Raw genomic sequence first — 56,026 nt, forward strand, 5'->3', positions numbered from 1 at the left:
GGTGGCAAGCCGGCCTACGGCGAGCGCCGCGACGGCCGCCCGCCGTTCCGTCGTGACAGCGACACGCCGTCGCGCCGCGTCGCCGACCCGGTGCGTCGGGACCGCCACGAGGGCCGTCACTTCGACGAGCACCGCCACGACCTGCCCGAGCAGCCCCGCACCTTCGAGGAGGCCGAGGCCGAGCGCGCCCAGGCCGACACGTGGGTGAAGTACGAGTCCAAGAAGGCATCCGGCCCCGCGACCGTCACCGAGGACAACGGCTTCGCCAAGCTCGGCGTCGACCCGCGACTCGTCGAGCGCCTCGCCCGTGACGGCATCGCCGAGCCCTTCCCGATCCAGGAGGCGACGATCCCCGACGCGCTCGCGGGTCGTGACGTGCTCGGGCGCGGCCAGACCGGCTCGGGCAAGACCCTCGCCTTCGGCCTGCCGACCATCTCGCGCCTCGCCGACGGCACCAAGCCGGCAAGCAAGCGTCCGCGCTCGCTCATCCTCGTGCCCACCCGCGAGCTGGCGATGCAGGTGAGCGACGCCCTCGAGCCGCTCGTGCACGTCACGGGTCTGCGCCACAAGCTCGTCGCCGGTGGCCTGTCCTACGAGCCGCAGATCAAGGCGCTCGCCAAGGGCATCGACATCCTCGTCGCCACCCCGGGCCGCCTCGCCGACCTCATCGAGCGCGGCGCCGTCGAGCTCGACGACGTCCAGGTGGCGATCCTCGACGAGGCCGACCACATGGCCGACATGGGCTTCATGCCCGAGGTCACCGCCATCCTCGACAAGATCCCGGCCGGCGGCCAGCGCCTCCTCTTCTCGGCGACCCTCGACAAGGGGATCGACAAGCTCGTCGAGATGTACCTCGTCGACCCGGTCACCCACTCGACCGAGGACGCCACCGCCAGCGTCACGACGATGAGCCACCACATCATGCTCATCGACCCCAACAACAAGAAGCAGCTCACGGCCGAGCTCGCCGCCCGCGACGGGCGCACGGTGGTCTTCGTGCGCACCCAGCTCGGCGCTGACCGCATCGCCCGCGAGCTGCGCGAGAAGGGCGTCCTCGCGGCGGCCATCCACGGTGGCCTCTCGCAGAACCTGCGCAACCGCGCGCTCGGTGCGTTCCGCGACGGGTCGCTGCCGGTCCTCGTGGCGACCGACGTCGCCGCGCGTGGCATCCACGTCGACGACATCGGCCTCGTCCTCCAGGCCGACCCGCCGGCGGACCACAAGGACTACCTGCACCGCGCCGGTCGCACCGCCCGCGCGGGGGAGAAGGGCACCGTCGTGACGTTCGCCCTCCCGCACCAGAAGCGCACCATGGCCCGCCTCGCCGAGGCAGCCGGTCTCGACGTCGAGCCGGTCCGCGTCCGTCCGGGCGACCAGCACGTCGAGGCGGCCGGTGGTCGCACCCCGACCGGCGTCCCCGTCGCCGACGAGGTCTGGAAGCCCCTGCTCGAGGCCAAGCAGCAGCAGCGCGGTCGCCGTCCGGGTGGTCCGCCGCGTCGTTTCCAGGGGGCCTCGCGGGGCCACCAGGGTGGCGGTCGTGGCGCAGCGCGTGGTGGCGAGCGACGCGGTCAGGGTGGCCGTGCAGAATGGAAGCGTGACCGCTGATCGCACGACGGGCCGGCTGCTCGTCTCGACACCGCAGCTCGACGACGGGCTGTTCCACCGCAGCGTGATCCTCATGCTCCAGCACGACGACAACGGTGCCCATGGGGTGGTGCTCAACAAGCCCCTGGGCGCCGAGGTCGACTCGGTCCTGCCCGGCTGGGGCGAGCACATCTCCGCTCCCCAGACGCTTTTCCAGGGCGGTCCGGTGCAGCTCGACTCGGCCCTCGGCCTCGTCATGGTGTCCAGCGACGAGGACCTGCCACCGGGGAGCCAGCGGCTCTTCGGGTCGGTCGCGATCATCGACCTCGACACCCCGCCGCTGCTTGTCATGCCCGAGGTGGGTGGTCTGCGGATCTTCGCCGGGTATGCCGGGTGGTCCAGCGGGCAGCTCGAGTCCGAGATCGCGCGGGGGTCGTGGATGGTGCTCGACTCGCTTCCCGGTGACCTGCTCACCGCGGACCCGGACCGGCTCTGGGAGCAGGTCCTGCTGCGCCAGGGCGACGAGCTCGCGTTCGTCGCCTACTACCCGTCGGACCCCGAGCTCAACTGACCCGGGCCCGCTGTCGTCGTAGGCTGGTCGGGTGAGTGACCCGCAGCCGCCCGCCCTTGACCCGAGCTCCCCGCAGCAGGAGCCCTCGGGCCCCTCGACGCGCACGGCCGTCCTCGAGCGCGAGGAGACCGTCCCCCAGGTGCAGGAGCCGGGTGACCACGAGCGCTTCTCGCACTACGTGCGCAAGGAGAAGATCCTCGAGTCGGCACTCTCTGGCGAGCCGGTGACCGCGCTCTGCGGCAAGGTCTGGATCCCCGGGCGCGACCCCAAGAAGTTCCCGGTCTGCCCCACGTGCAAGGAGATCTACGAGGGTCTGCGGGCCCCCCAGGACGGCGACGACTGACCGTCCCCGCGCGCGGCGAACACGGCCCGGGAGCGGGTCGCGAGGTGCCGCGTGAGGGTGGGCGGACGGCATACCGGGCTTTGCCAAACGTTGACCGACTCCGGGGGAACTGCGGGTATCGAGGTCCGTTTCGGCGTGGCTAGGTTCGAAGAACCCGAACCTCACAGAGGTTTGTGCGAACCGAAAGGGACACCACATGTCTGTTCGTCCAGTGCGACCCCTCGCGATCCTCGCGGCGACCGTGCTCACCGCGGCCGGCCTCGGCTTCGGGGCCTCCAGTGCCTCCGCCGTCACCATGGCGGGGGACCGCAGCGTCGCCGCCGAGTGCGCCACCGACGCCGCGTCCGACTCGGTCGTCGCCGGCCGCAGCCCACGCGCCAAGGACCCGCACGACGTCTCGCCGGCACAGGCCAGGGCGATGGAGGCCCAGCTCGACAAGGCCCTCGCCGACAAGGGCATGTCCCGCACCTCGTCCGGCCAGGCCCGCAAGCCCGGCGGCGGTGCGGCCTTCGCGGCGACGACGATCAAGGTCAACTGGCACACGATCACCGACGGCACCAAGGGCACGCTGAGCGCGAGCGAGATCAACAGCCAGATCTCGGTGCTCAACAACGCCTACGCCGGCACCGGCTTCTCGTTCGTCCTCAACAGCACGACGACGACGAACAACGCCACCTGGTACAACGGCCTCGACCACGGCAGCAGCGCCGAGCGCGCCATGAAGACCGCGCTGCGCACCGGCACCAAGGCCGACCTCAACATCTACACCGCCGACCTCGCGGGTGGACTGCTCGGCTGGGCGACCTTCCCCAAGAAGACGCTCGACACCATGGACGGCGTCGTCATCCTCGACGAGAGCCTGCCGGGCGGCACGGCCGCGCCCTACAACCTCGGTGACACCGCGACGCACGAGGTCGGCCACTGGCTGAACCTCTACCACACGTTCCAGGGCGGCTGCTCGGACACCGCGGGCGACTACGTCTCCGACACCCCGGCCGAGGCGAGCCCCGCCTCCGGCTGCCCGACGGGCCGTGACACCTGCACCCTGCCGGGCCTGGACCCGATCAAGAACTTCATGGACTACACGACCGACGTCTGCATGGACCACTTCTCGACGGGCCAGAAGTCGCGGATGCAGTCCGCCTGGGTCGCCTACCGGGGCTGACCTCGCAGGACACTCGGCACACGCCGGACGTCAGGGCCCTCCACCAATGTGGGGAGGGCCCTGACGGCTGTCGGGGGAACGGTCTAGATTGCCTCCCAGAGCGGGGCCGAGAGGGCCCCCGCGCAGGAGGGAACAGTCCATGTCCGCACGACCCCGTCGTCTCGTTCCCGTCCTCGCGGCCGCCCTGCTGGCAGCGGCCTCCCTGGGGGTCGGCTCGACCGGCGCACAGGCCCGCACCACCGCCGACGACACCTCGTCGGTCGAGTGCGCCGCACCGCGGGTCGCCGACGCCCTGAGCGCCGGTCGCAGCACGCGGGCGCGTGACCCGCACGAGCTCACCACCGCCCAGACCGGCGTACGCGAGGCCGCCCTCGCCAAGGCGCTGCGCGCAAAGGGTGCGTCCACCTCGACCGGCACGAGGGCGCGTTCGGTCGCCGGGCGGGCGATGTTCACGCCCACCGTCATCAACGTGCGCTGGCACACGATCACCAACGGCAGCCAGGGCGTGCTCACGGCCAACGAGATCGCCGGCCAGATCGCGGTCCTCAACAGCGCGTATGCCGGGTCCGGCTTCTCGTTCCGGCTCACCAGCACGTCGACCACCAACAACGCGGGCTGGTACTCCGGCCTCACCTACGGCAGCGCCGCCGAGAAGGCCATGAAGAACGCCCTCCACGTCGGCGGCAAGGCCGACCTCAACATCTACACCGCCAACCTCTCCGACAAGCTGCTGGGCTGGGCGACCTTCCCCAAGACGACCGTCGACCCGATGGACGGCGTGGTCCTGCTCGACGAGAGCCTGCCGGGTGGGACGGCGTCGCCCTACAACCTCGGCGACACGGCGACCCACGAGGTGGGCCACTGGCTCAACCTGTTCCACACGTTCCAGGGCGGCTGCTCGCGCATCGGCGACCGGGTCACCGACACCCCGCCCGAGGCCGGTCCGGCTTCGGGCTGCCCGGTGGGTCGCGACACCTGCAGCCTGCCCGGTCTCGATCCGGTGAAGAACTTCATGGACTACTCGATCGACTCCTGCATGGACCACTTCACGCCGGGTCAGAAGACCCGCATGCAGAACTCCTGGGTGGCCTTCCGCGCCTCCTGATCCGGGCCCTGACGTCACAGCACACATCCGGGGTCGAGCCGGTCAGGCGGACCCCCGGCATGTCGTCGCCGAAACCTCGTTAACCTTGCGGAGCCGATGAGTACCTCTGCCGCCAGCCACCTGAGTCCCGCCTTCCCGGAGCGGGCCGCGTGGGGTACCGCCGCGAAGCTGCGCGCCTGGCAGCAGGAGGCGCTCACGGCATACCTGGAGTCCGACAGCAAGGACTTCCTCGCGGTCGCGACGCCCGGTGCTGGCAAGACGACCTACGCGCTGCGGATCGCCACCGAGCTGCTCGAGAGCGGCGAGGTCTCGGCGATCACGGTCATCGCGCCGACCGAGCACCTCAAGACCCAGTGGTCCGAGGCGGCCGCTCGGGTGGGCATCCAGCTCGACCCGAAGTTCTCGAACTCGACGGCCGTCCACTCGCACGAGTACGACGGCGTCGCGCTGACCTACGCCCAGGTCGCGTCGCGCCCGGACCTGCACCGCCGCCGCACCGAGGCGACGCCGACCCTGGTCATCCTCGACGAGATCCACCACGGAGGCGACTCGCGCAGCTGGGGCGACGCCATCCGGGACGCGTTCACGCCTGCCGTGCGGCGACTCGCGCTCACCGGGACGCCGTTCCGCTCGGACACGAGCCCGATCCCGTTCGTCCGCTACGAGATGGACGAGGCCGGGATCCTGCGCTCCGCGTCGGACTACACCTACGGGTATGCCGCGGCGCTGCGTGACGCGGTCGTGCGCCCCGTGCTCTTCCTCGCCTACGGCGGCGCGATGCGCTGGCGGACCAAGGCCGGTGACGAGATCGCCGCGCGGCTCGGTGAGCCGATGACGAAGGACCAGGTGGCGCACGCCTGGCGGACCGCGCTCGACCCCAAGGGCGAGTGGGTGCCGTCCGTGCTCGCGGCGGCCGACAAGCGGCTCACCGAGGTGCGGCGGCACGTCCCCGACGCCGGGGGACTGGTCATCGCGACCAACCAGACGACCGCGCGCGCCTACGCCCGCATCCTCGAGTCGCTCTGCGGGGAGAAGACCACGGTCGTGCTCTCCGACGACGCCGGGTCGAGCGCCCGGATCGAGGAGTTCTCCTCGGGTGACTCCCGCTGGATGGTGGCGGTGCGGATGGTGTCCGAGGGCGTCGACGTGCCCCGGCTCTGCGTCGGTGTCTATGCCACCTCGACGTCGACGCCACTGTTCTTCGCGCAGGCCGTCGGCCGGTTCGTGCGTGCCCGCAAGCGCGGCGAGACCGCGTCGGTCTTCCTCCCGTCGGTGCCGGTCATCCTCGAGCACGCCGCGACGATGGAGGTCGAGCGCGACCACGCCCTCAACCGCAAGAGCGACGCCGAGGCCGAGGCGTCGATGTGGGCCGAGGAGGAGGGCCTCATCGCGGCCGCCAACCGCACCGAGAAGACGATGGGGCTCGAGGAGGAGAGCTTCGAGGCTCTCGAGTCGGACGCCCACTTCGACCACGTGCTCTTCGACGCCCAGCAGTTCGGGCTGCACGCGGACGTCGGTTCGGACGAGGAGCAGGACTACCTCGGGCTCCCGGGCCTGCTCGAGCCCGACCAGGTGTCGGCGCTGCTCCACGAGCGCCAGGCCAAGCAGTCCGCCGTGCCCGGTCGCAAGCAGCGCACCGCCGAGGCCCCGCTGTCGGCCCACCGCGCGCTCGCGGCCCAGCGCAAGGAGCTCAACAAGCTCGTCGCCGCCTATGCCAAGAAGACCGGGGCTCCCCACGCCAACGTCCACATGGAGCTCCGGCGCGCGTGCGGCGGGCCCGAGCTCGCGGCCGCCTCGTCGGACCAGGTGTCGGCGCGGATCGACAAGGTGCGCCTCTGGTTCGTCGGGCGGCGCTGACCGAGGTCAGGAAGCGGTGCCGCTGACCGAGGTCAGGAGGCGGCGCCGCGCCCGGCGGCGGCCTGGACGAGCGGGCCGGTGCGGTGGTCGAGGTGGGTCACGAGGCACATCGAGGTGTTGGCGCGCAGGACGTGGACGTCGTCGATGATCTCGTCGATGACGCGTCCGAGGTCGGCGTTGTCGCGGGCGACGATCCGGACGATGAGGTCGCCGGCGCCGGTCGTCGAGTGGATCTCGAGGACCTCGGGGATGGCGGCGAGGTGCGCGACGACCGGCTCGTGGCCCTGGCGCTGGCGGATCTCGAGCGTGCAGAACGCCGTGACCGGGTAGCCCAGCGCGGCCGGGTCGACCTGCGGCCCCATCGACGAGATGATGCCGCGGTCCTGGAGGCGGTCGAGCCGGGCCTGGACGGTGCCGCGGGCCACCCCGAGCTCGCGCGAGGCGCCGAGCACGCCCACCGATGGGTTCTCGGTGAACAGCGTGATGAGGCGGGCGTCCAGGGCGTCGATGCCGTCGGGTCGGATCATGGGCACAGTGTCGACCTCGACCCCCATCAAAGGCAACATCATGCGCAGACTGTGCAGCGCGGCGGCATACCGTTGCACATCGTGCGCGGATCCGCGAGCCTGCACCCATGACCGACACGACGACTGCAACGCCGCAGGACACCCACATCGACCTCACCGAGCAGGAGCGCGAGGCGGACCTCAACATCCACGAGCTCAAGCGCCTCGTGGGCCTCGTCGACTACGACGAGAGCAAGGACCCGTTCCCCGTGACGGGCTGGGACGCCATCGTCTTCGTCGTCGGCAACGCGACGCAGGCCGCGCAGTACTACCAGAACGTCTGGGGCATGGAGCTCGTCGGCTACTCGGGCCCCGAGAACGGCAACCGCGACCACAAGGCCTTCGTCCTCAAGTCCGGCTCGATCCGCTTCGTCCTCAAGGGCGCGGTCAGCCCCGACAGCCCGCTCATCGCGCACCACGCGCTGCACGGTGACGGCGTCGTCGACATCTCGCTCGAGGTGCCCGACGTCGACAAGTGCATCGCCCAGGCCAAGGCCGCCGGCGCCCGCGTCGTCCTCGAGCCCGAGACCGTGTCCGACGAGTACGGGTCGGTGCGCATCGGCGCCATCGCGACCTACGGCGAGACCCGCCACACGCTGGTGCAGCGCACCGTGGACGGCCAGACGTATGCCGGTCCCTACCTCCCGGGCTACGACGCCAAGGTCTCGACCTTCGTCAAGCGCGACGGAGCCCCCAAGCGCCTCTTCCAGGCGCTCGACCACATCGTCGGCAACGTCGAGCTCGGCAAGATGGACGAGTGGGTCTCGTTCTACAACCGCGTCATGGGCTTCGTGAACATGGCCGAGTTCATCGGCGACGACATCGCCACCGACTACTCCGCGCTCATGTCCAAGGTCGTCGCCAACGGCAACCACCGCGTGAAGTTCCCGCTCAACGAGCCGGCGATCGCCAAGAAGAAGTCGCAGATCGACGAGTACCTCGAGTTCTACAAGGGTCCGGGTGCCCAGCACCTCGCGCTCGCGACGAACGACATCCTGCGCACCGTCGACGAGCTGCGCAAGGAGGGCGTCGAGTTCCTCGACACCCCAGACGCCTACTACGACGACCCCGAGATGCGCGCCCGCATCGGCGAGGTGCGGGTCCCGATCGAGGAGCTCAAGGCCCGCAAGATCCTCGTCGACCGTGACGAGGACGGCTACCTCCTCCAGATCTTCACCAAGCCGCTCGGCGACCGTCCGACCGTCTTCTTCGAGATCATCGAGCGCCACGGCTCCCTCGGCTTCGGCAAGGGCAACTTCAAGGCGCTCTTCGAGTCCATCGAGCGCGAGCAGGACAAGCGCGGCAACCTCTGACGGTTGCCGCTCCGCGAAGGCGGGGTATGCCGGGTGCTCACCACCCGCGCATACCCCGCCTTCTCGCATGGTGCCCAACTCACCCATTCCTCCTCTGCGTCACGGGTCCGGTGTGGCAGAGAGGGGGAATTGGCGAGTTGGGCACGGGTGGCGTCAGGAGGTCTTGAAGGTGACGTCATTGTGGTGTCACCATGACGTCATGGAACTCACCCCGTATGTCGACTCGCTCCAGCGCGAGCTCGCCGTCGCTGCCGCCGCCGGCGGACCCGAGGCCGAGGCGCTGGCCGAGCGCCTGACCGCCCCACTCGACGCCGCCGTCCGGCTCACCCTCCAGGAGGCGGTGGTCGACGCCGCCGCCGAGATCACCCTCGCGATGGCGCCGGGCTCCGTCGACGTCCGCCTCGCCGGACGTGGTCTGGCCTTCGTCGTCGCCCCGGCCCCGCCCGAGGCCCCGTCCGGGGTGACGTCACCCGTGACGCCATCCGCCGACGCCGCCGGTGGCGACGACGGCAACGAGGGCGGCACCTCGCGGATCACCTTCCGTCCGTCCGACCGGCTCAAGGCCGACATCGAGGCCGCCGCCGAGCGCGAGGGTCTGTCGGTCAACGCCTTCCTCGTGCGGATGCTCACCCTCGCCGTGCGTCGCAGCGGTCCTGCCGAGACGACGAGCCACCCCGCGACAGGTCCCGTCGCCACGCCCCGTGGCGGCCAGCGGCTCTCCGGCTGGGCCCGGTGAGCACCACCATGACCGCCCTCCACGACTCCCAGGAGCGTCTCGTGACCACCTTCGACACTCCCGAGCCGATCCGTGCGCGGATCCGACTCCACGCTGGCGGCGTGCGCGCCGTCGCCTCCGACACCGAGCACACCGTCATCACGGTGACGCCCTCGCGCCCGGACCGCGCGGGTGACGTCGACGCCGCGGAGCGCACCAGCGTGACGCTCGTCGACTGCGTCCTCGACGTCACCGTTCCGCGCGACCGCGGCCTCGCCGTCGTGTGGAGACCCGCCTCGGTCGAGGTGCTCGTCGAGCTGCCTGCCGACTCCCACCTCGATGCCGAGACCAGCGCGGGTGACATCGAGGCCTCGGGCCGGTTCGGCGAGTGCGTGCTGCGGACCTCCGCCGGCAACGTGCGCGCCGACGAGGCGTCCCGGGCGCGGCTGCGCACCTCCGCCGGCAACGTCGACGTCCGGCGGGCGTCGGTGGAGGCCGACCTCAGCACGAGCGCCGGCAACGTCACCCTCGGCGCCAGCGGCGGGCGGGCCGTGCTGCGCACCAGCTCCGGCGACATCGCCGTGGGCCGCAGCGCCGGACGCCTCGACGCGCGGACGGCATACGGACAGATGCGGGTCGACTGCGTGAGCGAGGGCGAGCTCACCCTCGCCACGGGCTACGGGACCATCGAGGTCGGCGTCCTCGACGGCACCGCGGTGCGGCTCGACGTGACCTCCGACCACGGCCAGATCCGCAGCGAGCTGGCGCCGACGCAGGGCCGCCCCGACGACAGCGACCGGGTCGCGACCGTCGCGGCGCGCACGACCTACGGCAACGTCACGATCCGCAAGGCGCTGTCATGACCTCCGCCATCCACGTCCGGGACCTGCGCAAGTCCTATGGCGAGCTCGACGTCCTGCGCGGGGTCGACCTCGACATCGCGCAGGGGAGCATCGTCGCCCTCCTCGGCAGCAACGGGGCGGGCAAGACGACCCTCGTCCGCATCCTGTCGACCCTGCTCCCCGCGGACTCCGGCGAGGCGAGCATCCACGGTCTCGACGTCGCCACCGCGGGCCCGCAGGTGCGCGCGACGATCAGCCTCACGGGACAGTTCGCGGCGGTCGACGAGGTCCTCACCGGTCGCGAGAACCTCGTCCTCGTCGCGCAGCTGCGCCACCTCGCCGAACCGGGCCGGATCGCGGACGAGGTGCTGGCACGGTTCTCGCTCACCGACGCCGGTCAGCGGCGCGTCTCGACCTGGTCCGGTGGCATGCGGCGCCGGCTGGACATCGCGATGAGCCTCATCGGCGAGCCGCGGGTCATCTTCCTCGACGAGCCGACGACCGGGCTCGACCCCCAGGCGCGCATCGAGGTGTGGCAGGCCGTCAAGGAGGTCGCCTCGCGCGGCACGACGGTGCTGCTCACGACGCAGTACCTCGACGAGGCCGAGCAGCTCGCCGACCGGATCGCCATCCTCCACGAGGGACGGATCCTCGTCGACGGCACCCTCGCCGAGCTCCAGGACCTCCTGCCGCCGGCCGAGGTCGAGTACGTCCAGAAGCAGCCGAGCCTCGAGGACGTCTTCCTCGCCGTCATCGGCACGGACCGAGGGGCAGCCTGATGACCACCCACTTCTTCTCCGACACCGCGGTCCTCCTTGGCCGATCGCTGCGGCACATCGCGCGCAGCCCCGACACGATCATCTCGACGCTGCTCATGCCGATCGCGATGATGCTGCTGTTCGTCTACGTCTTCGGCGGTGCGATCCGCTCAGGGACCGAGTCCTACGTCAGCTACCTGCTGCCGGGCATCCTCGTGCTCACCATCGCGTCGGGCATCTCGTACACCGCGTTCCGCCTCTTCCTCGACATCCAGGGCGGCATCGTCGAGCGGTTCCGGTCGATGCCGATCGCGCGGTCGTCGGTGCTGTGGGCCCACGTCCTCACCTCACTCGTCGCCAACCTGCTCTCGCTGGGCGTCGTGCTGCTGGTCGGCCTCGCGATGGGATTCCGCTCCGGCGCAGGGCCGCTCGCGTGGCTGGCGGTGCTCGGCATCCTCGTCCTCCTCACCCTGGCTCTCACCTGGGTCGCGGTCATCCCGGGGCTCACCGCGAAGTCGGTCGACGGCGCGAGCGCGTTCGCCTACCCACTGATCTTCCTGCCGTTCATCAGCTCGGCGTTCGTCCCCACCGACACCATGCCCGGGCCGGTGCGTGCATTCGCCGAGCACCAGCCGGTGACGACGATCATCGACGTCCTGCGACGCCTCTTCGCCGAGCAGCCCGTCGGGAGCGACATCTGGGCAGCACTCGCGTGGTGCCTCGGCATCCTCGCCGTCGCCTACGTCGTCGCCGTGCGCACCTACCGGGGCGCCGTCTCGGCCTAGCCCAGCGGACGAGAACCGGACGTATGCCGCGCACCCGGGTGCGCGGCATACGTGCGTCTCAGGAGGGGGGAGCGCGGATCTGGCTCAGGTCGGGGTGTCGCGACGGATGCGCATGGCGAGCAGGCCGGACAGCAGGAGTGCGAGACCGGCGCCGAGCAGGGCACCCGCGGTGCCGAGCGTCCCCTCGGTCCAGTCGAGCAGGGCCTCCGGGACGGCCAGGGTCACGCCCGCGACGCCGAGGGCGAGGTAGGGCCACGAGGGCCGGGTGAGATAGAGCAGGAAGCCTGCGGCGCCGACGACGAGGGTGAGCACGTAGCCGACCCACACCGCGCCGGAGTCCAGCTGCAGCTGGGCCCCGACGAGGAGGAAGGCGACACCCACGAGCCGTCCGGCGACGGGCTCGCGCCAGACGGAGCGCTCGGCGAGCAGCAACCAGACCAGCCCGACGACGAGGTAGCCGATGCCGATGGGGGCAGCGTCCTCGCCGCCGAGCTCGCCGACGAGGAACGGCACGGCGTAGCCGACACCGACGACGATGGCCGCGTGCCCGAGCAGGGTGGGTGCGAGGACGTAGCCGACAGTCGCCAGCACGACGAGCGTCGCGCTGGCGGCGAGCCCCACCCGGGTGCCCTGTGTCGCCTCGGTCCCGGCCACCTGCACCCGGTGCAGGACGGCCACGCCGACAGCTCCTGCGCCCGCCACCGCCGCACTCGTGAGCAGCACACTGACGAGTCGCAGGCGCGAGCCGTGGTCCCCGTCGCGCACGCCGGCGAATCCACCGACGGGCCGGGCGGCCGCCCAGCCGGAGACCGCCAGCAGGGCTCCCGTGGCCGTGATGACGGCGACGCGCGAGGTCCAGGTGAGCTGGACCCATCGGGGCGCGAGGAAGACCGCGACCGCGGCGAGCACGAACGCGATGCCGACATAGGTCGCCACCTCGCCCAGCCGCCGGCGCAGCGGCGTCTCCCCGGCGGCGGCGAGGTCGTGGCGCAGGACCGGGTCGACGACGGCGACGGCCTCCGCGTGGCGGGCGGAGTCCACGAGCCCCGCACGCTCGAGTGCGCCGACCACCTCGTCCGCGCGGCCCGTGGCCGTCGTGGTCGTCCTGGTCGTCCTGGTCGTCCTCGTGGTGGGGTCGGTGCCGGTCGGGGTGCTCATGACGACCTCCTCGAGTCCAGTGTCCGCCGTGCTGGGCCCAGTCTGGAGTGCCCAACGTCCCGTGCCCCTACATTTGGCGCATGGGATACGAGTACAAGGTCGTGCAGATTCGTGAGGGGCTCATCGGCGGCAAGATGTCGTCGGGCAAGCTCGAGTCCGTCCTCAACGAGTGGGCGGCCAAGGGCTGGCAGCTCAAGGCCATCACGGCCGTCGAGGTCAAGGGGCGCATCGGTCCCGGCGGCACCGAGGGCGTCCTCGTGACGTTCGAGCGTCAGGTCGGCTGACCGTCCCGAAGGGGCGCGCCGTGGTCGAGTCGCTCGTCCTCCTCCCGAGCCCGCTCGTGGGGGCGAGCGCGTACGCCGTTCTCGCAGAGGCGTTCCGGGACGCCGGTGTCGCTGCGATCGTGGCGGAGGTCCCGACGGGGGTGACGTCGGGCGGCGAGGTACTGCGTGCCTTCGGGACCGCTGTCGCGCGGGCCCGGCCCGACGTCGTAGTGGCCCACAGCAACGCAGGACTCGTGGCACCTGCGGTGGCGGACGGCATACCGGTCGTCTTCATGGACGCGGCGCTGCCGGCCGCCGAGGGGGAGTCGCCGATGGCGCCGCCCGCGATGCTCGGACACCTCGAGGCGCTCGCCGACGACGACGGGCTGCTGCCGCCGTGGTCCTCGTGGTGGGGCGAGGACGAGGTCGCGCCGCTCTTCCCCGACGCGCGCTTGCGAGCTGTCGTGGAGGCGGGCGAGCCGCGGCTGCCGCTGGGCTACTTCCGCACGACGGTGACCGCGCCGCCGCGGTGGGAGCGCGGCGCGTGCGCCTACCTCGCCTTCGGCACGACGTATGCCGTCGAGCTGGCTCGCGCGCGCCGGCTCGGCTGGCTCACCGAACAGGTCGGCGACGCCCTCCACCTGCACTTCCTCCACGACCCGGTCGGTGTCGTGGACCACGTCCTCCAGCTTGCGCGGCCCCGGAACGGCGGTGCGGGAGCGACCAGCCCGGTGTGACATCCTGCGGAGCATGAGCACTCCGAGCGGTCCCGGGTGGTACGAGAACCCCGACAACCCCGAGGAGCTGCGCTACTTCGACGGCATCCTGTGGACGGCCAACACGACGCCCCTGCGGACCCGGACGCCACAGCCGCCGCCAGCGGCACCCCCCACCCGGCCCGGGCACCCGCCCGTCCGGCCCGAGGGCTGGGGCCCGCAGCCCCACCAGAACCCGCAGCAGGGCCAAGGCCAGCGACCGCCCCAGCAGCCGCAGCGCCCCGGCACCCCGGTGGCAGGGCTCCCCGAGGGCGCGGTCCTGGCGCCCTACGGGCTGCGGGTCGTGGCCTACCTCGTCGACACCCTCATCGTCAGCTTCGTCGCGCTGCTCGTCGGCGGCTGGTTCCTCTGGAAGGCCATCGAGCCGATCGTCGACCGCCTCGACACGGCGATGACCTCGGGCGACGTCCAGGCCGTGAGCGGGGCACTCGGGGAGGCCCGGCTCGGCTACCTCGCGGCGTTCCTCGGGGTCCAGCTCGTGCTGTTCCTGACCTACCACGTCGTCTGCCTCACCCGCTGGGCGGCGACGCCCGGCAAGCTGCTCGTCGGCATCAGCGTGCGGCGCCTCGACCGCCCGGGACCGCTCGACACCGACACGGCCATCCGCCGCACCGGCTTCCAGGCGGTGGCCCAGGCGTTCGGCAACGTGCCCTACCTGTCGCTGCTCGGCACCATCGCGCTCGTCATGGACCTCGTCTGGCCGATCGCCGACACCCGCCGCCAGGCGCTCCACGACAAGATCGCGACGACGATCGTCGTCAAGGGCCCCGTCCAGCGCTGACGCCGCAGGCGCCGGTCAGCGCGCGGGACGGATCGTCCCCGTGCAGTCGCCGAGCGAGATCGTCGTGCCACCGGGGCCGGGTGCGGTCGCCCGCAGGATGACCGTGTCGCCGTCCTCGAGGAACGTGCGCTCGCTGCCGTCGTCGAGCGCGACCGGCTCCTGACCGCTCCACGACAGCTCGAGGAACGAACCGCGCTGGTCCTTCTCAGCCCCGGAGATCGTCCCCGACCCGAAGAGGTCGCCGTTGCGCAGCGTCGCCCCGTTGACCGTCATGTGCGCGACCATCTGCGCCGGCGACCAGTACATCGAGCTGTAGGGCGGCCGTGAGACGACCGTGCCGTTCCACTCGACCTCGTAGCTGATGTCGAGCCCGTATGCCGTGCCCGCACCGTCGTCGGTCGCCTCACCCTGCAGGTAGGGCAGGGGAGTGGGGTCGGTCTGGCCGGGGAGCGGCACACGGGCGCTGCGCAGGGCGTCGGTCGTGACGACCCACGGCGAGATCGTGGTGGCGAACGACTTGCCGAGGAACGGTCCGAGCGGGACGTACTCCCACGCCTGGATGTCGCGCGCACTCCAGTCGTTGAGCAGCACGACGCCAAAGAGGTGGTCGTCCGCATCGCCCACGGAGACAGGCGAACCCAGCTCGGTCGCGCCGCCCACGACGAAGCCCAGCTCGGCCTCGATGTCGAGCCGGACGCTTGGCCCGAAGACGGGCGTGGACTCGGTCGGGGGCTTGCGCTGACCGCTCGGACGCACGATGTCGGTGCCCGAGACGACGACGGTGCCGGAGCGCCCGTGGTAGCCGATCGGCAGGTGCTTCCAGTTCGGGGTGAGCGGCTCGGAGTCGGGGCGGAAGATTGTCCCGACGTTGGTGGCGTGGTGCTCGCTGGCATAGAAGTCGACGTAGTCGGCGACCTCGATGGGCAGGTGCATCGTCACCGCATCGACGGCGAGGAGGTGTGGCTCGACGCAGTCGCGGCGCGAGGGGTTCGAGAGGGCCTCGGTGACCCATTCGCGGGCGGCCGTCCACGCCGGCCGGCCCTGCGCGAGGAAGGCGTTGAGCGACGGCTCCAGCCACACGGCATACGACTCCATGCCGGCCTGCTCGGCGCACGGCCCGAGGTCGAGCACGTGGTCGCCGATGCGGGTGCCGACGCGGCGCGAGCCGCCCTCGGTCGAGAAGACGCCGTAGGGGAGGTTGTCGATGCCGAAGGGGTGGTCGGCGGGGAGGTCGAGCCAGGTCATGAGGGGTTCTCCTCGTCGAGGGGGTGGTCGAGGTCGTCGAGATCCAGGATGCCGAGCGCGTCGAGCTCACCGATCGGGTCGGTGACCTCGCAGCACCCGTATGCCGTGAGCAGGCTCCGCACCCGTGTCGCCGCCGCGTCGTCGAGGTCGAGGACGGCGGCGGTGAGCAGGTGCGGGTCCCGCTGTGCCAGAACGGACTCCACCGACATGAGCGCGCCGTCGTGGGCGGCGGCGTGCACGGCGAGCAGCACGTTGAGGACACCGTGCTGCGGGTCGCCGTCGTGGTCCGCGCGGACGGCGTGGTGCAGGCCGCCGGTGAGCTTGAAGGGCACGCCGAGGCGGGCGCAGTCGTGGACGAACGCTGCGAGCTCGACCTCGTCGGGCCACTCCCAGGTCGGCGTCGCGCCGGTGCGGAACTTCGCCTGGACGACGTGCCCGGCCTCGTCGACACCTGCCCGCACGTCCTCGAGCGCACGATCCCGGTCGGCGCCACGGGGGATCTCGAGGGTGAGCGGCAGCCGGTCGACGGGCAGGTCGCGCCAGCCGGGGAACCAGCCGAGCTCGGCGCCGACGGCCTCGACCGACTCCTCGCCGGAGAGCCGGCGCAGGGCGCTCATGACGACCGACGGGTCGACGCCGGGCCGCGCGATGAGCCCGACCTGCAGGGGGGCGCCGCCACCGGCACCCCCCACGTCGAGCAGGGCGCCCACGTCGGAGGCCGGCACGAGCAACGGGCCGACGAGACCGGCATACGCGGCCTCCCGGTGCCCACGGTGGCGCTCGACGGCCACGTCGAGGGGAGCGTTTCCCGGAGGGAAGACGGCGGCGTCGTCGATGAGCCCTGCGAGCAGGGCGGGGGGCGCCGTTGACATGTCGGACACGCTACTAGGCTGACGACAGCGACTTCGCGACGCAGCGGCGCACCCACGACGCGGCGGCGAGTCGACAGCGACGTATCGACACAGTGAGGTGGAGAGCAGTGGCGCACTACCAGTCGATGGGCAGCATCCCGCCCAAGCGGCACACGCAGCACCGGCGACCGGCGGGCCGCGGCAAGTTGGGCGAGCTCTACTACGAGGAGCTCATGGGCGAGGAGGGCTTCTCGTCCGACTCCTCGCTGCTCTACCACCGCAACATCCCGTCGACGATCGTCGATGCGCGGGTGTGGGAGATGGGCGACCTCTCGACCACACCGAACCACCCGCTGAAGCCGCTCCACCTGCAGCCGCACACGCTCTTCGACGACGCGAAGACGGTGAAGAAGACCGATGTCGTCACCGGGCGCCGCCTCCTGCTCGGCAACGGTGACGTGCGCATCTCGTATGCCGTGGCCGGCGCCACGAGCCCGTGGTACCGCAACGGCATCGGCGACGAGTGCGTCTACATCGAGCGGGGTGCGGCCCGGGTCGAGACGGTGTTCGGGGCGTTCGACGTCGCGCAGGGCGACTACATCATCATCCCCAGGGCGACGACCCACCGCTGGATCCCCAGGGCCTCCCGCAAGGAGCCGCTGCGGGCCTACGCCATCGAGGGCAACAGCCACATCGCGCCGCCGAAGCGCTACCTCAGCAAGTACGGCCAGCTCCTCGAGCACAGCCCCTACTGCGAGCGTGACCTGAGGATGCCGCAAGGGCCGCTGCTCGCCGAGGACGTGGGCGACAAGGCGGACGCCGAGACTGAGGTCTACATCAAGCACCGCGGCTCTGGGCCGGCGAGCTCGGGCGGGATCGTCGGGACGGTGCACACGCTGCCGTTCCACCCCCTCGACGTCGTCGGCTGGGACGGGTGCCTCTATCCGTACGTCTTCAACGTGCGCGACTACGAGCCCATCACCGGGCGGGTGCACCAGCCGCCGCCGGCGCACCAGGTGTGGGAGGGCTGGAACTTCGTCGTGTGCAACTTCGTGCCGCGCAAGGTCGACTACCACCCGCTGTCGATCCCGGTGCCGTACTACCACTCCAACGTCGACTCCGACGAGGTCATGTTCTACGTCGAGGGCGACTACGAGGCGCGCAAGGGCTCGGGCATCGGCCAGGGGTCGATGTCACTGCACCCGGGCGGCCACCCCCACGGTCCGCAGCCGGGAGCCTCGGAGGCGTCGATCGGTGCCGAGTACTTCGACGAGCTCGCCGTCATGGTCGACACCTTCCGCCCGCTCGACCTCGGTGAGGGCGGACTGGCGTGCGACGACGGCAAGTACCACCTCAGCTGGAGCGGCAACCGGGGCGGGTCAGCGGGCTCAGGCGCGGTGCACAGCATCGACTGAGCGCGCGGCGGCGGCGCGGTGAAGTCGGCTCAGACGTAGGTCGTCGGGATTGCCGGCTCGCCGCGACTCAGCTGGTGCGCCGACCGGGGGAGCTCGGCCATCGACGCCTCGTGCCGGTCACGGGCCCCCTCGAGGGTGGCGCACTCGCCGCCGACGAGCTCGCCGCCGAGCACGTAGTCGACGAGCAGCGGGCGGTCGTCGCCGTCGTCGACGGGCGGCTCGCCGATCCCGATGACCTCGGCCTCGGCCGTGCCGCGCTCGTTGCGGCGGCGCAGCGCGAACTTGCGGCCGCCGACCGACGTCTTGTCCTTGCTCGCCTTGGCGACGCCGACCATCTCGCCGGAGTCGTCGGTGCGCGCGACGAGCTTGTAGACCATGCCGGCGGTCGGCGCCCCGGACCCGGTGACGAGCTGCGTCCCCACGCCGTAGGCGTCGACCGGACCGGCAGCGAGGCCCGCGATCGCGAACTCGTCGAGGTCGGACGTCACGACGATCCGCGTGCTCGTCGCGCCGAGCGAGTCGAGCTGCTCACGCACCTCACGCGCCTGGACGAGCAGGTCGCCACTGTCGAGCCGCACCGCACCGAGCTCCGGCCCGGCGACCTCCACGGCGATCTCGACGGCACGCTGCACGTCGTAGGTGTCGACGAGCAACGTCGTCCCCACGCCCAGGGCCTCGACCTGCGCGGCGAACGCCTCGCGCTCGTCGTCGTGCAGCAGCGTGAAGGCGTGCGCAGCGGTGCCGGCGGTGGGCACGTCCCAGCGGCGTCCCGCCTCGAGGTTCGAGGTCGTCGCAAAACCTGCGATGTATGCCGCCCGCGCGGCCGCGACCGCGGCCTCCTCGTGGGTGCGGCGCGAGCCCATCTCGATGCACGGGCGGGTGCCGGCGGCGCCCGTCATGCGCGACGCCGCGCTCGCGATCGCGCTGTCGTGGTTGAGGATCGAGAGCACGAGCGTCTCGAGCACGACACCGTGCGCGAAGTCCGACTCGACGACGAGCACCGGTGAGCCGGGGAAGTAGGCCTCGCCCTCGGCATACCCGCGGATGTCGCCCCGGAAGCGGTAGTCGGCGAGGAAGGCCAGCGTCTCGTCGTCGACGACCCGGCGCTCGCGCAGCGCGGCGATCTCGGCGTCGCCGAAGCGGAAGCGCTCGATGGCCTCGAGCAGGCGACCGGTGCCGGCGACCACACCGTAGCGCCGTCCGTCGGGCAGACGCCGGGCGAACGTCTCGAAGACGCACTGCCGGGACGCCGCACCCGAGCGCAGGGCGGCCTGCACCATGGTCAGCTCGTAGTGGTCGGTGAGGAGCGCGGCGCAGGGAGCGGGGGAGGAGGGGCTCACCCACGGCACCCTATTGTGGGAGCCGTGTCCATCGCGCCCGTGCAGGAGGAGATCACCTCCTCCGACTCGCTCACCGAGCCCGACATCCCGTGGATCACGCTCGTGTGGAACGACCCGGTCAACCTCATGTCGTACGTCACCTGGGTCTTCCAGACCTACTTCGGCTACGACCGCGCCAAGTCCGAGAAGCTCATGATGGACGTGCACACCAAGGGTCGTGCCGTCGTCTCCCACGGGCCGCGCGAGAAGATGGAGATCGACACCGAGGCGCTGCAGGGGTACGGGTTGTGGGCCACGTTCCAGAAGGACGACTGATGGCACGCGCGTTCGCCCGGAAGAAGAAGGGCCGCGAGGTCCGCTACACGGCCAAGCTCGACGCGGTCGAGCGCGCCGTCGTCGCCGGGCTCATGGAGCAGGTCCACGACCTCGTCGCCCCGGAGCCCGAGGCGGTGGTCCCCGGTGGTCCCGGTGCTCCCGGTGCCGCGACCGCCGGCGCACCCCACGACGACTTCGACGCGATCGTCTCGGGTCTGGGTGGGCTCGGCATGGGTGTCTCCGTCTCGGCCGAGGACCAGGTGCCCGACGACCGTCCCGTCCCCGCGGACGCGCGCTCCTTCGGGGACCGTGACCCGGCGCTGGAGCGGCTGCTCCCGGCGGGCAACCGCGCCGACGACCAGGCCTCGGCGGAGTTCCGCCGGCTCACCGAGCACGGCCTGCGCACCCGCAAGGCCCGCCACCTCACCTCCGCCATCGCCGCGCTCCGGGCGCCCGGATCCGGCGTCGAGCTCGACGAGCGCACGGCCGTCGACATGGTCGTCGCGCTCACCGACGTCCGGCTCGTGCTCGGCGAGCGGCTCGGGCTGCGCGAGGACGCCGACGTCGACCGGCTCGAGGAGGAGCTCGCCGACATGGACGAGGACGACCCCCGCCTGCACGCCATGTCGGTCTACGACTTCCTCACGTGGCTGCAGGAGACGCTCGCCACGGCGATGCTCCCGGGTGACACCACCACCGCATAACCTTGCACGGTGGCTGACTCACCCATCGGGATCTTCGACTCCGGCTACGGCGGCCTCACGGTCGCCCGCGCCGTGATCGACCAGCTCCCGCACGAGTCGGTGGCCTACCTCGGTGACACCGCCCGCACGCCCTACGGCCCGCGGCCGATCGCCGAGACGCGCGCCTTTGCCCTCGAGTGCCTCGACCGCCTCGTCGACCACGGCGTCAAGGCCCTCGTCATCGCCTGCAACACCGCCAGCGCCGCCGTCCTGCACGACGCCCGCGAGCGCTACGACGTGCCGGTCGTCGAGGTCATCCGTCCTGCCGTCCGACGGGCCGTGGGCGCGACGCGTACCGGCCGGATCGGTGTCATCTCCACGGTGGGCACGCACCAGTCGCGTGCCTACCTCGACGCGTTCGCCGCGGCGCCCCATCTCACGGTGACGAGCGGCGCGGCGCCACGCTTCGTCGACTTCGTCGAGTCGGGCGTGACGAGCGGCGAAGAGCTGCGGGAGGTCGCCCGTGACTATCTCGCACCGTTCCAGGACCGGGACGTCGACACCCTCATCCTCGGGTGCACGCACTACCCGTTGCTCGCCGGCGTCATCTCCTACGTCATGGGTCCCGACGTCACCCTCGTCTCCTCGGCCGAGGAGACGGCCAAGGAGCTCTACCGCGTGCTCGCCGACCTCGACCAGCTGCGGCGCGACGACGCGCCACCGCCCCAGCACGGCTTCACGACGACGGGTGACCCGGAGGTGTTCCGACGCCTGGCCCTGCGCTTCCTCGGTCTCGGCTCCGACGTCGGGCACGTGTTCACCTCGCCCGTCACGCTCCCGTCCAGCGGGGTGGTCGCGTGAGGGTGCGCGTCATCGGGTGCAGCGGGTCGTTCGCCGGACCCTCCTCACCGGCGTCGAGCTATCTCGTGACGGCCGAGGCCGACGGGCGCGCCTGGAACGTCGTGCTCGACCTCGGGTCCGGTGCGCTCGGACCCCTGCAGCGCCACGTCGCCCCCGCCGACCTCGACGCGGTCTTCCTCACCCACCTGCACCCCGACCACTGCGCCGACCTCTGCGGCCTCTACGTCGCCCACACCTACGCCCCCGACGGCCCGCCCCAGCGACGCCTGCCCGTCTGGGGCCCGCGCGACACCGCGTCCCGCGTCTCGCTCATGTACCACGGGCTCGAGGACGGCGGCATGGACAAGGTCTTCTCGTTCGGCCGGCTCGAGGACCGCGTCCCGATCGCGGTCGGGCCCCTGACGATCACGCCGTATGCCGTGAACCACCCGGTCGAGGCCTACGGCTTCCGGGTCGAGGCCGACGGCGCCGTCCTCGCCTACACGGGTGACACCGACTCGTGCGACAGCCTGGGGCCGCTCATGGCCGTTGCCGACCTCGTGCTCGCCGACTCGGCCTTCGTCGACGGTCGCGACGACGTCCGCGGCATCCACCTCAGCGCCAGCCGGGCGGCTCGGGCTGCGGCCGGTGCCGGGGGAGTGCAGCGACTCGTCCTCACCCACATGCCGGCGTGGAACGACGCGGAGGAGTGCCGCGCGCAGGCCGAGCCGCACTGGCCCGGTGTCGAGGTGGCCGAGCCAGAGGCGGTCTACGACCTCGGCTCACCGGTGGGGCGTGGTGCCGTCTAGCCTGCTCGGTGTGACTTCATCGACGCGACACGACGGCCGCAGCCCCGAGGACCTCCGAGAGGTCCGCATCACCCGCAACTGGCTCGACCACGCCGAGGGCAGCGTCCTCGTCGAGTTCGGCAAGACCCGAGTGCTGGTCGCCGCCACCTTCACCGAAGGCGTCCCGCGCTGGCTCAAGGGCAAGGGCACCGGCTGGGTCACCTCCGAGTACGAGATGCTGCCGCGCTCGACCAACACCCGCTCCGACCGCGAGTCCCGCAAGGGCAAGGTCGGCGGCCGCACCCACGAGATCTCGCGGCTCATCGGGCGTGCGCTGCGCGCCGTCATCGACACCAAGGCCTTGGGCGAGAACACCATCGTCGTCGACTGCGACGTCCTCCAGGCCGACGGCGGCACCCGCACCGCGTCGATCACCGGCGCCTACGTCGCGCTCGTCGACGCCATCGAGGACGCCCGCGCCAAGGGGCTCATCGCCAAGAACGCCTCGCCCCTCGTCGACTCCATCGCCGCGGTGAGCGTGGGCGTCGTCGCCGGTCAGCCGGTGCTCGACCTCGACTACCCCGAGGACTCGACGGCCGACACCGACATGAACGTCGTCATGACCGGCTCGGGCCGCTACGTCGAGGTGCAGGGCACCGCCGAGGGCGCCGACGCCGCCTTCGACCGTGACCGCCTGAACGCCCTGCTCGACCTCGCCGCCCTCGGGTGTGCGGCGCTCACCGAGGCGCAGCAGCAGGCGCTCGCGACGACGCCGAGGGAGCGCCTGCGGTGACCCGCCTCGTCCTCGCCACCCAGAACGAGCACAAGGTCCACGAGCTGCGCCAGATCCTCGCCGACCTCGCCGACGAGATCGGTCTCGAGGTCGTCGGAGCGTCCGACTTCGCCGACGCCCCCGACGTCGTCGAGAGCGAGGTGACGTTCGAGGGCAACGCCCGCCTCAAGGCGGTGGCCGTGGCGAAGGCGACCGGCCTGCCCAGCGTCGCCGACGACTCGGGCCTCGCCGTCGACGTCCTCGGTGGCTCGCCCGGTGTGTTCTCGGCGCGTTGGTCGGGGTCGCACTCCGGATCGGACGCCCCGCGCGCCGTGCGTGACCGCGCCAACCTCGCGCTCCTGCTCGAGCAGATCGGCGACGTGCCCGACGAGCACCGCTCCGCGTCGTTCGTCTGCGCCGCCGTGCTCGCGATGCCGGACGGCTCGGTCGAGGCCGTCGAGGGCCGCGTCACCGGCACGATCCGCCGCGACCCGTTGGGCGAGAACGGCTTCGGCTACGACCCGATCTTCGTGCCGGACGGCGACACCCGCTCGCTGGCCGAGTACACCGACGTCGAGAAGAACGCCATCTCGCACCGGGGCCGGGCCTTCCGGGCCATGGTGCCGATCCTGCGCGAGCGCCTCCGACCCCAGAACTGAGGCGGCGTCGGGAAGGGAGCGGACGGCATACGCTGTCTGCGCGCGCGAGTGGTGGAACAGGTAGACACGCTGGGTTTAGGTCTCAGTGCCTTCGGGTGTGCGGGTTCGAGTCCCGCCTCGCGCACTGGCTGTCGGTGTCTCGCTGATAGTTTGGCGAGAGCCGACCACCGAGGAGAACCGCGTGACCGACCGACTCGCTCCGGGCGACACCGCACCGGACTTCACCCTGAGCACCGACACCGGTGAGAGCGTGACGCTCTCGGACCTGCGCGGCGGCAAGGTCATCGTCTACTTCTACCCGGCGGCCATGACGCCCGGGTGCACCAAGCAGGCGTGCGACTTCAGCGAGAGCCTCGAGTCGCTCAAGACCGACGGCTACACCGTGCTCGGCATCTCGCCCGACAAGCCCGAGAAGCTCGCGAAGTTCCGTGACAAGGAGCACCTGTCGCTCACGCTGCTCTCCGACGCCGACAAGGCCGTCATGACGGCGTGGGGCGCCTTCGGCGAGAAGAAGCTCTATGGCAAGGTCGTGCAGGGCGTGATCCGGTCCACCGTCGTCGTCGACGAGGACGGCAAGGTCGAGCACGCCTTCTACAACGTCAAGGCCACTGGGCACGTCGCCAAGCTGCGCCGCGACCTCGGACTGAGTGAGGACTGATTCGATGAGCTCCATCTCCGCCCTCGAGGCCGACATCGCCGAGCGCCGCGTGCGCCTGGCCCGCACCCTCGACGAGATCACCGCCAAGGCCACGCCCTCGGCGATCGCCAAGCGCGAGGTCGACAAGGCCAAGGCCCGCTTCGCGGACGCCACGACGACGCCCGAGGGCGACCTCCGCGTGGAGCGCATCGCCGCCGCGGCCGCCGTCGTCGCGGTCGTCGTCGCGTTCAAGCTGCTGCGTCGCCGCCGCCACTGACCGGGCGCTGCTGGCGATGGGTGTTGCGTCACCAGCCGGACATCATCGAGCCCCGCTCACCGAACCATGCCCGCTGCCACGTGCGCATCTGATCGATCTCCGCGCTCTGGTCGGCGCTGATCCGGCGGGCGAGGTCCGTGACCTCCTGGTGCGTCGCCCCGCGGGTCCTGAGGATCTGCTGGGACATCATCACGGCCATCATGTGGTGCCGGACCATGTCGTCGAGGAACGCCCGGTCCAGCGCGTCGCCTCCGAGGCCGGTCAGGTCGCGCATCATGGGCCGGTATGCCGTGTCCTCGCCCGTGTCGGTCCACCAGGTGGCGAGCCAGCCCCGCATCTGGTCGACCTGGGCGCTCTGTGAGCGGACGATGTCCTCGCCGAGCCGGCGCATCTCGGGTCGCTGCGAACGTGCGAGCTCCTGGGCCGCCCGGATCGCCTCCAGGTGGTGGGGGACCATCTCCGCGAGGTATGACGACTCGGAGAACGTCATCGACATCATCGGGTACCCGCTGCGGATCTCCCGGGTGCTCGTCGAGCGCTGCATGACGCAGCCCGACAGGCCACCCACCAGGGCCAGCACGACCAGGAGGACGATCGGACGGAGCCTCATCGCGCACCTCCTCGAACCTTGTCCCTCCACCCTGCGCCGTGTCCTGGCAGGAGGTCAGGGCCGATGGTCCCGAGGTCGGTGACGAGGGTGTCGCAGGAACGGAAAGAGCCCCGCACGGAGGACCGTGCGGGGCTCTGTCTGGTGCGCCATCAGGGACTCGAACCCCGAACCCGCTGATTAAGAGTCAGCTGCTCTGCCAATTGAGCTAATGGCGCGCGAGGAGAGACATTAGCAGCGGTCAGGCCCGGTTGTGAAATCGGCCCCGGCGGTCCGTGGGGAGCGCGATGTCACGCCGTGTCGCGGCTCCTCCGCATGGCGACGACGGCTCCTCCGAGGGCGGCGAGGACGCCCGCACCGAGGACGAACCAGACGAAGGACGGCGGACCGTCCGAGCCCGCCGAGCCGGCGTCACCCGCGACGTCGGTCTGGCTCGGGGAGGGGCTCACCGCAGGCGTGCTCGCGGAGGCGCTCGGCTCGGGCGCGGTCGCGGACGGGCTCGCGCTGTCGGCCGTGGGGGAGGCCTGCGCGTCGCCCTCGACGGTGAACGTCGTCGAGCCCGAGATCGGGTGGGAGTCGGCGCTGACGACGCGGTAGGTGACCTTGTAGGTCCCGGCCGACATCGGTTCGGCGACGGGGGCGGTGACGACGGCGCCCTGGGCTGCCGCATCGTCGCCGGCCACGACCGTGCCCTCGCCGTCGGTGACCCGGACGCTGACGAACTGCGGGTTCACGTCCTCGTTGAAGGTGAGCACGATCGCGGGCGGGGAGCCCGGCACCGACGCCCCGTCCTTGGGTGAGATCGAGATGAGTCGTGAGTGCGCGCTCGCGGGCACGACGCCGACGAAGAGGCCGACGACGGCGGTGAGGACGACCAGGGTGAGTCCGCGAAGTGTGAGGCGCATGGCCCCAGTGTCACAAACGTGCCTGAGCATGACGAAAGCCCCTGCTCTGCAGGGGCTTTCGACCTTGGGGTGAGTGACGGGGCTTGAACCCGCGGCCCCCGCGACCACAACGCGGTGCTCTACCAGCTGAGCTACACCCACCAAGGTGACTGTCACGGCATACGAACGAGTCCGTCCGTGGCAGCGCGGACTATCGTACCTGCTCCTCGGGGGTGCTCCCGACCATGCCCGCCACGGCCCCCGAGGCCGGACTCGAGTGGTCGACGACGTGCTCGGCCGCGAGCGCCCGGAGCTCGTCGGTCGCGCGGCCGGGAGGCTCGACGAAGACGGCGGCGCGGTAGTAGCGGAGCTCGGCGATGGACTCGCGGATGTCGGCGAGCGCGCGGTGGCCGCCCGACTTCTCGGGAGCGGCGAAGTACGCGCGCGGGTACCAACGCCGCGAGAGCTCCTTGATCGAGGAGACGTCGATGACGCGGTAGTGCAGGTGCTGCTCGAGCTCGGGCATGTCGCGGGCGAGGAAGCCGCGGTCGGTGCCGACGGTGTTGCCGCCCAGGGGAGCCTTGCGCGGCTCGGGGACCCACTCACGGACGTAGTCGAGGACCCGCTGCTGCGCCTCCTCCATCGTCACGCCGCCGGCGAGCTCGTCGATGAGCCCGGACGTCGTGTGCATCTCGCGGACGAAGTCGCCCATCTGCGCCAGGGCCTCGTCGGTCGGGCGGATGACGACGTCGACGCCGTCGCCGAGGACGTTGAGCTCGTAGTCGGTGACGAGGGCCGCGACCTCCACGAGGGCGTCGTTCTCGAGGGAGAGCCCGGTCATCTCGCAGTCGATCCAGACGATGCGGTCGGTGAGGGCTCGGTCAGGCGTCGATGACATGGGTCCCAGCCTAGGTCGAAGCACTAGGCTCGTCGTCCATGAGTGGGGACCAGGCCGTCGACACCAACGCGACCGTCCCGTCGCCCCCGGAGGGCAGTCGGGCCGCAGGAGCCCACCGCGGCAGATCGGCCATCCGTCGATGGGTCATCGTCGGCATCGCGACGGTCGGCTTCGGCCTCGCGGCGCTCGCCGTCGCCAGCGCCATCGGGGCGGCGGCTGGTGTCAGCGCGAGCCTCCTGGGGCTCGTCGTGGCGACGATCCCGCTCGGCATCGTGGTCCCCACCTTCATGTGGCTCGACCGGTTCGAGGCAGAGCCCACCCGTTACCTCGTGCGCGCGTTCCTCTGGGGTGCGCTCATCGCCGTCCTCATCGCCATGACCCTCAACACGGCCGGTCAGCTCGTGCTCTGGGGCTCCGTGCCCGAGGAGGAGTCGCTGGCACTCACCGCCGTGTTCGTCGCGCCGTTCGTCGAGGAGGCCGCCAAGGGGCTGTTCGTGCTCCTCGTCTGGCGCTTCGCCAAGCGCGAGTTCGACGGGATCACCGACGGCATGGTCTACGCCGGTGTCACGGCCGCGGGCTTCGCCTTCACCGAGAACATCCAGTACCTCGCGATCGCGTGGGTCGAGCACGGTCAGCAGGGGCTCACCGCAACCTTCGTCGGCCGCTGCCTGCTCTCGCCGTTCGCGCACCCCATGTTCACGATCTGCACGGGCATCGGCATCGGGGTGGCCTCCATGTCGCGCCGGGGGATCGTGCGCGTCCTGGCCCCGCTCGGCGGGTTCCTCCTGGCCGTGATCGCCCACGCCGTGTGGAACCTCGCCGCCGTGAGCGGGGGAGAGGGCCTCATCGCCGTCTACCTCGTCGTCCAGGTCCCGCTCTTTCTCGCCTTCCTCGGCTTCGTCGTCTGGGTCCGACGCCGCGAGGGCCGGCTCATCGGGCAGTTCCTCAACGCGTACGCCGATGCCGGCTGGCTCTCCTCCGCGGAGGTCGCCATGCTCGCCTCGATGCCCAAGCGCCGTGAGGCGCGGCAGTGGGCGCGTGCCAACGGCGGACGCCAGGCCCTGCGGTCGATGGAGGACTTCCAGGACGCCGCGAGCGAGCTCGCCCTGCTCCGCAGACGCATGCACCACTCGACCGCAGACGCCCGAGCGCTCACCGACGAGCGCGAGCTGCTCGCGGTCCTCGTCCGCCGCCGTCGCGAGTTCGCCGGACAGGTGCTCTGATGACCTCGACCACCCCGACCACGTCGTCCACCTCAACCACGTCGGTCCGCGAGCTGGCGGAGGCGATCGCCCCCGAGCTCATCGAGCTCCGTCACGACCTCCACCGCCACCCCGAACTGGGCCTGGACCTGCCGCGCACCCAGCAGGCCGTGCTCGCCGCGCTGGACGGGCTCGACCTCGAGATCACCCTCGGCAAGGGGCTGAGCAGCGTCGTGGCGGTCCTTCGCGGGCGCGGCGCCCCCCACGACGACGGCGCCGGTGACGGTGCCGCCGAACGCCCCGTCGTCCTCCTCCGTGGCGACATGGACGGGCTGCCCGTCACCGAGGCGACCGGCGTCGACTTCGCGTCGCAGGAGCCGGGCCGGATGCACGCCTGCGGCCACGACCTGCACACGGCCGGCCTGGTCGGTGCGGCCCGGATCCTGCACGCCCTGCGCGACGACCTCGCCGGTGACGTCGTCCTCATGTTCCAGCCCGGTGAGGAGGGCCCCGGAGGGGCCGAGCCGATGCTGCGCGAAGGACTCCTGGACGCGGCCGGCCGACGGGTCGACGCGGCATACGCGATCCATGTGTATGCCGCAGAGCGTCCCCGTGGCGTGTGGTTCGGTCGTCCCGGGCCTCAGATGGCCGCGGCCGACGAGGTCGTCATCACCGTGCAGGGCAAGGGTGGTCATGGCTCGCAGCCGCAGTACGCCCTCGACCCCGTCCCCGTCGCGTGCGAGATGGTGCTCGCGCTGCAGACGATGGTGACGCGGCGCTTCGACGCCTTCGACCCGGTGGTCGTCACCGTCGGCAGGATCTCCTCGGGCACCGTCAACAACGTCATCCCGGACGACGCCGTCATCGAGGCGACGCTGCGGACCTTCTCGGCCGAGCACCGAGAGCGTGCTCACTCGGAGATCCGCCGCGTCGCCGAGCACGTGGCCGCGGCGCACGGCCTCACGGCGACCGTCGACATCGGCAACGGCTACCCGGTCACGGTCAACGACGCCGACGAGTTCGCCTTCGCCCAGGCCACGGTCGTCGACGTCTTCGGGGAAGATCGCTGGTCCGACATGCCCCTGCCGGAGGCCGGGGCCGAGGACATGGCGTTCGTCCTCGAGGAGGTCCCCGGTGCATACCTCAACGTCGGGGCCTGCGTCGTCGACGACCACACGACCGCGGAGGACAACCACTCCCCGCGAGCGGCCTACGACGACTCGGTCGTCCCCGACATCGCGGTGCTGCTCGCCGAGCTGGCGCTGCGACGGACCGCGGCGGGCGTCCGGAGGCCCTGAGGCCCGCCGGCCCGGGGCGAGCGCGCGACCGGGTGAGCGCGCTCGCGGGCGCGCCGGGTCGGCCGAGCTCAGCCGCGCTGGACGCGGATGCTCATCGGGTGGCTCGTGAGGACGGCGACCGCGGCGCGGTGGTCCTCGCGGCCGACGTCGATGTCGCTGACCTGGGTGGGCCCCGGCGGGTGCTCGGCGGCCTTCCACTCCAGCAGTGCGGCGGGGGCGTCGGGGGAGGACACGACGACCTGGCTCGGGTCGACGACCAGCCCGTGACCCGTGGCCTTGAGGATGGCCTCCTTGCGCGACCACATGCGGGCACGGGCGGCGAGGAGGGCGTCGCCGGTCAGGCCCTCGAGGTGCACGGCCTCGGACTCGTCGAGCGTCACCGAGCCGAACCCGTCGAAGTCGGCCGACTCGAGGTCCTCGACGTCGACGCCCACCTCGCCCATCCTGGTCACGACCGCGACGGCCATGTGCTCGCCGTAGGACACCGACACGTGCAGGTCGCGCATGCCCGTGACGTGCGGCTTGCCGTGACGGTCGGTGCCGCACGTGGCGCACCGCTTCTCGAACTCGAGCCGCCGAGGGTCGACGCCCGTCTCGTCCGCGACGAGGCGCCGCAGGAGGGCGTGGGCCGTGATGAACGGGACGGGGTTCGGGCGTCGCTGCACGCGCTCGAGCTCCCCGGCGTCGAGCAGGTCACGCAGGCGCGGGTCGTCGCTCACCTCTGTGGTGCGGATCACGACGGACATGACCCGATCATGTCATTCCCGGTTCGGGGGCAAGCCGGTCGTCGTGAGAAGCGGGTACGTTCCTCAAGCGTGGAGCGCGTCGAGGTCAACGGGCTGGAGGTCGCGTACGAGCGGGTCGGCTCGGGGCCGCCGCTCGTGCTCGTGCACGGCGCCGCCCTGGACTCCCGCTCGTGGCGGCCGCAGCTCGACGCCCTCGCCGACGAGCTCACCGTCGTGGCCTGGGACGAGCCGGGGGTGGGACGGTCGTCGGTGGTGCCGGAGGGCTTCGGCCTCGCGGGGTTCGCGGATGCGCTCGCGGGCGTCGTCAGGCACCTCGGTCTCGGGCCCGCCCACCTCGCCGGTCTGTCGTGGGGCGGAACGGTCGTCCTCGAGTGCTGGCGCCGCCATCCCGACCTCGTCGCGTCGCTCATCCTCATGGACACGTATGCCGGGTGGTCAGGTTCGCTTCCCGCGGACGAGGTAGCGCGACGGGTCGAGGGGGTCCGGCGATCACTCGAGGCGCCGGCCGAGGACTTCGACCCGACGCTGCCCGGGCTCTTCGGCGGTGAGCCGTCGGCGGAGGTCGTGGCGCTCCTGGAGGAGATCGCGGCAGACGTGCGCCCAGACACGTTGGCGCTGGAGCTTGGGATCATGGCCGCGACCGACCTCAGCGACCTGCTCCCCGAGATCGACGTGCCGACGCTGCTCGTGTGGGGCGAGCTCGACTCCCGCTCGACGCTCGAGGTGGCCCGCCGGTTCGAGGCCGACATCGACGGGTCCGAGCTCGTCGTCGTCGAGGGGGCCGGTCACGTGAGCAACCTCGAGCAGCCCCACGTCGTCAACGAGGCCATCCGCGAGTTCTGCCGCCGGCGCACGGCGGGAGAGAGGCGCCCCCGGCAGGACTCGAACCTGCAACCTACGGATTAGAAGGCCGTTGCGCTATCCGTTGCGCCACGGGGGCCGAACTGCCGTGAAGTCTAGTGAGACGAGGCCAGCTGCTCGTCCGGGTGCCGAAACACGTGGAGCGCGGCGGCACGTCGGCGTGCGGCTGCCCACCGTTTCGTTAGGCTGAGGCAGTGACGACATCCGAGGCCACCCACGCGAGCGAGCTCGTGGAGGCCGTGACCGGACTGCGTGACGTCGTCGCCGCCTCGGTCATCCCGCTGAGCACGCCCGGTCAGGCGCACGGCGAGACCGTGAGGCGCGAGCTCCTCCAGCAGCTCGACGACTACGTGCTGCCGCGACTCCGCTCGCTCGACGCACCCCTCCTCGCCGTCGTCGGAGGCTCCACGGGCGCCGGCAAGTCGACGCTCGTGAACTCCATCGTGGGTGCCGAGGTGAGCCGCTCGGGTGTGCTCCGCCCGACGACCACGAGCCCCGTCCTCGTGCACCACCCGGACGACAGGCGCTGGTTCTCCGACCAGCGCATCCTGCCGAGCCTGGCGCGCGTCACCGGCGGCCCCGGCGAGGAGTCGCAGCCGGGCACCGTGCGACTCGTCGAGTCCGAGAGCCTCCCCCCGGGCATGGCCCTGCTCGACGCTCCCGACATCGACTCCGTCGTCCAGGCCAACCGCGAGCTGGCGACCCAGCTCCTCGCGGCCGCCGACCTCTGGCTCTTCGTCACGACCGCCGCCCGCTACGCCGACGCCGTGCCGTGGGACCTCCTGCGCACCGCTGCCGAGCGAGGCACCGCCGTGGCGATCGTCCTCGACCGGATCGCGCCCGACACCGTCGACGAGATCCGTCCCCACCTCGCCGGGATGCTCCGCGAGCAGGGTCTGCCGACGGCGCCGATCTTCACCGTGCCCGAGTCGACCCTCACCGAGGACGGCTTCCTCGGCCCCGACGCCATGGGCCGCCTCCGAGCCTGGCTCGACGCCCTGGCCAGCGACGCCCGCGCCCGCGCCGTCGTCGTGAGCCAGACACTCAAGGGCGCCATGGCCTCGCTGTCGGGCCGGACCGCCGCGCTCGTCGAGGCCTCGACCGAGCAGGACGACGCGGCCCGGGGACTCGTCGCCGCCGCGAAGGACAACTACGACCACGCCACCGAGGGCGTCAAGGACGGCATGACCGACGGCACGCTCCTGCGCGGAGAGGTCCTCGCCCGCTGGCAGGAGTTCGTCGGCACCGGCGAGTTCTTCCGCCAGATCGAGTCGACGCTGTCCAAGTGGCGCGACCGCGTCACCGCGGCGATCAAGGGCCAGCCCGCACCGGCCGAGGACCTCGGTGAGGCGCTCCAGTCCGGTGTCGCCAACCTCCTCGTGTCGCACGCCTCCGCGGCGGCCGCCGACACCGCGCGCCAGTGGCGCCGGCTGCCCGGCGGCGACGCGCTCATCGGCCAGTACCCCGAGCTGGCCAAGCCCTCCGCAGACCTCGTCCCTCGGGTCGAGGCGCTCGTGCGTGAGTGGCAGGGCGAGGTCTTCGACATCGTTCGCAGCGAGGGTGGCAACCGGCGGACCAACGCGAGGATCGCGGCATACGGCGTCAACGCCATCGGCCTGTTCCTCATGCTCGTCTCGTTCGCCGCCACGGGTGGCCTCACCGGCGCCGAGGTCGGCATCGCGGGTGGCACCTCCGTGCTCGCCCAGCGGGTCCTCGAGGCGATCTTCGGCGACCAGGCGGTCCGCGAGATGGCGGCCAAGGCGCGCGCGAGCCTGCTCACGCGTGTCGCGGACCTGTATGCCGTCGAGCAGGACCGGTATGCCGCAGCGGTCGCCTCCGTGGGAGACACCGCCGGCCAGTCCGCCGCTCTCGACTCTGCTGCTGCCCGCGTCCGCGAGGGGGCTGCATGAGCCCGCTGCGCATGGGCGGCGCCAAGGTCAGCAGCGTCACCGCCGAGTCGCTCGCGTCTGCGTCCGGATCGCTGGACGCCGCCCTCACCACCGGTGGCGACGAGCTGCCCGAGACTCCGGCACAGCGTGCCCGAGCCGTCGTGACCAAGGTGGGGGAGCGGACCTCCCTCGTCGGAGGTCACACCGTCGTCGCACTCGCCGGGGCCACCGGCAGCGGCAAGTCCTCCCTCTTCAACGCGCTCGTCGGCGACGACGTGGCGACGGTCGGTGCTCGCCGACCCACGACCTCGAGGCCGACCGCGGCCATCTGGGGGGACGAGCCGGCCGGCCCGCTGCTCGACTGGCTCGACGTCGCGACACGCCACCACGTGTCCGGCGACGCCACGGTCGAGGGCACGGTGGGCTCGCTCGACGGGCTCGTGCTGCTCGACCTCCCCGACTTCGACTCGCGCGAGACCGCGCACCGGGTCGAGGCCGAGCGCGTCCTCAACCTCGTCGACGTCTTCGTCTGGGTGACCGACCCGCAGAAGTACGCCGACGCCCGTCTCCACGACGACTACGTCGCGGCGCTGTCGACGCACGACGCCGTGACGGTCGTCGTGCTCAACCAGGTCGACCGCCTGTCCGACGCCGACATCGCGACGTGCGTGGCCGATCTCAAGCGCCTCATGGGCCGCGACGGCATGCCCGACGCCACCGTCATCCCCACCTCGGCCCGCACCGGGCGCGGACTCGACGTGCTCGGCCAGCGGCTGAGCAACGCCGTGTCGGGAGCCAACGCCGCCCGGACGCGTCTGGGCGCGGACGTCCGCCAGGCGACCGCTGCCCTGCGACCGGCCGTCGCCGACTCGGAACCCTCCGTCAAGGCCAAGGGCGAGGGCGAGCTCGTCGACGCCCTGGCCCGTGCGGCCGGCGTGCCCACCGTGGTGGGCGCCGTCGAGCGTGACTACAAGATGCAGGCCATCGGTCGCACCGGCTGGCCGTTCACCCGGTGGGTCCAGCGGCTCAAGCCCCGGCCGCTGCGCCGCCTCCGGCTCGACGACGGCCGTGGGTCGGTCACCGTGAGCGACGCCGACGTCCGCTCGGTCCTCGGCCGGTCCTCGCTGCCGCCGCCCACCCCCGCGGCCCGCGCCGCGGTCGACCTCGCCACGCGCCGCCTCGCCGACCGCGCCGGCGCAGAGCTGCCCACCCCCTGGGGGGACGCCGTCGACGCCGCCGCCACGCCTCCGGGGCACGCGATGGCCGACGCCCTCGACCAAGCCGTCATCTCGACCTCGTTGCGCTCGCGCACCCCGGTGTGGTGGCGGGCCGTGGGCATCGCCCAGCTCCTTTTTGCGCTCGTCGCCGTGGCGGGCCTCGTCTGGGTGCTCGTCCTCATGCTGCTCGGCTGGCTGCAGTTCCCGAGCATCGAGACGCCGAGGTGGTTACCGCTGCCGTGGCCGTTCGTCCTGCTCGTCGGCGGGCTGCTCGCCGGCCTGCTGCTCGCGATGGTCTCGCGCTTCCTCGCCGGGATCGGGGCGCGGCGGCGTGCCGCCGTCATCGACGGGCGCCTGCGCGACTCGATCGCGACGGTCGCCGACGAGCGCATCGTCGCCCCCGTCGCGTCGGTCCTCGAACGCCACCGCGAGACCCGCCAGCACCTCGACGCCGCGGCGAAGGTCTGACGCCGACGTCTGACGCCGACGTCTGACGCCGAGGACTGCGGCGAGGACGGGCGGCGAGCGCGCACGCCCGCCGCACGGACCGTCGTCCACAGGACCGGCTCCTCGCCGTCGTCGTCCACAGGCACGGTCGCGGACCGTTGCCGTCGGCCCGGGCTGTCGGGACGCTGGTCGCAGTGCACCGCACGAGCGGAGCCCGACCAGAAGAGGTTTCAGTCATGCAGGACAGCACCATCACGGTCCAGGGGCGGGTCGCCAGCGCCCCGGAGATGAAGGTCTCCAGGAACAACAACCCGTTTGCGAGCTTCCGCGTCGCCGCCACCCCGCGGCGGCAGGTGAGTGGCGCACCGGGCACCTACGAGGACGGCGAGACCTCGTGGTTCACCGTCTTCGCCTGGGGCAACCTCGGCGCCAACGTCCTCCGGTCGATCGAGAAGGGGCAGCCCGTCGTCGTCCACGGCCGACTGTCCGCCCGCGAGTTCAAGCGCGACGACGGCTCGATGGGCACCTCGGTGAGCATCGTCGCCAACGGCGTCGGGCACGACCTCAGCTGGGGCCAGACGGTCTACGAGAAGGTGTCCAAGCCGTCCTACGGCTCGGGCGACAAGCTCGACGACGCCCTGCAGACGATGCAGTCCGAGTCCGAGGGCTTCGGGGACCCGCAGCGCGACGACTACCTCCTCGCGGAGCGTCCCACCGAGGTCGTCGGCGCGAGCACGACCGGTCCGCTGGTCGAGGAGTCCGCAGCCTGAGGGCGAACCGATTCGGGGATGGGGCGGGCAGTCGTTAGCCTTGCCCCATGCCCGAGTTCATCTATGTCATGTCGCGCGCCCGCAAGGCCCACGGCGACAAGGTCATCCTCGACGAGGTCACCCTGTCATTCCTGCCCGGCGCCAAGATCGGCGTCGTCGGCCCCAACGGCGCCGGCAAGTCGTCGGTCCTCAAGATCATGGCCGGCCTCGACCAGCCGTCCAACGGCGAGGCGCGCCTGACCCCGGGCTACAGCGTCGGCATCCTCATGCAGGAGCCCGAGCTCAACGAGTCCAAGACCGTCCTCGGCAACGTCGAGGAGGGCGCCGGCGAGATCAAGGCCAAGCTCGACCGCTACAACGCCATCTCCGAGGAGATGGGCGAGCCCGACGCCGACTTCGACGCCCTCATGTCCGAGATGGGCAAGCTCCAGGAGGAGATCGACGCCGCCGACGCGTGGGACCTCGACTCCCAGCTCGAGCAGGCGATGGACGCCCTGCGCTGCCCGCCGCCGGACGCCGACGTCACCGTGCTCTCCGGTGGTGAGCGCCGCCGCGTCGCGCTGTGCAAGCTCCTCCTGCAGAAGCCAGACCTGCTCCTGCTCGACGAGCCCACCAACCACCTCGACGCCGAGTCGGTGCTCTGGCTCGAGCAGCACCTCGCGAGCTACCACGGCGCCGTCGTCGCCGTGACGCACGATCGCTACTTCATGGACAACGTCGCGCAGTGGATCCTCGAGCTCGACCGCGGCCGGGCCTACCCCTACGAGGGCAACTACTCGACCTACCTCGAGAAGAAGCAGGCTCGCCTCGAGGTCCAGGGCAAGAAGGACGCCAAGCTCAGCAAGCGCCTCAAGGAGGAGCTCGAGTGGGTCCGCTCCAACGCCAAGGCCCGCCAGACCAAGTCCAAGGCGCGCCTCGCCCGCTACGAGGAGATGGCCGCCGAGGCCGACCGCACGCGCAAGCTCGACTTCGAGGAGATCCAGATCCCTCCGGGTCCGCGTCTCGGCAGCAAGGTCATCGAGGTCAAGGACCTCAAGAAGGGCTTCGGCGACCGCGTCCTCATCGACGGGCTGTCGTTCTCGCTGCCGCGCAACGGGATCGTCGGTGTCATCGGCGCCAACGGTGTCGGCAAGACGACACTCTTCAAGACCATCGTCGGCCTCGAGCCCGCCGACAGCGGCGTCGTCGACATCGGTGACACGGTGAAGATCTCCTACGTCGACCAGAGCCGTGGGGGCCTCGACCCCAACAAGAACCTCTGGGAGACCGTCTCCGGCGGCCACGACTACATCCAGGTCGGCCAGGTCGAGATCCCCTCGCGCGCCTACGTCTCGCAGTTCGGCTTCAAGGGCCCGGACCAGCAGAAGAAGGCCGGTGTCCTCTCCGGTGGAGAGCGCAACCGCCTCAACCTCGCGCTCACCCTCAAGGAGGGCGGCAACCTGCTGCTCCTCGACGAGCCCACCAACGACCTCGACGTCGAGACCCTCGGCTCCCTCGAGAACGCCCTGCTCGACTTCCCCGGCTGCGCCGTGGTCATCAGCCACGACCGGTGGTTCCTCGACCGGGTCGCGACGCACATCCTCGCCTACGAGGGCACCGAGGAGAACCCCGCGAGCTGGTACTGGTTCGAGGGCAACTTCGAGTCCTACGAGGCCAACAAGATCGAGCGGCTCGGTGAGGACGCCGCCCGTCCGCACCGCGTCACCTACCGCAAGCTCACCCGCGACTGACGTTCGCACCGAGGGGGCAGACCGCTACGGGTTCGTAGTGCGGTCTGCCCCTTCGCTCTCCCCGGTGGGACACGAAGACGGTGACCTCGCCCGCGGTCCAGGGCGGGCCGGCATACGCGTCCATGACCCGCAGCCAGTGCGTCGCCTCGAAGGGGCGGCGCACCCGGGCGAGGGTGAGGTGCGGCCGGTAGTCGCCACCGGCGGGTGGGGCGCCGACGCGTCCGCAGGCCCGTCGCACGCCGAGAGCCAGTGACTCGAGGTCCGCGAGCCCGCTGGGGGAGTCCGAGCGCACGTCCATCCAGACCACCCGTGCCTCTGCCGGGTTCGGGAAGGTGCCGGCACCGCTGAGCCGCAACGGGACCGGTGCGTGCTCGTGAGCGACGCCGGTCACCGCGTCGACGACGTCGTCGAGCAGGCCGCCGGGGACGTCGGACAGGAACGCCAGTGTCACGTGCCAGAGGTGGGAGGGCGTCCAGCGCAGGTCGGAGTGCACGTCCCGGCGCGGCTCGAGGAACTCCTCGAGGTCCGCGTGGGCGTCGGCAGGCGGCACGACCGCGGCGAAGATGCGCACCGCGCCATTGTGCTTGCTCATGGTCCGACCGAGGCGCAGGATCAGGGCATGCGCTGTGGACTGCAGGTCTCCTACTTCTCCTGGCCGGACGCCCCGGCGTCGATCGGTCCCACCTTCCGCCGGGTCGCCCAGAACGCCGAGGGCGCGGGCATGTCGTCGCTCTGGGTCATGGACCACTTCTTCCAGATCTCGATGATCGGGCCACCCGAGCTCGACATGCTCGAGGGCTACTCGGCGCTGGCCTTCGCCGCCGCCGCGACCGAGCGGATCGAGCTCGGCACGCTCGTCACCGGCGTGACCTACCGCCACCCCGGGCTGCTCGCCAAGACGGTGACGACGCTCGACGTGCTCAGCGGTGGGCGCGCCTGGCTCGGCATCGGGGCAGCGTGGAACGAGGAGGAGCACCGCGGTCTCGGTGTCCCGTATCCGCCTGTGGCAGAACGGTTCGAGCGTCTCGAGGAGACGCTCCAGATCGCGCGCCGGATGTTCGACGGCGACGACAGCCCGTATGCCGGCCGGCACTACTCGCTCGAACGTCCCCTCAATGTCCCGGCGCCGTTGCGCCGCGTCCCGATCCTCATCGGCGGCAGCGGGCCGAAGAAGACCCTGCGGCTCGTGGCGAAGTACGCCGACGCGTGCAACCTCTTCGACGCCGGGCCGGAGGCGATGCCTGCTCGGCTCGCCATCCTGCGGGGGCACTGTGACGACGTCGGGCGTGACCCTCGAGAGATCGAGGTGACCGCGCTGTCGCGGCTCAGCCTCGGCACGTCGGGCGCGAAGGCGTCGTCCGGCGAGACGATGCAGTCGGTCGACGAGGCGGTCGACCGCTACGGGCGTCTGGCCGAGGTCGGTCTCGACCACCTCATCCTCGGGATGGGCAACGACACCGACGACACGGCATACGAGCTCGTCGCCGAGCTGGTGCGCCAGCTCGAGCCGGTCGAGGCGGGCACCTGGTGACCGCCACGGCCGTGTGCCGGCTCAGCGTGCGTCGCTGACCTTCGTCGCGGCGACGAACACCGAGCTGCCGAAGGGCAGGTCGAGGCGTCGGCGGAGCAGCGCCTCGTCGACCTTCGTCGCGGCGAGCAGGGCGTGGTGCAGCGCCCTGGGGACCTCGGGCACCGAGACGACGTCGACGGCGGACGTGTGCTTGCGGTCCTTGAGGCGACGTGCGAGCCGCTCGGCGACGAAGCCGGGGAAGACCGACGTGAACGCGTAGGTCGCCCGTTCGACGCGGAAGCCCGCGCGTTCGACCGCGGCGACCGCGCGCCGCTTCGTGTAGCGGCGGAAGTGACCGTTGGCGACGTCGAAGTCGGTCCAGGCCCACTGGTAGGCGGGCACGGCCATGAGGAACGTGCCACCGGGCTGGAGCACCCGGCCCACCTCGGCGAGGGCCTCGGCCTCGGGGTCGCAGTGCTCGATGACGTCGAACGCCGACACCATGTCGAAGCTCGCGTCGGCGAAGGGGAGCGAGAGGGCCGAGCCGCAGACGCCGTTGGTGCCGAGCCCGCGCGGGTCGATGTCGAGCGAGGCGAGGTGACGGGTGCCGTCGTGGAGCCAGCTCGCGCTCGGCCCGTCGGCGCTGCCGATGTCGAGCACCGTCGTGCGGTCCGCGGCGTACGAGCTGAGGGCCGCGTGCAGCAGGTCGGTGCGCGCGACGTACCACCAGTAGTCGGGCTGCTCGATCGACGGGGAGCCCCCGTGTCCTCCGGCGTCGGTCATGGTGCGCAAGCCTAACGGCGAGCGACGAGCCTCATCGCGAGGTGGCCGTTGGTGCGGCCGATGTCGTCGGGGGTGCGCCGGATCTCGGGGGAGTACCAGCGGGCGACGTCGACGGCCATCGACAGCAGGGCCAGGGCGGTGCTGGGGATGTCGTCGACCTCGAAGTCACCGGACTCGACGCCGTCGGCGAGGACGCCGCGCACGACCTTGTCGATCTCGCGGCGCAGCGACAGGACCTCGTCGCGGTGCTCGGGGGTGAGGTGGCGGAACTCGTACTGGACGATCCGGCCGAGCTGGTGGTGCTCGGCGTGCCACGTGGAGAACCCGGCGATGATCGAGCGGAGCGCCTCGGGCGGGGAGGCGGCCGCCCCCGCGGCCTCGACGAGCTGGTCGCGCGCCGTCTGGTGGCCGCGGCGGCTCAGCTGGAAGAGGAGGTCCTCCTTGGAGCTGAAGTGCACGTAGACGCCGGCGGGGGAGAGCCCGGCCCGCGACGCGATGTCGCGGGTGGTCGTGGCGTGGAAACCCTTGTCGGCGAAGGCGTCGGCGGCGGCCATCATGAGCCTCACGGCCGTGGCGCCGGCGGTGTCGCCCGAGTCCTCGAGCGTGGCGAGGATGCTCTGCTCCGAGCGTGGTGCGCCTGTGGTGGCCGACATGTTGACAGCATGCCTGACCCGCGTGAGACTAAGCAAGCGCTTAGTCATTCGTAGTTCTGTCGAGGAGAGCCATGCCCCGCAACCTGTACGACGACGACCACCTCGCCTTCCACGACTCGGTCCAGGAGTTCGTCGACCGCACGCTCAAGCCGCGTGCCGACCAGATGCTCGAGGCCAAGAGCATCGACCGCGACATCTGGCTCGAGGCCGGCAAGCAGGGTCTGCTCGGCCTCGACATCCCCGAGGAGTTCGGCGGTGCCGGCGCCGGGGACTACCGCTTCAACGCCATCTCGGCCGAGGTCATCTCCGGCTTCAACGCCGCGACCTCGTCCTGCTTCGGCATCCACAGCGACGTCTGCCCGCCCTACATCGTCGACCTCGGCACCGAGGAGCAGAAGCAGCGCTGGCTGCCGCCCATGGCCGCCGGCGAGAAGATCTGCGCCATCGCCATGACCGAGCCCGGCGGTGGCTCCGACCTCGCCGCGCTCAAGACGACCGCGGTCCGCGCCGACGACGGCTCCGACGGCTGGGTCCTCAACGGGTCCAAGACGTTCATCACCAACGGCTACCAGGCCGACCTCGTCATCGTCGCCGCCCGCACCGACCCCAGCAAGGGTGCCAAGGGCATCTCGCTGCTCATGGTCGAGGACGGCATGGAGGGCTTCAGCCGTGGCCGCAAGCTCGACAAGGTGGGTCAGGAGGAGTCCGACACCGCCGAGCTCTTCTTCGAGAACGTCCGTGTCCCGGCCGAGAACCTCATCGGTGAGGAGGGCATGGGCTTCATCGCGATGATGCAGCGACTCCCGCAGGAGCGGGTCGGTGCGGCCGTCAGCAACGTCGCCCACGCCAAGGCGATCCTCGAGGAGACCATCGCCTACGCCAAGGAGCGCAAGGCCTTCGGCCAGCCCATCGGTGCCTTCCAGCACAACAAGTTCAAGATCGCCGAGCTCGTCACCTCGATCGAGGTCGCCGAGGCCTACGTCGACGACTGCGTCGCCGCCCACGCCAAGGGTGAGCTCACCGCCGTCGACGCCGCCAAGGCCAAGTGGTGGAGCGCCCAGGTCCAGAACGACGTCCTCGACGAGTGCGTCCAGTTGCACGGTGGCTACGGCTTCATGAACGAGTACCGCGTGGCCCGCGCCTGGCGCGACGCCCGCGTCACGAAGATCTGGGCCGGCTCGAACGAGATCATGAAGGAGCTCATCGGCCGCGACCTCGGCTTCTGAGCCACCCGGCATACCGCACCGTCCGCACAGCTGGTCGAGAAGGTGACCACAGCTGCGGACGCAGCACGCCGGCATACCGCAACGTCCGCAACCGTGGTCGCGATCTCGACCATGGTTGCGGACGTTGTCGTATGCCGTGGGGTCAGCCCGCGGCGCTGAGCTCGGCGAGGACGTCGTCGATGGCGTCGTAGCTGGACTGGAGGCCGTGCTCCATGCCCGAGTCGATGACGGCCTGGACCGTCTCGGGGGAGTCGTAGGTGATGACGGCGCGCAGCGTGGTCCGCCCGTCCTGCTCGGTGTAGGTCGAGTCGATGAGCGAGTAGGGGCTGTCGATGTTGTCGAACCGCTCGGTGTGCACGAGGTGCCCGGGGCGGTCGATCTGCTGGTAGTGCCCCGAGAACGAGACCTCCTCGCCGCTCGAGTCGGCGCGCTGGGCGAAGTGCCACGCACCGCCCTCGCGCAGGTCGACCTCGCAGACGGTCATCTCCCCGTGCCCGGCACCCCACCAGCGGCGGATGTGCTCGGGGTTGGTCATGGCCTCGAAGACGAGGTCGGCCGGGGCGGGGAACGTGCGGGTGATGACCATCTCCGAGCCGGAGGCGGTGACGGTGGCGCGCTCGTGCGCGGTGGGTGTGGTGCCGGTGGTGCTCGTGGAGCTGGCGGTGGAGCTCATGACGGGGTCTCCTCGTGGTCGCCCTCGGTCGAGGGCCGGTGGATGGACGCGAGGTAGTCGCCGAGGCTGTCGAGCTGGCTCTCCCAGTGCTTGCGGTAGAGCTCGAGCCACGACGTCGCGTCCTGGAGTGGGGCGACCGAGATGCGGCAGTGGCGCCGCTGCCCATCCCGGCTCTTGGTGATGAGGCCGGCACGCTCGAGGACCGTGAGGTGCTTCGAGATCGCCGGCAGCGACATGGCGAACGGCTCGGCCAGCTCGCCGACCGTGGCGTCGCCCGACGAGAGGCGCTGGAGGATCTCGCGCCTCGTCGGGTCGGCCAGGGCGGAGAAGGTGGTGCTGAGCGGATCGGCCATGGCACTTAACATAGTGGTTAATTAACCGACGAGTCAAGAACTTTCCAGCGATGTATGCCCTCCGCCGTGGGGCAATCAGTTGAGAGCGAGAGGGTGAGGGACGGTCAGGCGCGGGTCGGAAGCTGGAAGAGCCAGGGCACGTGCAGCCGTCGGCCCAGCCACCACAGGCCGAGCGGCCCGAGCACGCCGGCGACGGACCCGACGACCAGGTGGACGGTGAGGTCCGTGACGCCAGCGACGGTGAGGAGCTTGCGGGCCATGTCGGTGAGGACGATGTGCGCGAGGAAGATCTCGAGCGAGCGCTCGCCGAGGAACGCCAGCGGCCGGCCCACCGCTCGCCGGCCGATGCTCCCCGACAGGGCGAAGACGCCGAGGCACAGTGCGATGGAGGTCGGGACGCCCCAGGCGAGGGCCCAGAGGGTGCGCGGTCCCATCCACGACGTCGGGGGCATCGGGTCGGTCAACCAGAGTGCGGCCGCTCCGGCACCGACCCCGACCAGCGCGACCCACCGTGCGTGTGCCGAGCGGGTCAGGGCGGCCACGCGCTCGCGCCCGGCGAGCAGGCCGAACCACACGAACGCGAGCAGTGCGAGGCCCTCCATGAACACCCACGGACCGGTCCAGCCCCAGGCGAGCAAGGAGCCCACGGCGACGATGACCGACGACAGGACCGCCCGCGCGCGGCTGCTCCACGGCCGCACGAGTGCACCCACCACGGTGACGAGGACGAGGAACCCCAGCCACCACAAGGGGCCGTCGGCGACGAGCAGGGCGTGCAACCGGTCGCCGACGAACCCGTCCCAGCGTCCGGCCACGACCTCTGGCTCGACGGCGTCGACACCCTCCTGCGCTGCCTGGGCCGCCACGTCGGTGAAGCGGCGGGTGACGCCGAAGAGGACGGTCCACACGGCATACAGGTAGGCGAAGAGGGCGACCCGGGAGCGGAGGTAGGCGCGAGGCCCGTGCTTCTCGACACCCGGTCGGAGGAAGACGCCGAGCAGCACGGCGAAGATCGTGAGGTGCCACGCGTAGAACGCGTCGTCCACCTCGAGCACGACAGGGGACGTGCGCGGCACGAGGTCTGCCGCGGCCAGTCCGCGCAGGACGTGACCGACGACGATGGCGAGGATCGCGATGCCGCGGGCGACGTCGAAGGCACGGTCCCGTGCGGGCGCGGCCCCTCGCGCCGGCGCGTCCTCGCGCTCAGTCGAGGGGGCCTCCGGCAACGTAGATCACCTGGCCCGAGACGAAGCCCGCCTCCTGCGAACACAGGAACGAGATCGTCGCGGCGATGTCCTCGGGCTGGCCGACGCGCCCGACCGGGGTCTGCTTCGCGGCCCCGGCGAGGAAGTCCTCGAAGGACACGCCCATCCGCTCGGCGGTGGCCGCGGTCATGTCGGTCTGGATGAAGCCCGGAGCCACGGCGTTGGCGGTGACGCCGAACTTGCCGAGCTCGATGGCGAGCGTCTTGGTGAAGCCCTGGAGGCCCGCCTTGGCCGCCGAGTAGTTGGCCTGCCCCCGGTTGCCCTGCGCTGAGGACGACGAGAGGTTGACGATGCGCCCGAACTTCTCCGCCGTCATGTGTGCCTGGCACGCCCTGGTCATGAGGAAGGCGCCACGCAGGTGGACGTTCATGACGGAGTCCCAGTCGGACTCGGTCATCCTGAAGATGAGGTTGTCGCGGATGATCCCCGCGTTGTTGACGAGCACGACGGGAGGCCCGAGCTCGTCGGCGATCCGGGCGACGCCCGCCTCGACCTGCTCCGCGTCGGAGACGTCCACGCCGACGCCGACCGCGGACCCGCCGGCCTCGCGGATGGAGGCCGCAACCACCTCGGAGGCCGCCTCGTCGAGGTCGACGACCGCGACGGCATACCCGTCCCTGGACAGGCGGCGCGCGGTCGCGGCACCGATCCCACGGGCTGCTCCGGTGACGACGGCGGTGCGATTCTGGGTCACTGGTGGTCCTTCGGGGTGCGGGGAGTTGGGTAGGTTAGGCGTCCTGCGCGAACGATACCCAGCCAGCCCGACCGGCCCGGCGTTCCCGCCACGCGGGCCGCCGTCGTCCCCGTGAGGAGTGCACACGCTTGACCCAGAACACGACGAAAGAGGCGGCCTTGGAAATCTGGCCCGGATCGGCATACCCACTCGGCGCGACCTACGACGGCAGCGGGGTGAACTTCGCGCTGTTCAGCGAGGTGGCCGAGGAGGTCGAGCTCTGCCTCATCGACGACGACGGCGTCGAGGTGCGGATCGAGATGCCCGAGGTCGACCACTTCGTGTGGCACGCCTACCTCCCCGGTCTGCAGCCGGGCCAGCGCTACGGCTACCGGGTCACCGGCCCGTACGAGCCCGAGGCGGGGCACCGCTGCGACCCGAGCAAGCTGTTGCTCGACCCCTACGCCAAGGCCATCGAGGGCCAGGTGAGCAACGACCAGGCGCTGTTCTCCTACGACTTCCTCGAGCCCACCGAGCGCAACACCGACGACTCGCTCGGCAAGACGATGCTCAGTGTCGTCATCAACCCCTACTTCGACTGGGGCCACGACCGCCCGCCGCGTCACGAGTACCACGACACCGTGATCTACGAGGCTCACGTCAAGGGCCTGACGATGACCCACCCCGACCTGCCCGAGGAGATCCGCGGCACCTACGCCGCCATCGGGCACCCGGTGATCATCGACCACCTCAAGGCTCTCGGCATCAACGCCATCGAGCTCATGCCGGTGCACCAGTTCGTCCAGGACACCTCGCTCCAGGCCAAGGGGCTGACGAACTACTGGGGCTACAACACCATCGGCTTCCTCGCGCCGCACAACTCCTACGCGCAGGGCCAGCGCGGGCAGCAGGTCACCGAGTTCAAGGCGATGGTCAAGGCGCTGCACGAGGCCGACATCGAGGTCATCCTCGACGTCGTCTACAACCACACCGCCGAGGGCAACGAGTTCGGCCCGACGATCTGCTTCCGCGGCATCGACAACGCGAGCTACTACCGCCTCGTCGACGACAACAAACAGCACTACTACGACACCACGGGCACCGGCAACAGCCTGCTCATGCGCAACCCGCACGTGCTCCAGCTCATCATGGACTCGCTGCGCTACTGGGTCACCGAGATGCACGTCGACGGCTTCCGGTTCGACCTCGCTGCCACCCTCGCCCGCCAGTTCCACGAGGTCGACAAGCTCTCGGCCTTCTTCGACATCATCCAGCAGGACCCGGTGATCTCCCAGGTCAAGCTCATCGCCGAGCCGTGGGACGTCGGCGACGGTGGCTACCAGGTCGGCAACTTCCCGCCCCTGTGGACCGAGTGGAACGGCAAGTACCGCGACACCGTGCGCGACTTCTGGCGTGGCGTGCCGGCGACGCTGGGGGAGTTCGCCTCCCGCATCACCGGCTCGAGCGACCTCTACGAGCACAGCGGCCGCAAGCCGATCGCGTCGATCAACTTCATCACCGCCCACGACGGCTTCACGCTGCGCGACCTCGTCTCCTACAACGACAAGCACAACGAGGCCAACGGCGAGGACGGCAACGACGGCGAGGGCCACAACCGCTCGTGGAACCACGGTGTCGAGGGGCCGACCGACGACCCCGAGATCCGCGAGCTCCGGCAGCGCCAGCTGCGCAACTTCCTCACGACCCTCCTGCTCTCGCAGGGCGTGCCGATGATCAGCCACGGTGACGAGATCGGGCGCACGCAGGACGGCAACAACAACGTCTACTGCCAGGACAACGAGCTCGCGTGGGTCGACTGGGACCTCGACGAGGACCAGGTGCGGCTGCTCGAGTTCACCAAGGCCGTGGTGCGCCTGCGCCAGAGCCACCCGGTGTTCAAGCGTCGCCGCTTCTTCGCCGGGTCGGCCGACCACGGTGGCCAGTCGACGCTCGGTGACATCTACTGGCTGCAGCCCTCCGGCGAGCCCATGGACGAGTTCGGCTGGGACGGCGACGCCCTGCAGATCGCCATGTGGCTCAACGGCGGTGCCATCCACGAGCCGGACACCCGTGGGCAGATGATCACCGACGACGACTTCCTCGTCCTGTTCAACGCCGACGCCGAGGAGCAGCAGTTCACGATCCCGTCGTCGACGTGGGGCGAGCGCTGGCTCACCGAGATCGACACGTGCGCCGAGATCGTCGACCCGGGGTGGCGCGACGCCGGCTCGCAGGTCGTCGTCGGTGCCCGTGCGGTCGTCGTCCTGCGCAGCCCCCGCGAGGCCCCGACCCACACGGCGGGGGCGGCCACCTCCGAACGGCCGTCCTGATGCGTATGCCGTCTGCTCCCGTCGTCGTCGGTGCCTCCGGCCGCGCCGTGCCCACCTCGACCTACCGCCTCCAGGTGCACGGTGGGTTCGGGTTCGACGCGGCGGCGGAGCAGACGGCATACATCGCCTCCCTGGGGGTCTCGCACCTCTATCTGTCACCGGTCCTGCAGCCGGCCCCCGGGTCGACGCACGGCTACGACGTCGTCGACCACGGCCGCCTCAACGAGGAGGCCGGAGGCCGCGAGGCGTTCGACCGGCTCGTGCTCGCCGCGCACGCCGCCGGCCTCGGGATCGTCGTCGACGTCGTGCCGAACCACATGACCGTGCCCGACGTGACGTGGCGCAACGCCGCGCTGTGGTCGCTGCTGCGCGAGGGCCGTGAGTCGGCGGCGGCGCGGTGGTTCGACGTCGACTGGGACGTCGAGGACGGTCGCGTGCTCATGCCGGTGCTCGGCTCGTCCCTGGACGAGGTGCTGGCGGCCGGCGAGCTGACGGTGGCGACGGACGGCGGGGCCGCGGGCGACGAGACCGTGCTGCGCTACTACGACCACGAGTACCCCGTGGCGCCGGGGACCGAGGGCCTACCGCTTGCGGATCTCGTTGCGGCACAGCACTACCGGCTCACCTTCTGGCGTGATGGTGCGACGGACCTCAACTACCGGCGGTTCTTCGACGTCACCACCCTCAAGGCGGTCCGCGTCGAGGACCCCGAGGTGTTCGAGGCGACGCACGCCCTCCTCCTCGAGCTCTATCGGGACGGGTCGATCGACGGGTTCCGGATCGACCACCCGGACGGCCTTGCCGACCCCGGGGACTACCTCGCGCGTCTGGCCGACGAGACCGGGGACGCCTGGGTCGTCGCCGAGAAGATCCTCGAGGGCGAGGAGCAGCTGCCCGAGTCGTGGCGGTGCGCCGGGACGACCGGCTACGACACGTTGCTGCGGGTGCAGCAGGCGCTGACGTCGTCAGCCGGCGACGAGGTGCTCGACCGTCTGTGGGCCGAGCACGCGCCGGCGGGGCGCGGAGCCCTCGAGGACGTCGTGCTGGAGTCCAAGCAGCTCGTCGTCGAGACGGTCCAGGCGGCCGAGGTCAACCGGCTCATGCGGCTCGTCGCAGCGATCGTGCCGGGGGAGAACCTCGACGCGCTCCGACGTTCGCTCGGCGCCCTTCTCGTCTCGATGGACCGCTACCGCGCCTACCTCGTGCCGGGGCAGGCAGCCGACGACGAGCAGGTGGCCGTGCTCGACTCCGCCGTGTCGCGCGCCCGAGAGCTGCTCGACCCGGCCGACCACGACGCCCTCGCCGTCATGGACCGCCTCGTGCGCGGGGGCCACCTCCCGCAGGCGCAGGTCGGCGCCGACGCCGCCCGTGCCGAGCTCATGGTGCGCTTCCAGCAGACCTGCGGACCCGTCATGGCCAAGGGCATCGAGGACACCGCCTTCTACCGCTGGTCGCGCCTGTCCGGTGCGAACGAGGTCGGCGGTCACCCGTCGCACCTGTCGATCGACGCGGACGCCTTCCATGCGTTCGAGGCGCGCCAGCTGTCGACGTGGCCGACGACGATGACGACCCTGACGACCCACGACACCAAGCGCTCGGAGGACGTGCGGGCCCGGCTCATGACTCTCGCCGAGTCGGCCGACGACTGGTCGCGCTGGGCCCACGAGGCATCGGATCTGGCTGCGGCACACCGCTCCTCGCTCGTCGACCGGGCCACCGAGTACCTCGTCTGGCAGACCGTCCTCGGCGCCTGGCCGATCACGCCCGACCGCATCGAGACCTACGTCCTCAAGGCCGTGCGCGAGGCCAAGGACCACACCGCGTGGGTCGACGGCGACGCGGACTACGAGGCCGCGGTCGTGGGCTTCGCGCGGGCGGTGGTCGCCGACGCTGCGATCGCCCGACACGTCGAGACCTGGCTCTCGCTGCACGCGGCATCGGTGCGCGCCAACGTCCTCGGGCAGAAGCTGCTCCAGCTCGTCGCCGTGGGCGTGCCCGACGTCTACCAGGGCGCGGAGCTCCAGGCACTCACCCTCGTGGACCCCGACAACCGCGGGTCCGTCGACTACGCCGACCGCGTCGACCGCCTGGCCCGGCTGGACGCAGGAGAGCGCTCGCGCGACCTCGACGACGAGAAGCTGCTCGTCACCGCCGCCGCACTGCGCCTGCGTCGGGACCTGCCCGAGAGCGTTGTCGGACCTGCCTCGAACTATGCCGGCCTCGACACCTCGTCGTCGCACGCGCTGGCGCTGGCCCGCGGTGACGCGTCCGGTGCGCAGCTCGTCGCCGTCGTCACGCGCGAGGCCGACCGGCTCGCCGCTCGTGGCGGCCTCGGCGACGCCACGGTGTCCCTGCCTGACGGCGAGTGGCGAAATGTGTTGTCCAACAGCGACTCTGGCGTCTTCACGGGTCAGGCGGCGTTGACCGACCTGCTCGTGGACCTGCCCGTCGCGCTCCTGGTGAGAACGTCATGATCGAGGTGTGGGCGCCGCAGGCGCAGCAGGTCGAGCTCGAGCTCGGCGCTCCCGACGAGCCGCGTGAGCGGCTGCCGATGGTGCGCGACGACCGCGGATGGTGGCGCTGGGAGGGTGAGCACACGGCATACGACGTCGTCGACTATGCGTTCGTGCTCGACGGTGAGGAGCCGGCGCTCCCGGACCCGCGCAGCGCATGGCAGCCGCACGGTGTCGACGGGCCGAGCCGGGTGTTCGACACCGCCGCCCACGAGTGGCGTGACTCCGGCTGGCGAGGACCGCGCGACGGCGCCGGCACCCTCGGCGGGGTCGTCTACGAGCTCCACATCGGGACGTTCACGGCAGAGGGCACCTTCGACTCCGCGGTCGAGCGGCTCGACCACCTCGTCGACCTCGGCGTCGACGTCGTCGAGATCCTCCCCGTGGCTGCCATCCCGGGGCGTTGGGGCTGGGGCTACGACGGCGTCGACCTGTATGCCGTCCACGACGCCCTCGGTGGTCCGGCCGCCTTCCAGCGTTTCGTCGACGCCTGCCACGAGCGCGGGCTCGGCGTCTGCCTCGACGTCGTCTACAACCACCTCGGGCCGAGCGGGAACTACCTCGGTCGGTTCGGGCCGTACTTCACGCAGACCCACATGACGCCGTGGGGACCGGCGGTCAACCTCGACACGCCCGGGTCGCACGAGGTGCGCGCGTTCATCGTCGAGAACGCCCTGCGCTGGCTGCGCGACTTCCACGTCGACGCGCTGCGGCTCGACGCCGTCCACGCCCTCGTCGACGAGGGTGAGCGGCACCTGCTCGTCGAGCTGTCCGACGCGGTCGCCGATCTCGCGCGTGAGCTCGGCCGGCCTCTCGACCTCATCGCCGAGAGCGACCTCAACGACACGACGATGGTCACGCCGACGGCCGACGGCGGTCTCGGCATGACGGCGCAGTGGGCGGACGACGTGCACCACGGGCTGCACGTCGCGCTCACCGGCGAGACGCAGGGCTACTACGAGGACTTCGCCGGTGGCACGCGGGCCCTGCCCGACGGCGGGCCGCTCGACGTGCTCGCGAAGGTCCTCACCCGCGGCTTCCTGCACGACGGCACGTGGTCGAGCTTCCGCGGCCGCGAGTGGGGGCGTCCGGTCGACGTCGACGCCCTCGACGGGCGGCGGCTCGTGACCTACCTCCAGACCCACGACCAGGTCGGCAACCGCGCGACCGGCGACCGGATTTCGGCCTCGCTCACGCCGGGGCGGGTGGCGATCGGCGCCGCGCTGTACCTGCTCGGGCCCGGCACGCCGATGGTCTTCATGGGCGAGGAGTTCGCGGCCTCGACGCCGTGGCAGTTCTTCACCGACTTCACGGACGAGGGCATGGCCGAGGCGGTGCGGGCCGGCCGTCGGGCCGAGTTCGGGTCGCACGGATGGGCCGACACGGTGCCGGACCCGCAGGCGCGCTCGACTCGTGACGCGAGCGTGCTGCGGTGGGACGAGCTGTCCTCCGAGCCGCACGCCTCGCTGTTCGGCTGGTACCGCCGGCTCATCGCGCTGCGCCGTGAGGTGCTGGGCACGGATGAGACCCGGTTCGCGGACGTCACCTGCTCGGTCGAGGACGACGGCGACACCTTCGTCATGACCCACCGCGGCATCGAGGTCCGCGCCGACCTCGCGAGCGACACGGTGACCGTCACGACCACGGGCGCGGACGGCACAGCGGAGCCGCTGCACTTCCCCTGACCGGACCCCGACTGATGGCCCGACTGGGACACCTCGCTGCGCTCGGTGTCCCAGTCGGGCCACCACTCGGGCGCAGTTCAGTCGCGGACGCGGAGCATGCCCTCTTGGGCGGTGGAGGCGACGAGCGTCCCGTCGGCGGTGAACATCCGGCCGATCGACAGGCCGCGCCCGCCCTGGGCCGAAGGGGACTGCTGGGCGTAGAGCAGCCAGTCGTCGGCGCGGGCAGGGCGGTGGAACCACATCGCGTGGTCGAGGCTGGCGACGTTGAGCCCGCCGCCGACCCACTGCCGGCCGTGGCGTCGCAGCACCGGCTCGAGCAGCGCGTAGTCGGAGGCGTAGGCCAGCACGGCCGAGTGCAGCAGCGGGTCGTCCGGCAGCCGCCCGACCGCGCGGGTCCACACGCTTTGGTGTGCGACCTGCTCCTCGCCGGGTGAGAGGAACAGCTGACCCTCGACGTGGCGCTGCTCGATCGCGCGGTCGGCGACGTGCTTGGCGCTCGGGTGGTCGATGCCGCCGAAGACGTCGCTGAGCGACTGCAGGCCCTCGGGTCCGGGCACGTCGGGCATCTCGTCCTGGTGGTCGAGCCCCCCGGCGTGCTCCTGGAACGAGCAGCTCATCGACAGGATCGGCTTGCCGTTCTGGATGGCGTGGGCGCGACGTGTCGAGAACGACCGCCCGTCACGCATCCGCTCGACCGCGAACGTGATGGGCTGCGTGTCGTCGCCGGGGCGCATGAAGTAGCCGTGGAGCGAGTGGATCGGTCGGGGAGCGCCGTTCTCGCCGGCCTGGACGGTGCGCCCGCACGCGACCACTCCCTGGGCGAGGACCTGACCGCCGAAGACCCGGCCATGGGGCATCTTCTGGCTCTGCCCGCGGAAGAGCGTCATCTCCTCGGCGAACGTCATCGGAGCCCGGCCCTCGACCCCGTCCTCGCCGATGGAGGCGGTGACGTTGATGTCCGCGCGACCGATCTCCTCGAGGTCGAGCACGGCCAACAGCTGGGCCAGGGCGGGTGGGGTGTCAGGCGAGTCGGTCACAGGCGTCACCCTAACGACGACTCGCGGGTCAGGCGACGAGCGGTCCGCGGGGGTGTGGGGCGCGACGACCGTGAGCCGCGGCGCTGCCGTCGGCGACCCGGGCCAGGGCTCGCACCAGCCGCTCGACCGCCTCGGTGAGCTCCTCGGGGGAGAGCACGTAGGGCAGCCGGATCCACCGGTCGAGCCCGCCGGCCGCCGCGAACCGAGGCCCGCTCGCGAAGAGCAGCCCCTCGTCCTCGGCGGCGAGCGTCACCTGGAGGGCGACCGGCTCGGGGAGCTCCACCCACAGCGAGAGACCGCCGCGCGGCATGACGAACCGCAGCTGCGGGCACCGCGTCCGCAGGGCCTCGGCCAGCGCGTCGCGTGACTCGACCAGCTGGCGGCGCCGCTCCTGGGTGATGCCGGGGGAGGCGCGCATGAGGTGGAGCAGGACGAGCTGGTCGATGACCGGGGCGCCGATGTCGAGCGGCACCCGCGCCGAGTGCAGAGACTCGTGGAGGTGCTTCGGTGCGCGGATCCAGCCGATGCGCAGCCCGCCCCAGTGCGACTTCGAGGCGCTGCCGATCGAGACGGTGTCGGCGTGGTGGGCACCGAACGGCAGCGGCATCGGGCCCTCGTGGTCGAGCCCGAGCTCCACCACCGTCTCGTCGACGATGGCGGTGGTCCGGCTCTGCCGCAACGCCTTGGCGACGAGGGCACGCTGCTCGTCGGTCATGAGGTTGCCCGTCGGGTTGTGGAAGTCGGGCAGGAGGAAGGCCGCGCGCGCACCGGACGCGCGGATCGTCGAGGTCATCGTCGGGACGTCCCACCCCGTCGGCTCGACGGGCACGGCCGCGATGCGCGCCCGGAGCTGGCGCAGCGTCGGGAAGATGTTGGGGTAGGTCGGCGTCTCCATGAGGACCGTGTCGCCGGGGGAGAGCAGGGCGCGCGCGGCGATGGCCGTGCCGACGACGGCGCCGGTCGTCACGAACACCTCGTCCGCCGTCGTGGGCAGCCCCCGGTCCGAGTAGTGGGCGGCGATGACCTCGCGCAGCTCGGGGAGCCCGTCGACGAGGTAGCCGGTACCGCACAGGTAGTCGGGCGAGGCCGCGATCGCCGCCTCCGCCGCCTGCGTCATCCCCGCCGGGGCCCGCTGCGCGGCGCAGGTGAGGTCGATGGTCCCCTCCGGCACGTCGGGCGACAGGTGGAGGCCGGTGTCGCGCCGGACCACGCCCTGGGGAAGGCTCGCGACGCTCCCCGAGCCACGACGGGAGGTGAGGTAGCCGCGGTCGCGCAGCACGGCATACGCGCTGCTCACCGTCGTGCGGCTCAGTCCGAGCGCGCCGGTGAGGTCGCGCTCGCTCGGCAGTCGGGTGCCCACGGCGATCCGGCCGTCGGCGATGAGGAGGCGCAGCGCGTCCGCGACGAGCTGGTATGCCGGCCCGTCACCTCGCGTGGGTCCGATGAGGTCCGCGGTGCGCGCGGCGGAGAGCACGGGAGCAACCATGGGGCCACTGTCGCACAAGTGGCCATGGATTCGAAGGCCAATCGTGGTCGATGATGGTCCGCATGAGCCCGATCCAGACCCTGCGCCGCGGGGCCGCCCGACGTGTCGACCTCGTCCCGATGACCCCGATGGAGCAGCTGCGTGCCGGCTCCACCGTGCGCCGCGTGAGCCAGCTGCTCGTCGGGCTCTGGCTCTACGGCACGGCGATGGCGATGTTCATCCGGGCCGAGCTGGGGCTCGACCCGTGGGACGTCTTCCACTACGGCGTGCAGGACAAGGTCGGGTGGAGCTTCGGGACGGTCGTCATCGTCGTCGGCATCCTCGTGCTGCTGCTCTGGATCCCGCTGCGCCAGTGGCCCGGGCTGGGGACGATCGCCAACGTGTTCGTCATCGGCATCGCCACGGACGTCATGCTGTCGGTCGTCGAGACCCCGGAGGCCCTGTGGTTGAGGGTGACGATGCTGCTCGGCGGGATCGTCGTCAACGGTCTCGGTGGAGCGCTCTACATCGGCAGCCAGTACGGCCCCGGTCCCCGCGACGGGCTCATGACCGGGCTCGCCCGCCGTACGGGTCTGTCGATCCGGCTCATCCGCACCGGTCTCGAGGTCACCGTGCTCGTCATCGGCTGGCTGCTCGGCGGCGTCGTCGGCGTCGGGACGGTGCTCTATGCGCTGCTCATCGGGCCGGCGGTCCAGGCGTTCCTGCCGCTCGTCACGGTGCGGGTCACCCCGCCGGCGCGTGCGGCGCGCGGCGAGTCCGACCCCTCAGCCATCGACGGCCAGGGCGAACGGCAGGACGCCGTCGACCCCCGCCCGGCGGAGCTCGCGACCAGCGACGGTGAGCGTCCAGCGTGAGCTGACGAGGTCGTCGACGAGCAGGACCGGACCACGCACGCCGGCCAGCGTCGCCGCGAGGTCGGGACCGACGACGAGCCGCTCCCACACGCCCGCGAGGCGGAAGGCGCTGTTGCCACCCGGCTCACCCGTGGGGCCACCGTGCTCGAGGTCGAGCGTGCCCAGGAAGGGCAGGCGCCCGATCTCGGCCAGCCCGTGGGCGATCGACTGGACGAGCTGCGGGTGCGACCGGGACGGCACCGCGACAATCCCGGCCGGTCGCTCGCTCCAGCCCCAGCCGGCGAGGACGCCGACGCAGGCGCGGAGCAGCTCGGGCGTGGCGGGCGCGTCCTCACGCAGGACGTCGCGCAGGCGCTGACCCCAGCCGAGATCGCTGAGCCGGGCGAGCGCGCGCCCGCGGGAAAGCGACTCGTCAGGAGAGATCTTGCCCTTGACCGGCACGCCGAGGCGGTCCATCCCGGTGGGCCACTGGGCGCGGGCGTCGATGTCGACGCCGACCCGGGCCAGGCGCTCGCGCGCAGCTCCGATGACGGTGTCGGGGACGTCGGTGGCGAACCACGGACCCGCACACGTGTCGCAGCGGCCGCAAGGCACGGCCGTCGCGTCGTCGAGGGTGCGCTGGAGGAAGGCCATCCGGCACTCGGTCGTGCGCTCGTAGTCGAGCATGAGCTGCTGCTCGTCGGTGCGGGACTGCGCCACCCGGCCGTAGCGCTCGGCGTCGTAGGTCCACGGCTGACCCGTCGAGGTCCAGCCGCCCTGGACGCGCGCGACGGCACCGTCGACGTCGAGGACCTTGAGGAGGAGCTCGAGCCGCGTGCGCCGCACGTCGACGATCGTCTCGATGGCGGCGGTCGACAGGGGCCGGCCGGCCTCGGCGAGGGCGCGCAGGACGGCGTCGGCCTGCTCCTGGCGCGGCATCGACACCGAGGCGAAGTAGAGCCAGATGTCCTTGTCCTCGGGACCGGGCAGGAGCAGCACGTCGGCACGCTCGGTGGCGCGACCCGCACGGCCGACCTGCTGGTAGTAGGCGACGGGCGACGACGGCGCCCCGAGGTGGACGACGAACCCGAGGTCCGGCTTGTCGAACCCCATCCCGAGGGCGGACGTCGCGACGAGGGCCTTGACCTCGTTGTCGCGCAGCGCACCCTCGAGCCGCTCGCGGTCGGCCGGGTCGGTGCGGCCGGTGTAGGACGCCACCCGGTGCCCGGCGTCGGAGAGGGCGGAGGCCACCTCCTCGGCGGCGGCGACGGTGAGGGCATAGACGATGCCGCTGCCCGGGAGCTCGTCGAGGTGGGCGAGCAGCCAGCCCAGCCGTTGCTCGGGCGACATGGACGACAGCACGCCGAGCCGGAGCGAGTCGCGCGCGAGGCCGCCCCGCACGGTGAGCACGTCGCGCCCGCCGACCCCCAGCTGCTCGACGACGTCGGTGACGACGCGCTGGTTCGCGGTGGCCGTCGTCGCGAGGACGGGGACGTCGTGCGGCAGCTCGGTGAGCAGGTCGCGGATCCGCCGGTAGTCCGGGCGGAAGTCGTGGCCCCAGTCGGACACGCAGTGGGCCTCGTCGACGACGAGGAGGCCGCACCGGCGGGCGAGGTCGGGCAGCTGCTCGTCGCGGAAGCGCGGGTTGTTGAGGCGCTCCGGGCTCACGAGGAGGACGTCGACGGTGTCGTTCGCGAGGGACTGGCGGACCTCGTCCCAGTCCTGCGCGTTGGCCGAGTTCATCGTCACCGCGTGTATGCCGGCCCGCTCGGCCGCCGCGATCTGGTCGCGCATGAGGGCGAGGAGGGGGGAGATGATGACCGTCGGGCCTGCGCCCTGGGCACGACGCAGTGCGGTGGCGACGAAGTAGACGGCCGACTTGCCCCACCCCGTGCGCTGGACGACGAGGACCCGGCTGCGGTCGGAGACCAGCGCCGTGACGGCCTCGAGCTGGCCGTCGCGGAAGTCGACGTCGTCGCGTCCGACGAGCCGCCGCAGGGCAGCGGTGGCCTCCCCGGCCACGTCGGAGGGTGCGCCGGACTCGGTCGGCGCG

The 56,026-nt window shown here is 71.5% G+C and carries 55 protein-coding genes and 4 tRNA genes (1 of these 59 cut by a window edge); 37 read left to right on the forward strand and 22 right to left on the reverse strand.

Annotated features, from left to right (window positions below; genetic code table 11):
• From KLO01_RS16445 to KLO01_RS16470, 6 genes are all read left to right on the forward strand, one after another.
• Positions 1 to 1,605, forward strand: a 1,605-nt coding sequence (locus KLO01_RS16445) for a DEAD/DEAH box helicase (protein WP_246136272.1), incomplete at its 5' end; no start/stop codon positions are given.
• The gene (locus KLO01_RS16450) at positions 1,595 to 2,155 is read left to right on the forward strand and encodes a YqgE/AlgH family protein (RefSeq protein WP_147067188.1); all 561 of its coding nucleotides are present in this window, start codon (positions 1,595 to 1,597) and stop codon (positions 2,153 to 2,155) included. The genes KLO01_RS16445 and KLO01_RS16450, both read left to right, overlap by 11 nt.
• A gap of 31 nt (positions 2,156 to 2,186) precedes the next feature.
• The gene (locus tag KLO01_RS16455) at positions 2,187 to 2,498 is read left to right on the forward strand and encodes a DUF3039 domain-containing protein (protein WP_147067190.1); all 312 of its coding nucleotides are present in this window, start codon (positions 2,187 to 2,189) and stop codon (positions 2,496 to 2,498) included.
• Between the two features lie 196 nt (positions 2,499 to 2,694).
• Positions 2,695 to 3,663: a zinc metalloprotease gene (locus tag KLO01_RS16460; RefSeq protein WP_147067192.1), complete on the forward strand. Its 969-nt coding sequence runs from the start codon at positions 2,695 to 2,697 to the stop codon at positions 3,661 to 3,663.
• A gap of 139 nt (positions 3,664 to 3,802) precedes the next feature.
• Positions 3,803 to 4,768, forward strand: coding sequence for a zinc metalloprotease (locus tag KLO01_RS16465; protein ID WP_147067194.1), 966 nt, complete (start codon positions 3,803 to 3,805; stop codon positions 4,766 to 4,768).
• Between the two features lie 96 nt (positions 4,769 to 4,864).
• Positions 4,865 to 6,625, forward strand: a complete 1,761-nt coding sequence (locus KLO01_RS16470) for a DEAD/DEAH box helicase (protein ID WP_147067196.1) — start codon at positions 4,865 to 4,867, stop codon at positions 6,623 to 6,625.
• A 32-nt stretch (positions 6,626 to 6,657) separates the two neighbouring features.
• Here KLO01_RS16470 and KLO01_RS16475 read toward each other — a convergent pair whose 3' ends face one another.
• A complete protein-coding gene (locus KLO01_RS16475) occupies positions 6,658 to 7,152 on the reverse strand; it encodes an Lrp/AsnC family transcriptional regulator (protein WP_147067198.1) in 495 nt (164 codons plus the stop codon).
• Positions 7,153 to 7,259: 107 nt separating this feature from the next.
• Between KLO01_RS16475 and hppD the strand changes: the two genes are divergently transcribed.
• The 5 genes from hppD (at position 7,260) to KLO01_RS16500 (ending at position 11,604) form a co-directional block, all read left to right on the forward strand.
• Positions 7,260 to 8,504 carry a 4-hydroxyphenylpyruvate dioxygenase gene (gene hppD, locus KLO01_RS16480; RefSeq protein WP_147067200.1) on the forward strand — a complete coding sequence of 415 codons (1,245 nt, stop codon included), beginning with the start codon at positions 7,260 to 7,262 and terminating at the stop codon, positions 8,502 to 8,504.
• A 199-nt stretch (positions 8,505 to 8,703) separates the two neighbouring features.
• Complete coding sequence (locus KLO01_RS16485; protein ID WP_147067202.1) at positions 8,704 to 9,240, forward strand: hypothetical protein; 537 nt, start codon at positions 8,704 to 8,706, stop codon at positions 9,238 to 9,240.
• Entirely contained in the window at positions 9,237 to 10,082 is an 846-nt protein-coding gene (locus KLO01_RS16490; RefSeq protein ID WP_147067204.1) for a DUF4097 family beta strand repeat-containing protein, read from the forward strand. Before KLO01_RS16485 ends, KLO01_RS16490 begins: the two co-directional genes overlap by 4 nt.
• On the forward strand, positions 10,079 to 10,840 hold the full coding sequence (locus tag KLO01_RS16495; RefSeq protein ID WP_147067206.1) for an ABC transporter ATP-binding protein: 762 nt from the start codon (positions 10,079 to 10,081) through the stop codon (positions 10,838 to 10,840). The genes KLO01_RS16490 and KLO01_RS16495 overlap by 4 nt, the downstream gene beginning before the upstream one ends.
• A complete protein-coding gene (locus tag KLO01_RS16500; RefSeq protein WP_147067208.1) occupies positions 10,840 to 11,604 on the forward strand; it encodes an ABC transporter permease in 765 nt (254 codons plus the stop codon). The genes KLO01_RS16495 and KLO01_RS16500 overlap by 1 nt, the downstream gene beginning before the upstream one ends.
• An 84-nt stretch (positions 11,605 to 11,688) precedes the next feature.
• On the opposite strand, the gene KLO01_RS16505 is transcribed toward KLO01_RS16500, so the two are convergent.
• Complete coding sequence (locus KLO01_RS16505) at positions 11,689 to 12,762, reverse strand: hypothetical protein (protein WP_147067210.1); 1,074 nt, start codon at positions 12,760 to 12,762, stop codon at positions 11,689 to 11,691.
• An 80-nt stretch (positions 12,763 to 12,842) separates the two neighbouring features.
• Between KLO01_RS16505 and KLO01_RS16510 the strand changes: the two genes are divergently transcribed.
• The 3 genes from KLO01_RS16510 to KLO01_RS16515 are packed head-to-tail and all read left to right on the forward strand — an operon-like array spanning position 12,843 to position 14,582.
• Positions 12,843 to 13,046 carry a DUF4177 domain-containing protein gene (locus KLO01_RS16510; protein WP_147067211.1) on the forward strand — a complete coding sequence of 68 codons (204 nt, stop codon included), beginning with the start codon at positions 12,843 to 12,845 and terminating at the stop codon, positions 13,044 to 13,046.
• A gap of 20 nt (positions 13,047 to 13,066) precedes the next feature.
• Entirely contained in the window at positions 13,067 to 13,762 is a 696-nt protein-coding gene (locus KLO01_RS17265; protein ID WP_186828097.1) for an alpha/beta hydrolase family protein, read from the forward strand.
• Positions 13,763 to 13,775: 13 nt separating this feature from the next.
• A complete protein-coding gene (locus KLO01_RS16515) occupies positions 13,776 to 14,582 on the forward strand; it encodes an RDD family protein (RefSeq protein ID WP_186828098.1) in 807 nt (268 codons plus the stop codon).
• Between the two features lie 15 nt (positions 14,583 to 14,597).
• Here the strand turns inward: KLO01_RS16515 and fahA are convergent, their stop codons facing one another.
• Complete coding sequence (fahA, locus tag KLO01_RS16520) at positions 14,598 to 15,827, reverse strand: fumarylacetoacetase (RefSeq protein ID WP_147067216.1); 1,230 nt, start codon at positions 15,825 to 15,827, stop codon at positions 14,598 to 14,600.
• On the reverse strand, positions 15,824 to 16,699 hold the full coding sequence (locus KLO01_RS16525) for a hypothetical protein (protein ID WP_147067218.1): 876 nt from the start codon (positions 16,697 to 16,699) through the stop codon (positions 15,824 to 15,826). Before KLO01_RS16525 ends, fahA begins: the two co-directional genes overlap by 4 nt.
• Positions 16,700 to 16,806: 107 nt before the next feature.
• Between KLO01_RS16525 and KLO01_RS16530 the strand changes: the two genes are divergently transcribed.
• The gene (locus tag KLO01_RS16530) at positions 16,807 to 18,093 is read left to right on the forward strand and encodes a homogentisate 1,2-dioxygenase (protein WP_147067220.1); all 1,287 of its coding nucleotides are present in this window, start codon (positions 16,807 to 16,809) and stop codon (positions 18,091 to 18,093) included.
• A 29-nt stretch (positions 18,094 to 18,122) separates the two neighbouring features.
• On the opposite strand, the gene KLO01_RS16535 is transcribed toward KLO01_RS16530, so the two are convergent.
• On the reverse strand, positions 18,123 to 19,433 hold the full coding sequence (locus KLO01_RS16535; RefSeq protein WP_147067222.1) for a nicotinate phosphoribosyltransferase: 1,311 nt from the start codon (positions 19,431 to 19,433) through the stop codon (positions 18,123 to 18,125).
• Between the two features lie 24 nt (positions 19,434 to 19,457).
• Between KLO01_RS16535 and clpS the strand changes: the two genes are divergently transcribed.
• The 9 genes from clpS (at position 19,458) to KLO01_RS16580 (ending at position 24,404) form a co-directional block, all read left to right on the forward strand.
• Positions 19,458 to 19,748 carry an ATP-dependent Clp protease adapter ClpS gene (gene clpS / locus KLO01_RS16540; protein ID WP_147067224.1) on the forward strand — a complete coding sequence of 97 codons (291 nt, stop codon included), beginning with the start codon at positions 19,458 to 19,460 and terminating at the stop codon, positions 19,746 to 19,748.
• Positions 19,748 to 20,452, forward strand: coding sequence for a DUF2017 family protein (locus KLO01_RS16545; protein ID WP_147067226.1), 705 nt, complete (start codon positions 19,748 to 19,750; stop codon positions 20,450 to 20,452). The genes clpS and KLO01_RS16545 overlap by 1 nt, the downstream gene beginning before the upstream one ends.
• Positions 20,453 to 20,461: 9 nt before the next feature.
• On the forward strand, positions 20,462 to 21,292 hold the full coding sequence (gene murI / locus KLO01_RS16550; protein ID WP_147067228.1) for a glutamate racemase: 831 nt from the start codon (positions 20,462 to 20,464) through the stop codon (positions 21,290 to 21,292).
• Positions 21,289 to 22,080, forward strand: a complete 792-nt coding sequence (locus KLO01_RS16555; protein WP_147067230.1) for an MBL fold metallo-hydrolase — start codon at positions 21,289 to 21,291, stop codon at positions 22,078 to 22,080. The genes murI and KLO01_RS16555 overlap by 4 nt, the downstream gene beginning before the upstream one ends.
• A 10-nt stretch (positions 22,081 to 22,090) precedes the next feature.
• Positions 22,091 to 22,852, forward strand: a complete 762-nt coding sequence (gene rph / locus KLO01_RS16560; RefSeq protein WP_147067232.1) for a ribonuclease PH — start codon at positions 22,091 to 22,093, stop codon at positions 22,850 to 22,852.
• The gene (gene rdgB / locus KLO01_RS16565; protein ID WP_147067234.1) at positions 22,849 to 23,490 is read left to right on the forward strand and encodes an RdgB/HAM1 family non-canonical purine NTP pyrophosphatase; all 642 of its coding nucleotides are present in this window, start codon (positions 22,849 to 22,851) and stop codon (positions 23,488 to 23,490) included. Before rph ends, rdgB begins: the two co-directional genes overlap by 4 nt.
• A 42-nt stretch (positions 23,491 to 23,532) precedes the next feature.
• Positions 23,533 to 23,614 (forward strand) — tRNA-Leu (locus KLO01_RS16570).
• 57 nt (positions 23,615 to 23,671) lie between these two features.
• Entirely contained in the window at positions 23,672 to 24,148 is a 477-nt protein-coding gene (bcp, locus tag KLO01_RS16575) for a thioredoxin-dependent thiol peroxidase (protein ID WP_147067236.1), read from the forward strand.
• Positions 24,149 to 24,152: 4 nt separating this feature from the next.
• On the forward strand, positions 24,153 to 24,404 hold the full coding sequence (locus KLO01_RS16580) for a DUF3618 domain-containing protein (RefSeq protein WP_147067238.1): 252 nt from the start codon (positions 24,153 to 24,155) through the stop codon (positions 24,402 to 24,404).
• 28 nt (positions 24,405 to 24,432) lie between these two features.
• Here KLO01_RS16580 and KLO01_RS16585 read toward each other — a convergent pair whose 3' ends face one another.
• From KLO01_RS16585 to orn, 5 genes are all read right to left on the reverse strand, one after another.
• Positions 24,433 to 25,014 carry a DUF305 domain-containing protein gene (locus KLO01_RS16585; RefSeq protein WP_147067240.1) on the reverse strand — a complete coding sequence of 194 codons (582 nt, stop codon included), beginning with the start codon at positions 25,012 to 25,014 and terminating at the stop codon, positions 24,433 to 24,435.
• A gap of 139 nt (positions 25,015 to 25,153) precedes the next feature.
• Positions 25,154 to 25,229: transfer RNA gene (locus KLO01_RS16590), tRNA-Lys, on the reverse strand.
• A 72-nt stretch (positions 25,230 to 25,301) separates the two neighbouring features.
• Complete coding sequence (locus tag KLO01_RS16595) at positions 25,302 to 25,916, reverse strand: copper resistance CopC family protein (protein WP_186828099.1); 615 nt, start codon at positions 25,914 to 25,916, stop codon at positions 25,302 to 25,304.
• A 65-nt stretch (positions 25,917 to 25,981) separates the two neighbouring features.
• Positions 25,982 to 26,057 (reverse strand) — tRNA-His (locus KLO01_RS16600).
• A 49-nt stretch (positions 26,058 to 26,106) separates the two neighbouring features.
• On the reverse strand, positions 26,107 to 26,793 hold the full coding sequence (orn, locus tag KLO01_RS16605; protein ID WP_147067244.1) for an oligoribonuclease: 687 nt from the start codon (positions 26,791 to 26,793) through the stop codon (positions 26,107 to 26,109).
• A 38-nt stretch (positions 26,794 to 26,831) separates the two neighbouring features.
• On the opposite strand from orn, the gene KLO01_RS16610 reads away from it, so the two are divergent.
• Positions 26,832 to 28,016: a PrsW family intramembrane metalloprotease gene (locus KLO01_RS16610; protein ID WP_147067246.1), complete on the forward strand. Its 1,185-nt coding sequence runs from the start codon at positions 26,832 to 26,834 to the stop codon at positions 28,014 to 28,016.
• Positions 28,016 to 29,293 carry a M20 metallopeptidase family protein gene (locus KLO01_RS16615; protein ID WP_147067248.1) on the forward strand — a complete coding sequence of 426 codons (1,278 nt, stop codon included), beginning with the start codon at positions 28,016 to 28,018 and terminating at the stop codon, positions 29,291 to 29,293. The genes KLO01_RS16610 and KLO01_RS16615 overlap by 1 nt, the downstream gene beginning before the upstream one ends.
• A gap of 68 nt (positions 29,294 to 29,361) precedes the next feature.
• Here the strand turns inward: KLO01_RS16615 and KLO01_RS16620 are convergent, their stop codons facing one another.
• Positions 29,362 to 30,039: a 4'-phosphopantetheinyl transferase family protein gene (locus KLO01_RS16620; protein WP_147067250.1), complete on the reverse strand. Its 678-nt coding sequence runs from the start codon at positions 30,037 to 30,039 to the stop codon at positions 29,362 to 29,364.
• Between the two features lie 9 nt (positions 30,040 to 30,048).
• Here KLO01_RS16620 and KLO01_RS17595 point away from each other — a divergent pair, with 9 nt between their 5' ends.
• Complete coding sequence (locus tag KLO01_RS17595; protein WP_186828100.1) at positions 30,049 to 30,945, forward strand: alpha/beta fold hydrolase; 897 nt, start codon at positions 30,049 to 30,051, stop codon at positions 30,943 to 30,945.
• On the opposite strand, the gene KLO01_RS16630 is transcribed toward KLO01_RS17595, so the two are convergent.
• Positions 30,907 to 30,979: transfer RNA gene (locus KLO01_RS16630), tRNA-Arg, on the reverse strand. The two genes, KLO01_RS17595 and KLO01_RS16630, sit on opposite strands and share 39 nt — an antisense overlap.
• A 115-nt stretch (positions 30,980 to 31,094) precedes the next feature.
• Here KLO01_RS16630 and KLO01_RS16635 point away from each other — a divergent pair.
• From KLO01_RS16635 to ettA, 4 genes are all read left to right on the forward strand, one after another.
• Complete coding sequence (locus KLO01_RS16635) at positions 31,095 to 32,810, forward strand: dynamin family protein (RefSeq protein WP_147067252.1); 1,716 nt, start codon at positions 31,095 to 31,097, stop codon at positions 32,808 to 32,810.
• Positions 32,807 to 34,474: a YfjP family GTPase gene (locus KLO01_RS16640; RefSeq protein ID WP_246136275.1), complete on the forward strand. Its 1,668-nt coding sequence runs from the start codon at positions 32,807 to 32,809 to the stop codon at positions 34,472 to 34,474. The genes KLO01_RS16635 and KLO01_RS16640 overlap by 4 nt, the downstream gene beginning before the upstream one ends.
• Positions 34,475 to 34,689: 215 nt before the next feature.
• Positions 34,690 to 35,223, forward strand: coding sequence for a single-stranded DNA-binding protein (locus KLO01_RS16645; protein WP_147067255.1), 534 nt, complete (start codon positions 34,690 to 34,692; stop codon positions 35,221 to 35,223).
• Positions 35,224 to 35,270: 47 nt separating this feature from the next.
• A complete protein-coding gene (gene ettA / locus KLO01_RS16650; protein ID WP_147067257.1) occupies positions 35,271 to 36,953 on the forward strand; it encodes an energy-dependent translational throttle protein EttA in 1,683 nt (560 codons plus the stop codon).
• Here ettA and thpR read toward each other — a convergent pair.
• Positions 36,940 to 37,545, reverse strand: coding sequence for an RNA 2',3'-cyclic phosphodiesterase (thpR, locus tag KLO01_RS16655; RefSeq protein ID WP_246136276.1), 606 nt, complete (start codon positions 37,543 to 37,545; stop codon positions 36,940 to 36,942). The two genes, ettA and thpR, sit on opposite strands and share 14 nt — an antisense overlap.
• A 27-nt stretch (positions 37,546 to 37,572) precedes the next feature.
• On the opposite strand from thpR, the gene KLO01_RS16660 reads away from it, so the two are divergent.
• Positions 37,573 to 38,484 carry an LLM class F420-dependent oxidoreductase gene (locus KLO01_RS16660; RefSeq protein WP_147067259.1) on the forward strand — a complete coding sequence of 304 codons (912 nt, stop codon included), beginning with the start codon at positions 37,573 to 37,575 and terminating at the stop codon, positions 38,482 to 38,484.
• A 21-nt stretch (positions 38,485 to 38,505) separates the two neighbouring features.
• On the opposite strand, the gene KLO01_RS16665 is transcribed toward KLO01_RS16660, so the two are convergent.
• Positions 38,506 to 39,246, reverse strand: a complete 741-nt coding sequence (locus KLO01_RS16665; protein WP_147067261.1) for a class I SAM-dependent methyltransferase — start codon at positions 39,244 to 39,246, stop codon at positions 38,506 to 38,508.
• Positions 39,247 to 39,257: 11 nt separating this feature from the next.
• Positions 39,258 to 39,899: a TetR/AcrR family transcriptional regulator gene (locus KLO01_RS16670; protein WP_147067263.1), complete on the reverse strand. Its 642-nt coding sequence runs from the start codon at positions 39,897 to 39,899 to the stop codon at positions 39,258 to 39,260.
• A gap of 71 nt (positions 39,900 to 39,970) precedes the next feature.
• On the opposite strand from KLO01_RS16670, the gene KLO01_RS16675 reads away from it, so the two are divergent.
• On the forward strand, positions 39,971 to 41,125 hold the full coding sequence (locus KLO01_RS16675; protein ID WP_147067264.1) for an acyl-CoA dehydrogenase family protein: 1,155 nt from the start codon (positions 39,971 to 39,973) through the stop codon (positions 41,123 to 41,125).
• 142 nt (positions 41,126 to 41,267) lie between these two features.
• Here the strand turns inward: KLO01_RS16675 and KLO01_RS16680 are convergent, their stop codons facing one another.
• From KLO01_RS16680 to fabG, 4 genes are all read right to left on the reverse strand, one after another.
• Positions 41,268 to 41,798 (reverse strand): SRPBCC family protein, encoded by a 531-nt coding sequence (locus tag KLO01_RS16680; protein WP_147067266.1) that lies wholly within the window; start codon positions 41,796 to 41,798, stop codon positions 41,268 to 41,270.
• Positions 41,795 to 42,151, reverse strand: a complete 357-nt coding sequence (locus KLO01_RS16685) for an ArsR/SmtB family transcription factor (protein ID WP_147067269.1) — start codon at positions 42,149 to 42,151, stop codon at positions 41,795 to 41,797. Before KLO01_RS16685 ends, KLO01_RS16680 begins: the two co-directional genes overlap by 4 nt.
• A gap of 104 nt (positions 42,152 to 42,255) precedes the next feature.
• Entirely contained in the window at positions 42,256 to 43,377 is a 1,122-nt protein-coding gene (locus tag KLO01_RS16690) for an acyltransferase family protein (protein WP_147067271.1), read from the reverse strand.
• Positions 43,355 to 44,110, reverse strand: a complete 756-nt coding sequence (gene fabG, locus KLO01_RS16695) for a 3-oxoacyl-ACP reductase FabG (RefSeq protein ID WP_147067273.1) — start codon at positions 44,108 to 44,110, stop codon at positions 43,355 to 43,357. The genes KLO01_RS16690 and fabG overlap by 23 nt, the downstream gene beginning before the upstream one ends.
• 158 nt (positions 44,111 to 44,268) lie before the next feature.
• On the opposite strand from fabG, the gene glgX reads away from it, so the two are divergent.
• Genes glgX through treZ form a run of 3 tightly spaced genes read left to right on the forward strand, consistent with a single transcriptional unit; the run spans position 44,269 to position 50,617 of the window.
• Positions 44,269 to 46,419, forward strand: coding sequence for a glycogen debranching protein GlgX (glgX, locus tag KLO01_RS16700; RefSeq protein WP_147067275.1), 2,151 nt, complete (start codon positions 44,269 to 44,271; stop codon positions 46,417 to 46,419).
• 5 nt (positions 46,420 to 46,424) lie between these two features.
• Positions 46,425 to 48,893: a malto-oligosyltrehalose synthase gene (gene treY, locus KLO01_RS16705; RefSeq protein ID WP_147067277.1), complete on the forward strand. Its 2,469-nt coding sequence runs from the start codon at positions 46,425 to 46,427 to the stop codon at positions 48,891 to 48,893.
• On the forward strand, positions 48,890 to 50,617 hold the full coding sequence (gene treZ, locus KLO01_RS16710; protein WP_147067279.1) for a malto-oligosyltrehalose trehalohydrolase: 1,728 nt from the start codon (positions 48,890 to 48,892) through the stop codon (positions 50,615 to 50,617). Before treY ends, treZ begins: the two co-directional genes overlap by 4 nt.
• Positions 50,618 to 50,694: 77 nt before the next feature.
• Here treZ and KLO01_RS16715 read toward each other — a convergent pair whose 3' ends face one another.
• A complete protein-coding gene (locus KLO01_RS16715; RefSeq protein ID WP_147067281.1) occupies positions 50,695 to 51,654 on the reverse strand; it encodes an acyl-CoA thioesterase in 960 nt (319 codons plus the stop codon).
• Positions 51,655 to 51,682: 28 nt separating this feature from the next.
• Entirely contained in the window at positions 51,683 to 53,140 is a 1,458-nt protein-coding gene (gene yczR / locus KLO01_RS16720) for a MocR-like transcription factor YczR (RefSeq protein ID WP_147067283.1), read from the reverse strand.
• 62 nt (positions 53,141 to 53,202) lie between these two features.
• On the opposite strand from yczR, the gene yczE reads away from it, so the two are divergent.
• Positions 53,203 to 53,994 carry a membrane protein YczE gene (gene yczE, locus KLO01_RS16725; RefSeq protein ID WP_246136277.1) on the forward strand — a complete coding sequence of 264 codons (792 nt, stop codon included), beginning with the start codon at positions 53,203 to 53,205 and terminating at the stop codon, positions 53,992 to 53,994.
• Here the strand turns inward: yczE and KLO01_RS16730 are convergent.
• Positions 53,905 to 56,026 carry the 3' portion of a RecQ family ATP-dependent DNA helicase gene (locus KLO01_RS16730; protein ID WP_246136278.1) on the reverse strand. 26 nt of this gene lie beyond the right edge of the window, so the window shows 2,122 of its 2,148 coding nt (coding positions 27-2,148); its start codon lies beyond the right edge, outside the window — the gene reads right to left on this strand; the stop codon is at positions 53,905 to 53,907. The two genes, yczE and KLO01_RS16730, sit on opposite strands and share 90 nt — an antisense overlap.

The sequence above is a fragment of the Knoellia locipacati genome (assembly GCF_007992835.1).
GTDB classification, from domain to species: Bacteria; Actinomycetota; Actinomycetes; order Actinomycetales; family Dermatophilaceae; genus Knoellia; species Knoellia locipacati.

Coding starts and splice junctions, on each gene's coding strand:
- KLO01_RS16460 (WP_147067192.1), top strand. CDS start 2,695: ATGTCTGTTCGTCCAGTGCGACCCCTCGCGATCCTCGCGGCGACCGTG.
- KLO01_RS16465 (WP_147067194.1), top strand. CDS start 3,803: ATGTCCGCACGACCCCGTCGTCTCGTTCCCGTCCTCGCGGCCGCCCTG.
- KLO01_RS16470 (WP_147067196.1), top strand. CDS start 4,865: ATGAGTACCTCTGCCGCCAGCCACCTGAGTCCCGCCTTCCCGGAGCGG.
- KLO01_RS16475 (WP_147067198.1), bottom strand. CDS start 7,152: ATGATCCGACCCGACGGCATCGACGCCCTGGACGCCCGCCTCATCACG.
- hppD (WP_147067200.1), top strand. CDS start 7,260: ATGACCGACACGACGACTGCAACGCCGCAGGACACCCACATCGACCTC.
- KLO01_RS16485 (WP_147067202.1), top strand. CDS start 8,704: ATGGAACTCACCCCGTATGTCGACTCGCTCCAGCGCGAGCTCGCCGTC.
- KLO01_RS16495 (WP_147067206.1), top strand. CDS start 10,079: ATGACCTCCGCCATCCACGTCCGGGACCTGCGCAAGTCCTATGGCGAG.
- KLO01_RS16500 (WP_147067208.1), top strand. CDS start 10,840: ATGACCACCCACTTCTTCTCCGACACCGCGGTCCTCCTTGGCCGATCG.
- KLO01_RS16505 (WP_147067210.1), bottom strand. CDS start 12,762: ATGAGCACCCCGACCGGCACCGACCCCACCACGAGGACGACCAGGACG.
- KLO01_RS16510 (WP_147067211.1), top strand. CDS start 12,843: ATGGGATACGAGTACAAGGTCGTGCAGATTCGTGAGGGGCTCATCGGC.
- KLO01_RS16515 (WP_186828098.1), top strand. CDS start 13,776: ATGAGCACTCCGAGCGGTCCCGGGTGGTACGAGAACCCCGACAACCCC.
- fahA (WP_147067216.1), bottom strand. CDS start 15,827: ATGACCTGGCTCGACCTCCCCGCCGACCACCCCTTCGGCATCGACAAC.
- KLO01_RS16525 (WP_147067218.1), bottom strand. CDS start 16,699: ATGTCAACGGCGCCCCCCGCCCTGCTCGCAGGGCTCATCGACGACGCC.
- KLO01_RS16545 (WP_147067226.1), top strand. CDS start 19,748: ATGGCACGCGCGTTCGCCCGGAAGAAGAAGGGCCGCGAGGTCCGCTAC.
- KLO01_RS16580 (WP_147067238.1), top strand. CDS start 24,153: ATGAGCTCCATCTCCGCCCTCGAGGCCGACATCGCCGAGCGCCGCGTG.
- KLO01_RS16585 (WP_147067240.1), bottom strand. CDS start 25,014: ATGAGGCTCCGTCCGATCGTCCTCCTGGTCGTGCTGGCCCTGGTGGGT.
- KLO01_RS16595 (WP_186828099.1), bottom strand. CDS start 25,916: ATGCGCCTCACACTTCGCGGACTCACCCTGGTCGTCCTCACCGCCGTC.
- orn (WP_147067244.1), bottom strand. CDS start 26,793: ATGTCATCGACGCCTGACCGAGCCCTCACCGACCGCATCGTCTGGATC.
- KLO01_RS16610 (WP_147067246.1), top strand. CDS start 26,832: ATGAGTGGGGACCAGGCCGTCGACACCAACGCGACCGTCCCGTCGCCC.
- KLO01_RS16615 (WP_147067248.1), top strand. CDS start 28,016: ATGACCTCGACCACCCCGACCACGTCGTCCACCTCAACCACGTCGGTC.
- KLO01_RS16620 (WP_147067250.1), bottom strand. CDS start 30,039: ATGTCCGTCGTGATCCGCACCACAGAGGTGAGCGACGACCCGCGCCTG.
- KLO01_RS17595 (WP_186828100.1), top strand. CDS start 30,049: ATGTCATTCCCGGTTCGGGGGCAAGCCGGTCGTCGTGAGAAGCGGGTA.
- KLO01_RS16640 (WP_246136275.1), top strand. CDS start 32,807: ATGAGCCCGCTGCGCATGGGCGGCGCCAAGGTCAGCAGCGTCACCGCC.
- KLO01_RS16645 (WP_147067255.1), top strand. CDS start 34,690: ATGCAGGACAGCACCATCACGGTCCAGGGGCGGGTCGCCAGCGCCCCG.
- ettA (WP_147067257.1), top strand. CDS start 35,271: ATGCCCGAGTTCATCTATGTCATGTCGCGCGCCCGCAAGGCCCACGGC.
- thpR (WP_246136276.1), bottom strand. CDS start 37,545: ATGAGCAAGCACAATGGCGCGGTGCGCATCTTCGCCGCGGTCGTGCCG.
- KLO01_RS16660 (WP_147067259.1), top strand. CDS start 37,573: ATGCGCTGTGGACTGCAGGTCTCCTACTTCTCCTGGCCGGACGCCCCG.
- KLO01_RS16665 (WP_147067261.1), bottom strand. CDS start 39,246: ATGACCGACGCCGGAGGACACGGGGGCTCCCCGTCGATCGAGCAGCCC.
- KLO01_RS16670 (WP_147067263.1), bottom strand. CDS start 39,899: ATGTCGGCCACCACAGGCGCACCACGCTCGGAGCAGAGCATCCTCGCC.
- KLO01_RS16675 (WP_147067264.1), top strand. CDS start 39,971: ATGCCCCGCAACCTGTACGACGACGACCACCTCGCCTTCCACGACTCG.
- KLO01_RS16680 (WP_147067266.1), bottom strand. CDS start 41,798: ATGAGCTCCACCGCCAGCTCCACGAGCACCACCGGCACCACACCCACC.
- KLO01_RS16685 (WP_147067269.1), bottom strand. CDS start 42,151: ATGGCCGATCCGCTCAGCACCACCTTCTCCGCCCTGGCCGACCCGACG.
- treY (WP_147067277.1), top strand. CDS start 46,425: ATGCCGTCTGCTCCCGTCGTCGTCGGTGCCTCCGGCCGCGCCGTGCCC.
- treZ (WP_147067279.1), top strand. CDS start 48,890: ATGATCGAGGTGTGGGCGCCGCAGGCGCAGCAGGTCGAGCTCGAGCTC.
- yczR (WP_147067283.1), bottom strand. CDS start 53,140: ATGGTTGCTCCCGTGCTCTCCGCCGCGCGCACCGCGGACCTCATCGGA.
- yczE (WP_246136277.1), top strand. CDS start 53,203: ATGAGCCCGATCCAGACCCTGCGCCGCGGGGCCGCCCGACGTGTCGAC.